Annotated in this window: 50 protein-coding genes; 31 read left to right on the plus strand and 19 right to left on the minus strand. The window is 61.6% G+C overall.

Annotated features, from left to right (window positions below; translation table 11 throughout):
* Nucleotides 1-143: 143 nt before the first annotated feature.
* Complete coding sequence (locus AC0IW7_RS06610; protein WP_122491895.1) at nt 144-917, minus strand: ParA family protein; 774 nt, start codon at nt 915-917, stop codon at nt 144-146.
* Nucleotides 918-1,225: 308 nt separating this feature from the next.
* On the opposite strand from AC0IW7_RS06610, the gene AC0IW7_RS06615 reads away from it, so the two are divergent.
* From AC0IW7_RS06615 to AC0IW7_RS06715, 21 genes are read left to right on the plus strand one after another with little or no spacing between them, the layout of a single operon-like run.
* The gene (locus AC0IW7_RS06615; protein ID WP_471816577.1) at nt 1,226-1,966 is read left to right on the plus strand and encodes a beta-ketoacyl synthase chain length factor; all 741 of its coding nucleotides are present in this window, start codon (nt 1,226-1,228) and stop codon (nt 1,964-1,966) included.
* Nucleotides 1,939-2,748, plus strand: a complete 810-nt coding sequence (locus tag AC0IW7_RS06620) for a lysophospholipid acyltransferase family protein (RefSeq protein WP_122491896.1) — start codon at nt 1,939-1,941, stop codon at nt 2,746-2,748. Before AC0IW7_RS06615 ends, AC0IW7_RS06620 begins: the two co-directional genes overlap by 28 nt.
* Nucleotides 2,729-2,989, plus strand: a complete 261-nt coding sequence (locus AC0IW7_RS06625; protein ID WP_122451521.1) for a phosphopantetheine-binding protein — start codon at nt 2,729-2,731, stop codon at nt 2,987-2,989. The genes AC0IW7_RS06620 and AC0IW7_RS06625 overlap by 20 nt, the downstream gene beginning before the upstream one ends.
* Before the next feature lie 11 nt (nt 2,990-3,000).
* Complete coding sequence (locus tag AC0IW7_RS06630) at nt 3,001-3,258, plus strand: acyl carrier protein (RefSeq protein WP_122451522.1); 258 nt, start codon at nt 3,001-3,003, stop codon at nt 3,256-3,258.
* 22 nt (nt 3,259-3,280) lie between these two features.
* Nucleotides 3,281-3,826 carry a COG4648 family protein gene (locus tag AC0IW7_RS06635; protein ID WP_122491897.1) on the plus strand — a complete coding sequence of 182 codons (546 nt, stop codon included), beginning with the start codon at nt 3,281-3,283 and terminating at the stop codon, nt 3,824-3,826.
* 38 nt (nt 3,827-3,864) lie between these two features.
* Nucleotides 3,865-5,547, plus strand: coding sequence for an ApeI family dehydratase (locus AC0IW7_RS06640; protein WP_471816579.1), 1,683 nt, complete (start codon nt 3,865-3,867; stop codon nt 5,545-5,547).
* Nucleotides 5,534-6,292: a glycosyltransferase family 2 protein gene (locus tag AC0IW7_RS06645; protein WP_471816581.1), complete on the plus strand. Its 759-nt coding sequence runs from the start codon at nt 5,534-5,536 to the stop codon at nt 6,290-6,292. The genes AC0IW7_RS06640 and AC0IW7_RS06645 overlap by 14 nt, the downstream gene beginning before the upstream one ends.
* Nucleotides 6,289-7,212: an LpxL/LpxP family acyltransferase gene (locus AC0IW7_RS06650; protein ID WP_471816583.1), complete on the plus strand. Its 924-nt coding sequence runs from the start codon at nt 6,289-6,291 to the stop codon at nt 7,210-7,212. Before AC0IW7_RS06645 ends, AC0IW7_RS06650 begins: the two co-directional genes overlap by 4 nt.
* On the plus strand, nt 7,205-8,749 hold the full coding sequence (locus AC0IW7_RS06655) for an HAL/PAL/TAL family ammonia-lyase (RefSeq protein ID WP_471816585.1): 1,545 nt from the start codon (nt 7,205-7,207) through the stop codon (nt 8,747-8,749). Before AC0IW7_RS06650 ends, AC0IW7_RS06655 begins: the two co-directional genes overlap by 8 nt.
* On the plus strand, nt 8,742-9,167 hold the full coding sequence (locus AC0IW7_RS06660; RefSeq protein WP_471816587.1) for an acyl-CoA thioesterase: 426 nt from the start codon (nt 8,742-8,744) through the stop codon (nt 9,165-9,167). Before AC0IW7_RS06655 ends, AC0IW7_RS06660 begins: the two co-directional genes overlap by 8 nt.
* Complete coding sequence (locus tag AC0IW7_RS06665; protein WP_471816589.1) at nt 9,164-9,757, plus strand: outer membrane lipoprotein carrier protein LolA; 594 nt, start codon at nt 9,164-9,166, stop codon at nt 9,755-9,757. The genes AC0IW7_RS06660 and AC0IW7_RS06665 overlap by 4 nt, the downstream gene beginning before the upstream one ends.
* The gene (locus AC0IW7_RS06670) at nt 9,741-12,077 is read left to right on the plus strand and encodes an MMPL family transporter (RefSeq protein ID WP_471816591.1); all 2,337 of its coding nucleotides are present in this window, start codon (nt 9,741-9,743) and stop codon (nt 12,075-12,077) included. The genes AC0IW7_RS06665 and AC0IW7_RS06670 overlap by 17 nt, the downstream gene beginning before the upstream one ends.
* A complete protein-coding gene (locus tag AC0IW7_RS06675; protein ID WP_471816593.1) occupies nt 12,074-13,240 on the plus strand; it encodes a sodium:proton antiporter in 1,167 nt (388 codons plus the stop codon). The genes AC0IW7_RS06670 and AC0IW7_RS06675 overlap by 4 nt, the downstream gene beginning before the upstream one ends.
* Nucleotides 13,227-14,465, plus strand: a complete 1,239-nt coding sequence (locus tag AC0IW7_RS06680; RefSeq protein ID WP_471816595.1) for an NAD(P)/FAD-dependent oxidoreductase — start codon at nt 13,227-13,229, stop codon at nt 14,463-14,465. The genes AC0IW7_RS06675 and AC0IW7_RS06680 overlap by 14 nt, the downstream gene beginning before the upstream one ends.
* Before the next feature lie 16 nt (nt 14,466-14,481).
* Nucleotides 14,482-15,237 carry a class I SAM-dependent methyltransferase gene (locus AC0IW7_RS06685; protein ID WP_471816597.1) on the plus strand — a complete coding sequence of 252 codons (756 nt, stop codon included), beginning with the start codon at nt 14,482-14,484 and terminating at the stop codon, nt 15,235-15,237.
* Entirely contained in the window at nt 15,234-15,725 is a 492-nt protein-coding gene (locus tag AC0IW7_RS06690; protein ID WP_471816598.1) for a DUF3261 domain-containing protein, read from the plus strand. The genes AC0IW7_RS06685 and AC0IW7_RS06690 overlap by 4 nt, the downstream gene beginning before the upstream one ends.
* Nucleotides 15,722-16,927, plus strand: a complete 1,206-nt coding sequence (locus AC0IW7_RS06695) for a beta-ketoacyl-[acyl-carrier-protein] synthase family protein (RefSeq protein WP_471816600.1) — start codon at nt 15,722-15,724, stop codon at nt 16,925-16,927. The genes AC0IW7_RS06690 and AC0IW7_RS06695 overlap by 4 nt, the downstream gene beginning before the upstream one ends.
* The gene (locus tag AC0IW7_RS06700; RefSeq protein ID WP_471816602.1) at nt 16,924-17,379 is read left to right on the plus strand and encodes a hotdog family protein; all 456 of its coding nucleotides are present in this window, start codon (nt 16,924-16,926) and stop codon (nt 17,377-17,379) included. The genes AC0IW7_RS06695 and AC0IW7_RS06700 overlap by 4 nt, the downstream gene beginning before the upstream one ends.
* Complete coding sequence (gene fabG, locus AC0IW7_RS06705; RefSeq protein WP_463540314.1) at nt 17,372-18,100, plus strand: 3-ketoacyl-ACP reductase FabG2; 729 nt, start codon at nt 17,372-17,374, stop codon at nt 18,098-18,100. The genes AC0IW7_RS06700 and fabG overlap by 8 nt, the downstream gene beginning before the upstream one ends.
* Nucleotides 18,100-19,326 (plus strand): beta-ketoacyl-ACP synthase, encoded by a 1,227-nt coding sequence (locus AC0IW7_RS06710; RefSeq protein WP_471816604.1) that lies wholly within the window; start codon nt 18,100-18,102, stop codon nt 19,324-19,326. The genes fabG and AC0IW7_RS06710 overlap by 1 nt, the downstream gene beginning before the upstream one ends.
* A gap of 42 nt (nt 19,327-19,368) precedes the next feature.
* Nucleotides 19,369-19,812, plus strand: a complete 444-nt coding sequence (locus tag AC0IW7_RS06715) for an excinuclease (RefSeq protein ID WP_471816606.1) — start codon at nt 19,369-19,371, stop codon at nt 19,810-19,812.
* Nucleotides 19,813-19,912: 100 nt separating this feature from the next.
* On the opposite strand, the gene AC0IW7_RS06720 is transcribed toward AC0IW7_RS06715, so the two are convergent.
* The gene (locus AC0IW7_RS06720) at nt 19,913-20,836 is read right to left on the minus strand and encodes a LysR family transcriptional regulator (RefSeq protein WP_471816608.1); all 924 of its coding nucleotides are present in this window, start codon (nt 20,834-20,836) and stop codon (nt 19,913-19,915) included.
* Between the two features lie 129 nt (nt 20,837-20,965).
* On the opposite strand from AC0IW7_RS06720, the gene AC0IW7_RS06725 reads away from it, so the two are divergent.
* Nucleotides 20,966-22,243: an MFS transporter gene (locus AC0IW7_RS06725; protein ID WP_471816610.1), complete on the plus strand. Its 1,278-nt coding sequence runs from the start codon at nt 20,966-20,968 to the stop codon at nt 22,241-22,243.
* A 141-nt stretch (nt 22,244-22,384) separates the two neighbouring features.
* On the opposite strand, the gene AC0IW7_RS06730 is transcribed toward AC0IW7_RS06725, so the two are convergent.
* The 3 genes from AC0IW7_RS06730 to AC0IW7_RS06740 all read right to left on the minus strand — a co-directional run bounded on the left by AC0IW7_RS06730 (nt 22,385) and on the right by AC0IW7_RS06740 (nt 26,724).
* Entirely contained in the window at nt 22,385-24,448 is a 2,064-nt protein-coding gene (locus tag AC0IW7_RS06730; RefSeq protein ID WP_471816612.1) for an AsmA family protein, read from the minus strand.
* 94 nt (nt 24,449-24,542) lie between these two features.
* Nucleotides 24,543-25,628 (minus strand): fatty acid desaturase family protein, encoded by a 1,086-nt coding sequence (locus tag AC0IW7_RS06735; RefSeq protein WP_471816614.1) that lies wholly within the window; start codon nt 25,626-25,628, stop codon nt 24,543-24,545.
* 10 nt (nt 25,629-25,638) lie between these two features.
* Nucleotides 25,639-26,724 (minus strand): ferredoxin reductase, encoded by a 1,086-nt coding sequence (locus AC0IW7_RS06740; RefSeq protein ID WP_471816616.1) that lies wholly within the window; start codon nt 26,722-26,724, stop codon nt 25,639-25,641.
* A gap of 171 nt (nt 26,725-26,895) precedes the next feature.
* Here AC0IW7_RS06740 and fabR point away from each other — a divergent pair, with 171 nt between their 5' ends.
* The 5 genes from fabR (at nt 26,896) to AC0IW7_RS06765 (ending at nt 31,778) form a co-directional block, all read left to right on the plus strand.
* A complete protein-coding gene (fabR, locus tag AC0IW7_RS06745) occupies nt 26,896-27,525 on the plus strand; it encodes an HTH-type transcriptional repressor FabR (RefSeq protein ID WP_471816617.1) in 630 nt (209 codons plus the stop codon).
* A 432-nt stretch (nt 27,526-27,957) separates the two neighbouring features.
* A complete protein-coding gene (locus AC0IW7_RS06750) occupies nt 27,958-29,172 on the plus strand; it encodes a hypothetical protein (protein WP_471816618.1) in 1,215 nt (404 codons plus the stop codon).
* Nucleotides 29,173-29,374: 202 nt separating this feature from the next.
* Entirely contained in the window at nt 29,375-29,767 is a 393-nt protein-coding gene (locus AC0IW7_RS06755) for a hypothetical protein (RefSeq protein ID WP_471816620.1), read from the plus strand.
* Nucleotides 29,768-29,891: 124 nt separating this feature from the next.
* Complete coding sequence (locus AC0IW7_RS06760) at nt 29,892-30,524, plus strand: hypothetical protein (RefSeq protein WP_471816621.1); 633 nt, start codon at nt 29,892-29,894, stop codon at nt 30,522-30,524.
* 75 nt (nt 30,525-30,599) lie between these two features.
* Nucleotides 30,600-31,778 carry a hypothetical protein gene (locus AC0IW7_RS06765; protein ID WP_471816622.1) on the plus strand — a complete coding sequence of 393 codons (1,179 nt, stop codon included), beginning with the start codon at nt 30,600-30,602 and terminating at the stop codon, nt 31,776-31,778.
* Between the two features lie 1,321 nt (nt 31,779-33,099).
* Here AC0IW7_RS06765 and lhpI read toward each other — a convergent pair.
* From lhpI to amaB, 8 genes are all read right to left on the minus strand, one after another.
* The gene (gene lhpI / locus AC0IW7_RS06770; RefSeq protein ID WP_471816623.1) at nt 33,100-34,038 is read right to left on the minus strand and encodes a bifunctional Delta(1)-pyrroline-2-carboxylate/Delta(1)-piperideine-2-carboxylate reductase; all 939 of its coding nucleotides are present in this window, start codon (nt 34,036-34,038) and stop codon (nt 33,100-33,102) included.
* Between the two features lie 152 nt (nt 34,039-34,190).
* A complete protein-coding gene (locus AC0IW7_RS06775) occupies nt 34,191-34,907 on the minus strand; it encodes an ABC transporter ATP-binding protein (RefSeq protein ID WP_463550758.1) in 717 nt (238 codons plus the stop codon).
* Nucleotides 34,904-35,743 (minus strand): ATP-binding cassette domain-containing protein, encoded by an 840-nt coding sequence (locus AC0IW7_RS06780; RefSeq protein ID WP_471817004.1) that lies wholly within the window; start codon nt 35,741-35,743, stop codon nt 34,904-34,906. The genes AC0IW7_RS06775 and AC0IW7_RS06780 overlap by 4 nt, the downstream gene beginning before the upstream one ends.
* A gap of 32 nt (nt 35,744-35,775) precedes the next feature.
* Nucleotides 35,776-37,056, minus strand: a complete 1,281-nt coding sequence (livM, locus tag AC0IW7_RS06785; protein ID WP_122491927.1) for a high-affinity branched-chain amino acid ABC transporter permease LivM — start codon at nt 37,054-37,056, stop codon at nt 35,776-35,778.
* Nucleotides 37,057-37,059: 3 nt separating this feature from the next.
* Entirely contained in the window at nt 37,060-37,974 is a 915-nt protein-coding gene (locus tag AC0IW7_RS06790; RefSeq protein ID WP_122451554.1) for an ABC transporter permease subunit, read from the minus strand.
* 256 nt (nt 37,975-38,230) lie between these two features.
* A complete protein-coding gene (locus AC0IW7_RS06795) occupies nt 38,231-39,355 on the minus strand; it encodes a branched-chain amino acid ABC transporter substrate-binding protein (RefSeq protein ID WP_471816624.1) in 1,125 nt (374 codons plus the stop codon).
* A 482-nt stretch (nt 39,356-39,837) separates the two neighbouring features.
* Nucleotides 39,838-41,121: an L-pipecolate oxidase gene (gene amaA, locus AC0IW7_RS06800; protein ID WP_471816625.1), complete on the minus strand. Its 1,284-nt coding sequence runs from the start codon at nt 41,119-41,121 to the stop codon at nt 39,838-39,840.
* A gap of 124 nt (nt 41,122-41,245) precedes the next feature.
* Nucleotides 41,246-42,736, minus strand: a complete 1,491-nt coding sequence (amaB, locus tag AC0IW7_RS06805; RefSeq protein ID WP_471816626.1) for an L-piperidine-6-carboxylate dehydrogenase — start codon at nt 42,734-42,736, stop codon at nt 41,246-41,248.
* 147 nt (nt 42,737-42,883) lie between these two features.
* Between amaB and AC0IW7_RS06810 the strand changes: the two genes are divergently transcribed.
* Entirely contained in the window at nt 42,884-43,771 is an 888-nt protein-coding gene (locus tag AC0IW7_RS06810; protein WP_122451558.1) for a LysR family transcriptional regulator, read from the plus strand.
* A 105-nt stretch (nt 43,772-43,876) separates the two neighbouring features.
* Complete coding sequence (locus AC0IW7_RS06815) at nt 43,877-44,896, plus strand: 2-oxoadipate dioxygenase/decarboxylase family protein (protein ID WP_471816628.1); 1,020 nt, start codon at nt 43,877-43,879, stop codon at nt 44,894-44,896.
* A gap of 141 nt (nt 44,897-45,037) precedes the next feature.
* Here AC0IW7_RS06815 and azu read toward each other — a convergent pair whose 3' ends face one another.
* On the minus strand, nt 45,038-45,487 hold the full coding sequence (azu, locus tag AC0IW7_RS06820; RefSeq protein WP_471816630.1) for an azurin: 450 nt from the start codon (nt 45,485-45,487) through the stop codon (nt 45,038-45,040).
* Between the two features lie 367 nt (nt 45,488-45,854).
* Between azu and AC0IW7_RS06825 the strand changes: the two genes are divergently transcribed.
* Together AC0IW7_RS06825 and AC0IW7_RS06830 are read left to right on the plus strand one after the other, a co-directional pair.
* Nucleotides 45,855-46,442: an LOG family protein gene (locus AC0IW7_RS06825; protein WP_471816632.1), complete on the plus strand. Its 588-nt coding sequence runs from the start codon at nt 45,855-45,857 to the stop codon at nt 46,440-46,442.
* A 91-nt stretch (nt 46,443-46,533) separates the two neighbouring features.
* The gene (locus AC0IW7_RS06830; protein WP_163016470.1) at nt 46,534-46,698 is read left to right on the plus strand and encodes an MPN domain-containing protein; all 165 of its coding nucleotides are present in this window, start codon (nt 46,534-46,536) and stop codon (nt 46,696-46,698) included.
* 18 nt (nt 46,699-46,716) lie between these two features.
* On the opposite strand, the gene AC0IW7_RS06835 is transcribed toward AC0IW7_RS06830, so the two are convergent.
* The 5 genes from AC0IW7_RS06835 to AC0IW7_RS06855 all read right to left on the minus strand — a co-directional run bounded on the left by AC0IW7_RS06835 (nt 46,717) and on the right by AC0IW7_RS06855 (nt 56,252).
* Entirely contained in the window at nt 46,717-47,832 is a 1,116-nt protein-coding gene (locus AC0IW7_RS06835) for an SO2930 family diheme c-type cytochrome (RefSeq protein ID WP_471816634.1), read from the minus strand.
* On the minus strand, nt 47,829-49,070 hold the full coding sequence (locus AC0IW7_RS06840; RefSeq protein WP_471816636.1) for a parallel beta-helix domain-containing protein: 1,242 nt from the start codon (nt 49,068-49,070) through the stop codon (nt 47,829-47,831). Before AC0IW7_RS06840 ends, AC0IW7_RS06835 begins: the two co-directional genes overlap by 4 nt.
* A gap of 393 nt (nt 49,071-49,463) precedes the next feature.
* Complete coding sequence (locus AC0IW7_RS06845) at nt 49,464-50,351, minus strand: transglutaminase family protein (RefSeq protein WP_463384047.1); 888 nt, start codon at nt 50,349-50,351, stop codon at nt 49,464-49,466.
* On the minus strand, nt 50,351-52,837 hold the full coding sequence (locus tag AC0IW7_RS06850; protein WP_471816638.1) for a circularly permuted type 2 ATP-grasp protein: 2,487 nt from the start codon (nt 52,835-52,837) through the stop codon (nt 50,351-50,353). The genes AC0IW7_RS06845 and AC0IW7_RS06850 overlap by 1 nt, the downstream gene beginning before the upstream one ends.
* Nucleotides 52,838-52,955: 118 nt before the next feature.
* Entirely contained in the window at nt 52,956-56,252 is a 3,297-nt protein-coding gene (locus AC0IW7_RS06855; protein ID WP_471816640.1) for a transglutaminase family protein, read from the minus strand.
* Nucleotides 56,253-56,627 lie beyond the last annotated feature (375 nt).

Below are 56,627 nucleotides of genomic sequence, written 5' to 3' on the forward strand. Positions count from 1 at the left end.
TGTGCCGCTTCGTCTCGTGGGCTCGGAGATGTGTATAAGAGACAGCTCTCAAAAACATCCGTCATCCTCGCGAACGCGGGGATCCAGAATCGCTCGGCATACCTAAAGGCTGAACAACACGCGAATGAATAATCAATGGGCCCCTAAACCCCAGCCTCCAGCAAGTTATGCAACTCCACAAACTGCAACGTCAGCTTGTGCTTGGGCTCCAGGAATATCAGCGGCACCGACACCTGATGGGATTCACGCATCTTCACCGAGCTGGCCAGGTACACCGGCAACACCGGCAAGCCCTCGGCAATCAATTCATCCAGCAACTGCTGCGGCAAACTCGCCCGTGCCTGGAATTGGTTGACCACAATCCCCTCAACCTCCAACCCCTCGTTGTGGTCTTCCTTCAGCTCTTCAATCTCGGCCAACAGGCTGTACAGAGCCTGGCGGGAAAAACTGTCGCAGTCGAAAGGAATCAACACACGATCAGCAGCGATCATCGCCGAAACGGTATAAAAATTGAGGGCGGGCGGCGTATCGAGATAAATGCGGTCGTAGTCTTCGGACAAGTCATCAAGCAATTTGCGCAGCTTGTTGATCTTGTGTTTGGCCTCCAGCTTGGGCTGCAAGTCGGCCAATTCACGAGTGGCGGTCACGACGTGCAAGTTGTCGAACGGCGTTTCGTAGATGTCTACCTGACCCTTCTTGGAAAACGGCCCCGTCGATAACGTTTGCTTGAAGAAATCGGCGATTCCCATGGGGATGTCTTCGCCGGTCAGCCCGGTGAGGTACTGGGTGGAGTTGGCCTGAGCGTCCAGGTCGATAAGCAACGTGCGATAGCCCTCTTGGGCACTCACCGCCGCCAGGTTGCAGGCGATGCTGGATTTCCCCACGCCCCCTTTCTGGTTAAACACTACGCGTCGCATATCCCCACCTCGTCCTGAGCCTCGAATAGTCCCGGATTCTATGCAAAGCGCACCGCCAGGGCGAGGCACTACCGCGAACAGTGACCAGCGGCGCGGATATTTCTCCGCAACATGGGCAAAATAGCGCCCGCAATCCGCACCTGTAACCAATGTTTGCTTGAGCCCCGCCACGTCGGGATAATGCCGGCACTTTGCTATGGCGCTAGCGCGGTTGCGACTTTTCCACCGGCGAACACAGCTGCGGCTGTTCGATGGACCTGGCCAAGCCAGGAGCGATCGCCTTTTTTACATGGACGCAAAAGCTGCCGATGCATTTCTCAATCGAACAATGGCGTGCCTGGGCCCCCGGCCTGGAGCAGGAAGCTGACTGGCTGGCATGGAGCCAACAGTCCGAGCCGCCTGCCGCCAGCGATTCGCTGCCCGACGTCAGCTTTCTTCCGGCCATGCAGCGCCGCCGCCTCAGCCCGCTGGCGCGCATGGCCTTCAGCGTCGCCTGGCCACTGGCCGACGCCCATGGCGCGCCGCTGCCGCTGGTGTTTGTCTCCCGTCACGGTGAAACCCCGCGCACCTTTGCCCTGCTCAGCGATGTCAGTGCCGGCGCGCCGTTGTCGCCCACTCAATTCAGCCTCTCCGTGCACAACGCCATCATCGGCCAGTGGTCGATCATGCGCAGCGACACCAGCGAAATGACGTCGCTGGCCGGCGAAGCCGATGGCCTGGAACATGCAGTGCTGGAGGCGCAGTTGTTACTGGCCGATGGTGCGCCCGCCGTATTACTAGTGATCGCCGAAGACACACCGCCCGCCGCCTATGCCGGTTGGGTGAGTGATGTTCCGTTTCCCTACGCCGTCGCACTGCTGCTGACGCCAGGCGAGCGCTGGAACCTGCACCTGAGTACCAAAACGCAAGCACACGCAACACCTGCCGATACAGCCACCGCAGAGTGGCCGCACGCACTTAACCTGGTTCGCGCCTTGAATAACGGCGCAACCACCTTGGAGCATCGTTGGAGGAATCGACAATGGAGCTGGCAACAGAACAGCGCCTGAGCCGTTACAGCGCGCCCTATTGGTGGCGCCTGATCGCAACCGCCCTGAGCTTCACGCTGTTCGGGGTCGGTGGCGTGCTGCTGCGCATCGTGGTGTTCCCGCTGCTGTCGCTGCTGCCGGGCGACGCCGTGGCGCGCCGCACCCGCGCCCGTGCCACCGTGAGCTGGACGTTCCGCGCGTTCGTGGAGTTCATGCACCGCACCGGCGTGCTGACGTTTGAAGTGCAAGGCATCGAGCGCCTCGGGCGTCCGGGGCAAATGGTCATCGCCAATCACCCGTCGCTGATCGACGTGGTGGTGCTCATCGCGTTCATCCGCGACGCCAACTGCGTGGTCAAGCAGAGCCTGTGGGACAACCCCAGCATGCGTGGGCCCATTCGTGCTGCCGAGTACATCAGCAACAGCGGCAGCATGGACATGCTCGACGAAACCTCCGGCGCGCTGCGTGAAGGCCAAACCCTGGTGATATTCCCCGAAGGCACGCGCACCACGCCGGGGCAGGCACCGGAGTTTCACCGGGGCGCCGCCGCTATCGCCTTGCGCGGTGCAACGGTGGTGACGCCGGTGGTGATCAGCGTAACGCCCACCACGCTGACCAAGGCCGAGCCTTGGTACCGCATTCCGGCGCGGCGCTTCCACTTCAAAATGCGCGTGGGCGAGGACATCGACCCGCAGCAATTCGCTGCCCACAGCTCGGCGCCTATCGCCTCGCGCAAACTCAACGAACATCTGCACCAACACTTTATTAAGGAGCTCGCCAAAGATGAGCGATCTGCAACTTGAAATAAAAAACCTGATCATTGAGGCCCTGGGCCTGGAAGACATCGGCCCCGACGATATCGACGCCGAGATGCCGCTGTTCGGTGAAGGCCTGGGCCTGGATTCGGTCGACGCCCTGGAGCTGGGCCTGGCTATCCAAAAGCGCTTCGGCTTCAAGATTGACGCCGACGCCAAAGACACCCGCAAGCACTTCGCCAACGTGGCTAGCCTTGCTGTGTTCGTGTCTGCACAGCAAGCCGCGTAAGAGAGACGACCATGCAAAACCGTGACGAAATCTTCACCACCCTGCGCGAGTCGCTGGTCGAGCTGTTCGAGCTTGAGCCCGAGCGCGTCACCCTGGAAGCCAACCTGTACCAGGACCTGGAAATCGACAGCATCGACGCCGTCGACCTGATCGACCACATCAAGCGCAAAACCGGCAAGAAACTCGCCGCTGAAGACTTCAAGGCCGTGCGCACCGTCGGTGACGTGGTCGAGGCGGTGTTCCGCCTGGTCAACGCGCCCGCCGCCTGAGGGTGTTGTTCGTGGACAAGGCATGAACCGCCTGATTGGTTTGGTGCTGCTGGTGGCCGGCCTGGCCTACCCCTTCGCGGTGTATTACGGCCAGCAACACCTGTCGCCGCGCTTCTTTGCCCTGCTGCTCGGCGGCTTGTGGCTGGCGCGCTTCCTGACGCAGGGGCAACGTCCGGGCAGCCGAGGCATGGCCATCGCTGCGCTGGGCTTTTGCGTATTGCTGGGCCTGGCGGACAGTCACGAGGTGCTGCGCTGGTATCCGGCGCTCATCAGCCTGTTCGGCCTGGGGCTGTTCGGCCTCAGCCTGAAATACGGCCCGCCGATGGTCGAGCGCCTGGCGCGGCTGCGTGAACCGGAGCTGCCTGAAGTGGCCATCGTCTACACCCGGCAAGTGACCAAAGTGTGGTGTGGGTTCTTTGTCTTCAATGCGCTATTGGTCAGCGCACTCACGCTGTGGGCGCCGTTGAGCTGGTGGACGCTCTACACCGGCGTGATTTCTTACGTTTTGATGGGCCTGTTGTTCGCCGGTGAATGGCTGGTGCGCCAACGTGTGCGAGCCCAGGGATGAAGTGCCAGCTATGAAATGCCGACTATGAAATACCAGCTATGAAATGGATAACCCTGCAAGACCTGCTAAGCCCCGTGCTGCAACGCCCGGTCGCCATCGAGCCCGCGTTGCAACATGCCGACCTGTGCGTGCAAGCGTTGAGCGTCGCCGCCGGCCTGCAAGCCCGGGGGGTGCGCAACGTGGCGGTGCATCTGGAAGACAGCGCCGAGTTGGCCATTGCCCTGCTGGGCGCCTGGCGCGCCGGCGTGCGCGTGTTGCTGCCAGCAGACCTGCAAGCGCAAAGCCGCGAACGCCTGGCGCCGAGGGTGGATCTCTGGCTCAGCGACCAGGACGGTGACACGCGCCTGGCCGAGCTGCACGCCGAGCCACTGCCGGCCGCCACGCTCGATCTCGATTTTATCGGCCTGACCCTGTGCACCTCCGGCTCCAGCGGCGAGCCCAAGCTGATCGACAAAACCCTGCGCCAGATGCACAACGAAGTCGCCGCCCTGCAAGCCCTGTGGGGCGAAGAGCTGGGCGATGCGGTGATCGTCGGCAGCGTCGCCGCGCAGCACATTTACGGCCTGTTATTCCGCGTGCTCTGGCCGCTGTGTGCGGGCCGCGTATTTGTACGTCGCCCACAACCCTTCCCGGAAGATTTGCAACGCTGGAGTCTGCCGCAGGCGAATTTCGCCTGGATCGCCAGCCCGGCTTTGCTCAAACGCATGGGCGACAACCTCGACTGGCAGGCGCTGAGCCGCGTGCGCCGGGTGTTTTCCTCGGGCGGCCCGCTGCCAGCAGAAACCGGCGCGCAGCTGGGCGAACTGCTCGGCCAGGTGCCCACCGAAATATTCGGCAGTTCGGAAACCGGCGGCATCGCCTGGCGTCAGGGCGGTTCGCAGTGGCAGCCGTTTGCCGATGTGCAGGTCGGCCTTAACGAAGACGGCGCGCTGTACATTCGCTCGCCTTACCTCGCGCCCGGTCACACCGAGCAAACCGCCGATGGCGCCACGTTGCATGCCGACGGCCGTTTCGAACTGCTGGGCCGACTCGACCGCATCGTCAAACTGGAAGAAAACCGTATTTCTCTGCCCATGCTCGAACAGGCGCTGGCCACACACCCGTGGGTGGGCGAGGCGCGTTTTGGCGTGGTGCACGACAAGCGTGCCTACCTCGGCGCGCTGGTGGCGCTGAACGACGCCGGCTTGCACGCGTTGCGCAATCAAGGCCGCCGCGCTGTCACCGACAGCCTGCGTCAGCACCTCAGCCCACATTGCATCGCCCTGGCGCTGCCGCGTCGCTGGCGTCTGGTGCGCCATATAGCGTTGAACGCCCAGGGCAAACTGCCGCAAGCGTTGCTCGAACAAGTGCTGCACGCGCCGCGCACGCTGCTGCCGGATGTGGTCAGCCAGCGAGAAGAAAATGGCGAATGGCACCTGGAGCTGGACGTGCCGTTGGACCTCGCCCACTTCACCGGCCACTTCCCGAAAACGCCGATTTTGCCCGGCGTGGTGCAGGTCGATTGGGCGCAGAATCTGGCGCGCCAACTGATGGTGTTGCCACCGCGCTTCTGCGGCATGGAAGTGCTGAAATTCCAGCAGTTGGCCCGCCCCGGCGACCGCTTGCAGTTGCACCTGCGCTTCGATGCCGAGCGCGGCAAGTTGTATTTCAGCTACCGCAATGGCGAAGCCGCGTGCTCGTCCGGGCGCATTTTGCTGGAGGCGGCCCGTGTCGACGCCTAAGCCGTCCGCCAGCCATGCCGTGTGCGCGGTGATCCCCGTGTACAACCACGAACACGCGCTGCCCGCGGTGGTCGAGGCGCTGCACGCCAGCGGCCTGCCATGCGTGCTGGTGGACGATGCGTCGAGCCCGGCCTGCGCGGCGGTGATGGATCAACTCGCCACGCGTGAAAACACCCACCTGGTTCGCCTCTCGGAAAACCAGGGCAAAGGCGGCGCCGTCATGGCGGGCCTGCGCGAAGCCGCTCGGCTGGGCTTTACCCACGCCCTGCAAGTAGACGCCGACGGCCAGCATGACCTGACCAACCTGCCGCAGTTCTTGCAGCAGTCAGCGGCGCAGCCGGACCATCTGATTTGCGGCTACCCGCAGTTCGATCACAGTGTTCCAAAAGGCCGGCTGTATGCGCGCTACATCACCCACGTGTGGGTGTGGATCAACAGCCTGTCGCTGCAGATTCGCGACTCCATGTGCGGCTTTCGCGTGTACCCGCTGGCCCCCACGCTGGCGCTGATCAACTCGGTGAAGATGGGCAAGCGCATGGACTTCGACACCGAAGTGCTGGTGCGCCTGAGCTGGCGTAACCAGGCCATGATCTGGCTGCCCGTCAAGGTGCAATACCCGCAAGACGGCCTCTCGCATTTCCGCGTGCTGCTCGACAACGTGCTGATCTCGAAAATGCACGCCATCCTGTTTTTCGGCATGCTCTGGCGTTCGCCAGCGATTCTGGCTCGCCGGTGGTTGCGATGAAAAACGGCCACTGGGCACGGCACAACGAGCGCGGCAGTTACCTGCTGATGGCGTTCACCGCCTGGCTGGCGCGCAACCTGGGGCGCCGCGTGCTCAGCCCGTTGCTGCATGTGATCGTGCTGTATTTCTACCTGGCCGGGCGCAGCGCGCGGCACAGCGTGCAGGAGTATCAGCAACGGCTGGCCGACTGGAGCGGGCGCCCCGAACTGCGACCCACGCGGCGCTCGGTGTTCAACCAATTCATGGCCTTCGCCGACACCTTGCTCGACAAGCTCGACGTCTGGAGCGGGCGCCTGGGCCTGGAGCAAGTCACCCTGATCGACAACACCGATGTGCGCGGCAAGCTGCACCGCGACCAGCGCGGGCAAATGCTGGTGGGCGCCCACCTGGGCAACCTCGAAGTCTGTCGCGCCCTGGCCGAGCTGGGCGAAAAGGTGCAAATGAATGTACTGGTGCACACCAAGCACGCCGAGCAATTCAACCGTTTGCTCAACCAGGCCGGCGCCACCCATTTGCGCCTGATTCAGGTCAGCGAGCTGGACGCCGCGATCATGCTGCAACTCAGCCAGCGCCTGGAGCGCGGCGAGTGGTTGGCGATTGCCGGCGACCGCGTGCCGCTGCATGGCGGGCGCCGCGCGCGGGTGAATTTCCTCGGCCACCCGGCCGAGCTGCCGCAAGGTCCGTGGCTGCTGGCGGGCTTGCTGCAATGCCCGATCAATTTGCTGTTCTGTCTAAAACTCAACGGCCGTTATCAGGTCACCCTCGAACCGTTCGCTGAGCGCATTGAATGGCGCCGCAGCGACCGCGAGCAGGTGATCGAGCGGCACGCCCAAGCGTATGCCGAGCGGCTCGCGCACTACTGCCTGCAAGCGCCGCAGCAATGGTTCAACTTCTTCCCCTTCTGGATAGCCCATGACTAGCACACACGCCCCCACCGTGGTGTTCGGCGCCCAACCGCTGAGCATTGAGCAGGTGGTCAACCTGGCCGAACAACGCAGCCCCACCGCCCTGCAAAGCGACAGCGAATTCCGCCAGCGCATCGCCAAAGGCGCGCAATTTCTCGACTCGTTGCTCGACAAAGAAGGGGTGATCTACGGCGTAACCACCGGCTACGGCGACTCTTGCGTGGTGGCGGTGCCACTGGAGCACGTTGAGGCCTTGCCGCAACACCTGTTCACCTTCCACGGCTGCGGCCTGGGCAAATTGCTCGACCCGGTCGCCACCCGCGCGGTGCTGGCGGCGCGGTTGCAGTCGCTGTGCCAGGGCGTGTCCGGCGTGCGCATCGAATTGCTGGAACGCCTGCAGGCCTTCCTTGATCACGACGTACTGCCGCTGATTCCGGAAGAAGGCTCGGTGGGCGCCAGCGGGGACCTGACGCCGCTTTCCTACGTAGCCGCGACCCTCACCGGCGAGCGCGACGTGTTGTTCCGCGGTGAAGTGCGCAGCGCCGCCGAGGTGCATGCCGAGCTCGACTGGCAGCCGCTGACCCTGCGCCCCAAAGAAGCCCTGGCGTTAATGAACGGCACTGCCGTGATGACCGGCCTCGCCTGCCTGGCCTATTCGCGCGCCGACTATCTGCTGCAACTGGCCACGCGCATCACCGCCCTCAACGTGGTGGCGCTGCAAGGCAACCCGGAACACTTCGACGAGCGCCTGTTTGCCGCCAAGCCGCACCCGGGGCAAACGCAAGTCGCCGCCTGGCTGCGCAAAGACCTGGCCATCGACGCCCCGACCGCACCGCTGCATCGTCTGCAAGACCGCTACTCCCTGCGCTGCGCGCCCCATGTGCTCGGCGTGTTGGCCGACAGCCTGGGCTGGTTGCGCCAGTTCATTGAAATTGAACTGAACAGCGCCAATGACAACCCGATCATCGACGCCGAGGCCGAGCGCGTGCTGCACGGCGGGCACTTCTATGGCGGGCACATCGCCTTTGCCATGGACGGTCTGAAAAACCTGGTGGCCAACGTCGCCGACCTGCTCGACCGCCAGCTCGCGCTGCTGGTCGACACCCGTTACAACCACGGCCTGCCCAGTAACTTGTCCGGCGCGCCGGCACACACGGCGATGATCAACCACGGCTTCAAAGCCGTGCAGATCGGCGCCAGCGCCTGGACCGCCGAGGCGCTGAAAAACAGCATGCCGGCCAGCGTGTTCTCGCGCTCCACCGAATGCCATAACCAAGACAAAGTCAGCATGGGCACCATCGCCGCACGCGACGCCCTGCGCAGCCTGGAGCTGACCGAGCAAGTGGCCGCCGCCACCCTGATCGCCGCCAACCAGGGCGTGTGGCTGCGTGGCCACGAGCAAGACGCTCGGCCGCTGCCACCGTCGCTCGCCGCCATGCACCAGCAATTGGCCGAAGACTTCCCGCCGGTAATCGAAGACCGCGCCCTTGAGCGCGAACTGCGCCTGTGCCTGACGCGCATCCGCAGCCGCCATTGGAGCCTGTATGCGTAGCCATGGCGTGATTCAAACCGAAATCGAGGTCGTGGTGCCGTTCTTCGACGTCGACATGATGGAAATTGTCTGGCACGGCCACTACGTCAAGTACCTGGAAGTGGCGCGCTGCGCACTGCTAGACAAGATCGGCCACAACTACGCCAACATGCGCGAGGCCGGGTACGCCTGGCCCATCATCGACCTGCAACTGCGCTACATGCGCGGCGCCAAGTTCGGTCAGCGCCTGACCGTGCGCGCCGATCTGGTGGAGTGGGAGAGCCGCCTGAAGATCAATTACCTGATCAGCGACGCCGCCACCGGCGAGCGCATGACCCGCGCCAGCAGCGTGCAAGTGGCGGTGGAAATCGCCAGCCTGGAAATGCAGCTGGCCTCGCCTGCCGTGTTCGTTCAGGCCGTCGAGCGCGCCATCCCATGAAGCGCTTCCTTGCCCTGCTGCTGAGCGTGGCGCTGGCGCCGCTGGCCCACGCCTTCGACCTCGACCAACTGGCCGCGCAACTGGCCAAACCGGCCGTGGTGCGCGGCCCGTTCGTGCAGGAAAAACACCTGCGCGCGTTGCCCAAGCCGTTGACCAGCACGGGCCAGTTTGTGCTGAGCAAAGACCTCGGTTTGCTCTGGCAATTGCAAACGCCGCTGCAACAGGAATACCGCATCGACGGCAGCGGCATCGCCAAACGCACGCCACAAGGTTGGCAGCCCGTGGCACAGCAAAGCGCCAGCGCCCAGCAGAACCGTCTGTTTCTGGCCGTGCTCAAAGGCGACAGCAGCGGCTTGCGCCAGGACTTCGACTTGCGACTGAGCGGCGAAGCCGGCGCCTGGACCCTCGACCTGACGCCGCGCAGCCTGATGCTCAAGCAAATTTTCAGCGCCATTCAGATTCAGGGCGGCGAGCAAGTGGCGCGCATCGAACTGCGTGAAACCCAGGGCGACAGCACCGTGCTGCGCCTGACCGATAGCCACGCCGAGAGCCAACTCAGCGACACGGACCGTCATGCTTTCGCGGATTGATCACTGGGGGCCTCGGCTCTTTACCGTCGCGCTGTTGGCGCTGCTGGCCGTGGCCGCCTGGCAGTGGCGCGGCGGTGCGCCGATTTCCGCGAATCTGCTGGAACTGGTGCCCAGCGACACGCTGGACCTGCTGGAACAGCGCGCGGAAAAAATCGTTCAGGAACCGCTGAACCGCGAGCTGGTGGTGCTGATCAGCTTCGCCGACCGGCAGAAAGCCCTTAGCCAGGCGGCCGCCATTGGCCAGCAATGGCAGCAGGAGAAGCTCTTCGAAAAAGTGCAGTGGGACGTCAGCTACGACCTCGCCCAGGTGCGCCAGCAAGTGCTCGACAACCGCCTGGCGTTGCTTGGCAATGAAGACCGGCAACTGCTCCAGCAAGACCCCCGCGCCTTCGTCGAACGCCGCGTGCAGGATTTATTCGACCCCTTCCGCAGCCAGGGGCTGATCGCCACCGAGCAGGATTGGCTGGGCCTTGGCGCCCTGATCGAGAAAAAGCTGCCGCGTGCCCACAACGTGCAAGTCGACCTGAGCGGCGCACTGCTGGCCGAAAGTGACGGCAAAACCTGGGCGCTGCTGCGCGCGCGCACCCGTGGCGATGCCTTCGATGGCAACCTGCCGTTGGCCGTAGAAACCCTGGTAGCCAGCGCCCGCGCCGAGGTTCAAGCGCAAGGCGGCGAGCTGCTGGCCACCAGCGGCCTGCTGTACTCGGCCCACGGCCAGCGTCAGGCCACCCGCGAAATCAGCTTTATGGGCAGCGTGTCGAGCATTGGCGCCTTGCTGCTGATCCTGGTCGCCTTCCGCCGCTTGCGCGTGCTGGTGGCGCTGCTGCCCGCCGCCGTCGGCGTGCTCGCCGGTCTTACCGCATGCGTTGCCGTGTTCGGGCAAATTCACGTCCTGACGCTGGTGCTCGGTGCCAGTCTGATTGGCGTCGCCATCGACTACCCGCTGCACTTGCTGTCCAAAAGCTGGACGCTGCAACCGTGGAACAGCTGGCAAGCGTTACGCGCCACGTTCCTCGGCCTGACCCTGGGCCTGGCCACCAACGTGATTGGCTACCTGGCGCTGGCGTTTACGCCATTCCCGGCCTTGAGCCAGGTGGCCATTTTTTCCTCGGCCGGCCTGCTGGGTTCTTACCTGTGTGCGGTGTGCTTGCTGCCGACCTTGCTCGGCAAAGGGCCGATCGTGCCATGGGCCAAACCGTATGGCCTGGCCACCCGTTTGCTGGCTTGGCGTCGGCGCTTGCTGTCGCGTATCGGCACGCCGTGGCTGCTGCTGATCTTCGTGCTGTTTTGCGTCGGCGGTGTGCTGCAACTGCAGCACAAGGACGATCTGCGCCAATGGGCGAGCACGCCACCGCAGCTGCTGGAACAGTCGCAGGCAATCAGCAAGATCATTGGCTTTCAGCCCACCAGCCAGTTCTATCTGGTACGCGGCAAAGACGAAGAACAACTGCTGCAACGCCAAAAGGTGCTTGGCCAGCGCCTCGACGTGCTGATTGCTGACGGCAAACTGAAAAGCTACATGGCCCTCAGCCAATTGGTGGCGCCGGCCTCGGAGCAAAACAGCCTGCGCGCCTCGCTCAGCGCCGTGCCGGCCAACAGCGCGGCCTTGCAAGCGCTTGGCGTTACGCCGCAGCAGGTCGAAGCCGAAGTGCGGCAACTGCAAGCCCTGCCCAACCGCAGCATTGAACAAGCCTTGGCCGGCACACTTGGCGAGCCGTGGCGCACGCTGTGGCTGGGGCCGACCGGCGATGGCGAAGTGGCTGGCTTGGTGAGCTTGCAAGGCTTGAGCAACGCCGACCTGCTGGTTGCCCAAGCCGGCGGTTTGCCGGGGGTGAAACTGATCGACCGCCTGGGCCAGCTCAATCGTCTGTTCGCCGCCACGCAAATCAGCGCAGCGGAACTGAAATTGGCCTCGTGCCTGCTGATCTTCGCCCTGCTCTGCCTGCCGTTCGGGCCGCGCGGCGCGGCGCGGGTGCTGGCGGTGTCGCTGCTGGCGGCACTGGCCAGCTTGGCGAGCCTGGGCTGGCTGGGGCAGCCGCTGACCTTGTTCAGCCTGTTCGGCCTGCTGTTGGTAACGGCCATTGGCGTGGATTACGCCATCATCATGCGCGAGCGGGTCGGCGGCGAAGCCACCAGTTTGTTGGGCACCTTGATGTCGGCGCTGACCACCTGGCTGTCGTTCGGCCTGCTGGCCGTGTCGAGCACGCCAGCGGTGAGCAACTTCGGCCTGACCATCACCATCGGCTTGGCCTTCAGCTTTTTGCTCTCGCCCTGGGCCGGTGAACCGCCCAGCCCCGCGCACAAGGAGCTGGCGTCATGATGGTGATGCTGTTCTGGCTACTGGCCTTGGCCTTGTTCGGCGGCGTCGCGCTGCTGGGGCGCCAACGGCTGATGCCCATCGTCGGTCAATTGCTGGTCGCCAGCCTGGCGATTCCGTTGCTGCTCTTGGCCTGGGTAGAACCGCACTGGCAACTCAGCGCCAAGGACCTGCTGGCGCCGACCTGGCTGAGCCTGCTGTACAACCTGAGTTTCGCCCTGCTGTTGGGTTACATCCTCAGCGATGTGGTGGACCTTCACGTCAGCAGCGCCAGCCTGAAAATCGCCCTGCCCAGTTTCGCCGTGCCACTGCTGGCCGGCATCGCCGCCGCGCTGTGGCTGCTGCCGGACACAAGCGGCTGGCTGAGCGCGGTGGGCATTGGCTTGCTGTTTTCCATCACCGCGATTCCGGTGTTGTTTCTGTATTTGCAAAACATCGGCTACCCGCCCGACGGCATCAAACGTCTGCTGCACGCGGCGATTCTGATGGACCTGATGTGCTGGAGCCTGTTCGGTCTGGCCCAGGGCAGCGCCGACCCGCAGACCTTGCTTCTGCCGCTAGTGGCCGCCGGTCTGCCGCTGCTGTTGAACAAGGTGTTGGGCCTACGCCATGCGCTGTTTTACAGCCTGCCGTTCTTCGCCCTGATGCTGGTGTTTCAGCAGCTCAAACTGAACGCGCTGGTGTTTGGCATCGGCTACATGCTCTGCCTGGCCTGGCTGAAACAGCCCTTCGCCCTGCCACTGCCCGCCGCGCAGTGGAAGTGGCTGCTCAACGGCCTGGCCATTCCGCTGATTCTGACCTGCGGCGTGCTGCGGGTAGATTTCCACGGCATCGGCGCCAGCTATTCCTGGCTGCACCTTGGCGCGCTGCTGGCGCTGCCAGTGGTGAGCAAATTGCTCGGCAGTTGGCTCGGTTTGCACTGGGCCATGCCCGGCGCCAGCCACGGGCTGAAATGGTCGGAAAGTGTGCTGCTGAATATTCGCGGCCTGACCGAAGTGGTGTTTCTCAATCTGCTGCTACAACTGCACCTGATCGACGCCCTGACCTATTTCAGCCTGCTGCTGATGAGCCTGTTTTCGACCTTGCTGCCCGCCCTGTTGGGCGTGGGCAAATCCCGTCTTTCTTCGCAACAGTCCGCCACAAGGAGTCCCCATGGTGTCGCTTGAATTGGAACAGCGCCGCGTACTGGTCATCGGCGCAGGCCCGTCTGGCGCTATCGCCGCGGCCCTGCTGAAACGCAACGGGCATGACGTGCTGATCATCGAGCGTCAGCAGTTCCCGCGCTTCTCCATCGGCGAAAGCCTGCTGGCGCACTGCCTGGATTTCGTCGAAGAAGCCGGCATGCTTGAAGCCGTCGAAGCCGCTGGCTTCCAGCGCAAGAATGGCGCCGCGTTTGCCTGGGGCGAGCGCCGCACGCATTTCGATTTCCGCGAAAAATTCACCGACGGCAAGGGCTGGACCTTCCAGGTGCAGCGCGCCACGTTCGACAAGCTGCTGGCCGACCAGGCCGAGTTGCAAGGCGTGGAAATCCGTTACGAAGAAGAGATCATCGCCACCGACTTCTCCGCCAAGCCGATTGCCACCGTGCGCCGTCTGGACGGCAGCGAGTACCGCGTGCAAGCCGACTTCGTGCTCGACGCCAGCGGTTACGGTCGCGTGCTGCCGCGCTTGCTCGACCTGGAAGCGCCATCGGCCTTCCCGGTGCGCCAGGCCTTGTTTACCCACATCGAAGACCGCATCGAAGACACCACTTTTGACCGCGAAAAAATCCTCGTCACCACGCACCCCACCATGCGTGATGTGTGGTTCTGGCTGATCCCGTTCAGCAACGGCCGCTGCTCCCTGGGCGTGGTGGCGTCCAGCGAGCGCTACGAGGGTCGCCCAGAGGATATGGAAGCGGCGCTGCGCAGCTTTATCAAGGAAACCCCAAGCCTGGGCAACCTGATTAAAAACGCCCAGTGGGACACCCCGGTGCGCAGCCTCGGCGGCTACTCGGCCAACGTTAAGACTCTGCACGGCCCAGGCTTTGCGCTGCTGGGCAACGCGGCGGAATTTCTCGACCCGGTGTTCTCCTCCGGCGTCACCATCGCCATGCGTTCGGCGAGCATGGCGGCCGGCTTGCTCAACCGTCAGTTGAACGGTGAAACGGTGGACTGGCAAAGCGAGTTCGCCGCGCCGCTGAAACGTGGCGTGGATGCGTTCCGCGCCTACGTGGAAGGCTGGTACGACGAAAGCTTCCAGAACGTGATCTACCACCCCGCCGCCGCCCCGGAAATTCGCGGCATGATCTGCTCGATTCTGGCCGGCTACGCCTGGGACCTGAAAAACCCCTACGTCGCCGAGCCCAAGCGCCGCCTGCGTGTGCTGGCCGAGCTGTGCGCCAGCGCCTAACAAGGACGATGAGCCAATGAACGCACCGATCCAGCCGCTGCCGCACAACCCGGCGGGCCACAAATACGTTGAGGAAACCCGCTTCGGTTTCTGGTTCTTGCAGAGCCACGTCTGGCAGCACCACGTGCTGCGCGTGGCAATCGACGACCTCAAGGGTTTGCTCGGCCAGCCGCTGCCCAGCGATGCGGTGTTGCTGGATGCCGGTTGTGGGCAGGGCAAGTCGTTCCGCCTGCTGCAAAACGCGTTTGCGCCGGCGCAGTTGATTGGCCTGGACGCCGACCCGCACAGTCTGACCATGAGCCGTGCCGAGGCCGAGCGTGAAGGGTTGCCGGTGCAGTTGCTGAGCAGCGACTGCGCGTCGATCCAACTGCCGGATGCCAGCGTCGATGTGATTTTCTGCCACCAGACTTTCCACCATTTGGTGGAACAGGAAGCGGCGCTGGCCGAATTCTGGCGCGTGCTTAAACCCGGCGGTTGGCTGCTGTTTGCCGAGTCGACCAAGTACTACATCGACACCTGGGTGATTCGCTGGCTGTTCCGCCACCCCATGCATGTGCAACGCAGCGCCGACGAATACCTGGCGATGCTGCGCGAGCAGGGTTTCGAGTTCGGCCCGCAAAACGTCTCGTACCCGTACCTGTGGTGGAGCCGTTCCGCCGACTTCGGCTTGCTGGAACGCTGGAAGCTGGTGAAGCCCAAAGCCGTGGGCCAGCGCAATGAAACCCTGGTGAACGCCGCCGTGCGCAAACCGCTGGCGAGCCACAACGGATGAAACGCTTTTTCGCGCCCTGGCTGCTTGCCCTGCTGCTGAGCGCCTGTGCTCAGCAGGCGCCGCTGCCAGCGCAAGCGCCGCGTTTGGACTTGCCGCTGCAATTGCATGTGCAGCGTGAACAGGCCGGGCAAACCCAGGACTGGTTTCTGGTGCTGCAACAGGAAGGCCCGGCGCTGCGCTGGTCGTTGATCGACCCCATGGGTATTCCCGTGGCGCGCCAACTGCTGACCGGCAACCAATGGCAGAATGACGGCCTGTTGCCGCCCAACCCTGAGGCGCGCGAGCTGTTTGCTGCCTTGCTGTTTGCCCTGACCCCGGCCGAGCAAGTGTCCGCTTATTACCCCGAGGCGGATTGGCAGCAACAGGCGCAACAACGCCGCCTGATGGAAGCGGGCGCCGCGCGCTGGCGCGTGGATTACCAGCAACCCCTGAATTTTCGGCTCAGCACCCAGACGGGGCTGAGCTACCGCGTCGAGACGTTGCCATGACCGCCTACCTCAATGCCCTGGGCCTGCTGTGCGCCCTGGGCAATGACAAACACCACGTCGCTGAGCGCCTGTTCGCCGGCGACACCGATGGCATGCAGGTGCAAGCCGGCTGGGTGCCTGAGCGCCCGCTGCCCGTGGGCGCGGTCAACGCCGAGCTGCCCGCCATTGCCGGCGCCCACCGCGCCTACCAAACCCGCAACAACCAACTGCTGTTGGCCGCCGCTGAACAAATCGATGTAGACATTCAGCAGGCCATCGCCCGTTACGGCCATGCCCGCATCGGCGTGGTGCTCGGCACCAGCACGTCGGGCATCGACGAAGCGACCCAGAGCATTCGCACGTTCCTGCAAGAAGGCGCATTCCCGGCGGACTACCACTACGGCCAGCAAGAACTCTCGGCGCCGGCAGAATTTCTGGCTGCGCACTATCAACTGGGCGGCCCGACCTACGTCATTTCCACCGCCTGCACCTCCAGCGCCCGCGCCTTGCTCAGCGCCCGTCGCTTGCTGCAAAGCGGCCTGTGCGACGCCGTGCTGTGCGGCGGCGTCGACTCGTTGTGCCAACTGACGCTTAACGGCTTCGGCTCGCTGGAAGCGCTGTCGGATGAACGCTGCAATCCGTTCTCGCGCAACCGGACCGGCATCAATATCGGCGAAGCGGCGGCGTTGTTTCTGATGACCCGCGACGCCGGCGTCGGCACCGAATCCATCGCCCTGCTGGGCGCTGCCGCCAACTGCGACGCTCACCATATTTCCGCTCCCGACCCACAAGGGCGCGGCGCCGAACAGGTGATGCGCCAGGCCCTGGTCAACGCCGGTTTGGGCGCAGACGACATCGCCTACCTGAACCTGCACGGCACCGCCACGCAGCACAACGACGCCATGGAAAGCCTGGCTGTATCGGCAGTGTTCCCCAACGGCGTGCCGTGTTCCTCCAGCAAACCCATGACCGGCCATACCCTTGGCGCGGCCGGCGCGCTGGAAGCCGCCTTCTGCTGGTTGAGCCTGAACGCCAAGCGCCTGCCGCCGCACATTTGGGATGGCCAGCGCGATGAGCAACTGCCCGCCCTTACGTTTACAGACGCCAGCTCAAGTCTGGAACGCCCAGGCCCACAGCGCCTGATGAGCAATTCCTTCGCCTTTGGCGGCAACAACATCAGCTTGATTCTGGGCACCACGCCGACCGCTCAGGTGCGCCCATGAACGTCTGGCCTATCGCTGAGCTGGTGCCCCACGCCGCCGACATGATTCTGGTGGACGAGGTGCTGAGCTTCGCCGAAGAAGACGTGCACACCCGCCTGGTGGTGCGCGCTGGAGGTTTGTTCAGCCAGGCCGACGGTAGCTTGCCGGCGTGGGTCGGCATCGAGCTGATGGCGCAAAGCGTGGCGGCGTTTGCCGGCTGCCAGGCGCGTCAGGCCGGCCTGCCGGTGGAACTGGGTTTCCTGCTCGGCACGCGCAATTACCAGTGCAACGTCGAGGCCTTTCCCCTCGGCGCCGAACTGCACATTCACGCCCTGCGCTCGCTGCAAGACGACAACGGCATGGGCGTTTTCGAATGCAACCTGACCGGCCCGGGCATTCACGCCCACGCGCGCCTCAATGTTTTCCGCCCGCCCCACGTGGCCAGCTATCTGGAAGAACCTGCACATGACTGACACCATTCTCGTCACCGGCTCCAGCCGTGGCATCGGCCGCGCCATCGCCTTGCGCCTGGCCCGCGCCGGCTTCGACTTGGTGCTGCATTGCCGCAGTGGCCGCGCCGAAGCAGAAGCCGTGCAGGCGGAAATCGTCGCCCTCGGCCAGCAGGCACGCATTCTGCAGTTCGACGTGGCCGAGCGCGCCGCGTGCCGGGAAATTCTCGAGGCGGATGTTGAGGCCCACGGCGCCTATTACGGCGTGGTGTGCAATGCCGGCCTGACCCGCGACGGCGCCTTTCCGGCCTTGAGCGAAGAGGACTGGGACGTGGTGCTGCGCACCAATCTGGACGGTTTCTACAACATCCTGCACCCGTTGGTCATGCCGATGGTTCGCCGACGCAAACCGGGACGTATTGTCTGCATCACCTCGGTGTCCGGCATGATCGGCAACCGTGGCCAGGTCAACTACAGCGCCTCGAAAGCCGGCGTGATCGGCGCGGCGAAAGCACTGGCGGTCGAACTGGGCAAGCGCAAAATTACCGTCAACTGCGTGGCCCCCGGTTTGATCGACACGGCCATGCTCGATGACGATCTGCCGATTGAAGAAATGATGAAGATGATCCCCGCCCAGCGCATGGGCACCCCGGAAGAAGTGGCTGGCGCGGTGAATTTCCTGATGTCGGACGAAGCCGCCTACATCACCCGCCAAGTGCTCGCGGTCAATGGAGGCCTGTGCTGATGAAACGCGTGGTAGTTACCGGCATGGCCGGCATCACATCCCTTGGCAGTGACTGGGCCAGCATCGAAGCCAACTTCAGCGCCAACAAAAGCGGCATTCGCCGTATGCACGAGTGGGATCGCTTCGCCGAATTGAATACCCGTCTGGCCGGGCCCATCGACGATTTCGTGGTGCCGAAAACCTGGAACCGCAAACAGCTGCGCAGCATGGGCCGGGTGTCGCGCCTGGTGGTGCTGGCCGCTGAAAAAGCGCTGGGCAATGCCGGCCTGCTCGACGACGAAAGCATTCGCGACGGCCGCATGGGCGTGGCGTGCGGCTCGTCTACCGGCAGCACCGAGGAAATCAAAGCGTTCGGCAATATGCTGCTCAACTCGGTGGCCGACGGCCTCAACGCCAACTCGTACATCCGCATGATGCCGCACACCACGGCGGCCAATATCAGCATTTTCTTCGGCCTCAAAGGCCGCCTGATTCCCACGTCCAGCGCCTGCACCAGCGGCAGCCAAGGTATTGGCTATGCCTACGAGGCCATCAAGTTCGGCCGTCTGCCGATGATGCTGGCCGGCGGCGCCGAAGAACTCTGCCCCACCGAAGCCATGGTGTTCGACGCGCTGTACGCCACCAGCCTGAAGAACGACGCACCGCACACCTCGCCGCGTCCGTATGACAGCGGCCGCGACGGCCTGGTGATCGGCGAAGGCGCCGGCATGTTGGTGCTGGAAGAACTGGAGCACGCCAAAGCCCGTGGTGCGACGATCTATGCCGAAATCGTTGGCTTCGGCTGCAACGCCGACGGCCAGCACGCCACCAAGCCGGAACAGGTGACCATGCGCGGCGCCATGGAACTGGCTCTGCAAGACGCTGGTTTGGAGCCGCACGCCATCGGCTACGTGAACGGCCACGGCACCGCCACCGAGCAAGGCGACATCGCCGAAACCCACGCCACCGCCAGCCTGTTCGGCTCGGGCATGGCCATCAGCTCGCAAAAAAGCTACCTGGGTCACACCTTGGGCGCGTGTGGGGCACTGGAGTCGTGGTTCAGCATCGAAATGCTCAACAGCGACCGTTATATCCACACCCTGAACCTGGACAACATCGACCCGCAGTGCGCGGACCTCGACTACCTGCGCGGCGAGCCGCGGCAGATGAACAATGAATTCGTGATGAACAACAATTTCGCCTTCGGTGGGGTCAATACCTCGCTGATCTTCCGCCGCTGGCGCTGACAGAACCGACCGACCTACCCCACCGCCGTCAAGGAGACGACTATGCACTTGAAAAGCCTCACCGCCGCAGCCCTGCTTCTGGCCGCTGTTCCCGGCATCAGCCAGGCGCGCGACACCACGCACTACTTGCCACTGGAAAGCGCCATCGCCCAGGCGACCGCTGCCGGCAAGCTGGATGGCTCGGTAAAGTTCTACATGGCAGGGCAGAAGCCCGCTGGCAAAGTGAACGTGATCAACCCACAGATCACCACCAACCAGAAGACTAACGCTTTCAACAAGTCTGACGAAGAAGCCTGCGCCTGGGCCATGCAATCGGCCATCATCAAACTGGCCAACGCCGCCAAGGCAGCCGGCGCCAATGCGGTGATCGAAATCGCCAGCAACTACAAAGGCGTTGAGTACAAAAACCCGCAGAACTACGAATGCCACGCTGGCGCCATCATGGCCGGCGTTGCGTTGAAAGCGCAGTTGGCTTCGGTTAAGTAAGCCCCCGTGTCACGGCTGAAAAGCCGTGACACGCTTTTGCGCGTCGGCGCTCGGCTTGAGATTCGGGATCGAGAATCTCGGATGAGTCTTTGGTCGTCAGTCAGACCTCTCCAAATCGTCGGTCGGCCTGCAACGCGGCCGCCCCCCGCGTCACCTGCTCAACAAAGGCCAAGGCCAGCGGCGCCTGCTGATCTTTGCGCACCACCAGCCACACCGCACTGGTAGCGCCCTCGTCGAGCAACGTCCGATACACCACGCCATCCACCCGCGTGCGCCGGAACGATGCCGGCAACATCGACACCCCCAACCCTGCTGACACCAAGCCGATGATGGTCATGGCCTCACTCGCCTCCTGGGCGATGCGTGGGCTGAACCCGGCATTGCGCGCCAGGCCGATCAGTTGGTCATACAGGCCGGTGCCGTAGCTGCGGGGAAAAAACACAAAGGGTTCATCGGCCAGCGCGGCAATGGAAATGCCGTCGTCATTGCCCTGTGCCAACGGATGGTCCGCGCGCAGCACGGCCACCAGCGGATCGCGGAAGAGTTCGACGGCGGTGATGGTGTCCGGCAAGGCAAATGGCCGAATCACGCCGACCTGCACGGTCTCCTCCAACAGCGCCTCGATCACCACGCGGCTGCTCATTTCCCGCAGGCTCAGGTGCACGTCCGGGTGGGCCTGGCGGAACGCGAGGATGCTGCGCGGGATGGTCGAGGTGAAGGGCGCCGACGCGGTAAAGCCCACATTCAGCTCGCCGATTTCGCCCTGCTGAGCGCGGCGGGCGATCTGCGTGGCCTTTTCGACATGGGCGAGAATCTGTCGGGTCTCGTCGAGGAACAGCCGCCCTGCTTCGGTCAGTTCCACCCGACGGTTGGTGCGCTCAAACAGTCGGGCGCCGATCTCCTCTTCAAGCGCTTGAATCTGCTGGCTAAGCGGCGGCTGGGAAATGCCCAACTGCTCGGCCGCGCGGCCGAAATGCAGCTCTTCGGCAACCGCGACGAAGTAGCGTAAGTGGCGCAATTCCATGGGCAGTCTCCGCAGACGATTAGGTCGAAAAACAGATCAAACGACACGAACAATATATTGGAGATAATAAAGCCCGATTACTATTCTGTGCGCACTGCTTCTCGAACCCTGTTGTTTCACGAGGTCTGTGTGCGCCCTTCCGCTTCCCCCACTGTGCTCGAAGCCGCTCGCGATGCGGCGGCCGACGTAACGAGCACGGTCGAACAAACCGAAGCCTTTATCGAAAAAGGCACGCCGCAATTTGTCCGCACGTCGCTGGCCTTGTTTGCCGGTGGTTTCGCCACCTTTGCCTTGCTGTACAGCGTGCAGCCGTTGATGCCGGTGCTGTCTGCCGAGTTTGACCTTAACGCGGCGCAGAGCAGCCTGGTGCTGTCGATCTCAACCATCATGATGGCCATCGGGCTGCTCATCACCGGGCCGATTTCCGACGCCCTGGGGCGCAAGCAGATCATGGTGATTTCCCTGCTGTCGGCCGCCCTCTTCACCCTGGCCAGCGCGTGCATGCCGACTTGGCACGGCGTGCTGCTGATGCGCGGGTTGCTCGGTTTGTCACTGAGTGGCCTGGCGGCGGTGGGCATGACCTACTTGAGCGAAGAAATTCACCCGCGCTTCATCGGCTTGTCGATGGGCTTGTACATCGGTGGCAACGCCATTGGCGGCATGGGCGGGCGATTGATCGCAGGGGTGATGGTCGACTTCGTTAACTGGCGCGTCGCCATTGGTTCGCTAGGCGCCCTGTCGCTGTTCGGCGCCCTGCTGTTCTGGCGCATCTTGCCGGAGTCCAAACACTTTCGCGCCACGCCGCTGAACCTGAAAAACCTACTGGGCAACTACGCCATGCACCTGCGCGACGCTGGGCTGCCGTGGCTGTTTCTTGAGGCGTTTCTGTTGATGGGCGCGTTCGTGACGCTGTTCAACTACATCGGCTACCGGCTGCTGGGCGAGCCGTACCACATGAGCCAGGCGGTGGTCGGCTTGCTCTCGGTGGTGTACCTCTCGGGCATCTATAGCTCGGCGTGGGTCGGTTCGCTGGCCGACAAACTCGGGCGCCGCAAAGTGCTGTGGGCGGTGATCGTGCTGATGTTCGCCGGCTTGCTGCTTACCTTACTGCCGCAGGTGCCGGTGATCGTCGTCGGCATGTTGCTGTTCACCTTCGGCTTCTTCGGCGCCCACTCGGTGGCGAGCAGTTGGATTGGCCGGCGCGCGTTCGCGGCCAAGGGGCAGGCCTCGTCCATGTACCTGTTCTGCTACTACCTGGGCTCGAGCGTGGCCGGCACAGTGGGTGGCGTGTTCTGGCACCACTTTGGCTGGTTGGGCGTTGGTGTGTTTATCGGCGCGCTGCTGGTGGGCGCGCTGGCGGTGTCGGTGCGTTTGGCACGGTTGCCAGTGTTGCCGGGGAATGCCTAAAGGCCGACCCTCTCCCCCGGCCCCTCTCCCGCGAGCGGGAGAGGGGAGCCCGAAAATCCGGTTTTGCTCGATCAGCCCCCTCTCCCGCCTGCGGGAGAGGGTTGGGGAGAGGGGCTTTTTTTGCGCCAGTCAGTCAATCGCTTACAACTTCCCAGCCTTCATCTTCTCCAGCAGCGGCGCGCATTCATTCACCTGATCGCCACCGCCGCTCGGCACAACCAACGCCACCAACCCGGCCACCGGCGCAACGATAGCGCCCAATGCCAACATGCCTGCGCCACGGGCTAGCAGCGGCACGGTTTTCACCCCAGCGTTGGGACTTTTGAACGGCCCGTTTACGTACAACGGCGAACGCAGGGAAATAATGCGCACGCCTTTGGATTGCGGGTCGATGGTCAGGTCCAGTTGTTCGGTCTTGAAGTTGGCGGTGCCATCGACATGGATCAGCGCGTTCTCGGTGTCGAACACCACCAGGCGCGTGGTCAGCAGGCCGTCCTTGACGCCGGTGTCGGCAGCGGCGCAATTGATGCGCACGTCTTTGTCGCCGAACAGTTTGCCGACCACGTAATTGCCGACATTCAAGCCCGCCAGTTCCATCAGCTCGCGGCTGACGGCGCCGTCGTTGATCAACATGCGTACATCGCCGTTGGCCGTGCCCAGCAAGGCCGCCACGGAGTTGCCGGCGCCGCTGATATCGACGTCGCCTTGCAGCGCGCCGAAGCTGGTTTGCAGCGGTGCGAAGGTGGGAAACAGCTCTTTGAGTTTGAAGTTGCGCGCGCTCAGCTTCGCCTTGCCTTGCATCGGCGTCTGGCTGCCGTCGAGGCGGATGGTGGCGTTCAATTGGCCACCCGCCACGCCGAAGCGCAGGGGTTCCAGGCTGAGGGTGCCGTCGTTGAGCAGCACGTGCGCGTTGAGGTCGGTGAAGGGCAGTTTTTCGCTGTGGACGATGCGCTTGCCGGTGAAGTTGACGTCGGCGTCCATGTCGCGCCAGCGCGCGGTGCGGAATTCTTCCACGGGCAGCACTTTGTCGCTCGGCTGCTTGCTGGTGACGCCTCGGGCTTTCTGCTCGGATTTGGAATCCGCGCCAATCAGCGGCGCCAGGTCGGCGAACCGCAATTGGTTGGAGGTTAAGGCGCCGCTGAGTTTGGGCCGTGGCTGACCGGCGACGTAGCTGAGGTCGCCGTGGATGTCGCTGTCGCCAATCGAGCCGTTGAACTGTTCGTAGTGAAACTGCATGCCGGCAGGGTCGCGCAGCTGCGCGCGCAAGTGCCCGTCGGTGGCAAACGGCGGCGTGTCCGGCAGGGTCACGCCCGTGAGCGGATACAGGTTGCCGAGGCTGGTGCCGGCCAGTTGCAGACGCAGGTCGAGCGCGCCGAAATTTTTCGGGTCGGTGAGCGTGCCGGCCAAGGCGATTTTGGTCGCCCCGATTTGCACGTTGGCTTGCACCGGGAATGGCTGGCGGCTGTCTTGCAACGCCAGCAATCCGCCGACCTTGCCGGAGCCATTGAGTGGCTGGCCTTTGTACTGGCCCTTGAGCGTCCAACCAAAGGCGTAGTCCTGCGGTTTCGCCTCGGGCTGCGCGGCGTTGTCGGTGCCTTGCTTGTTGACGATATCGCTGAACGGCACGGGCTTGCCCAACGGGTCGATCACCAATTGCACCTGGGTTTTCAGGCTCTGATCGTTCACCTCAACCTGGCCCTTGTCGAAGCCTATGGCGCCGATGTCGACCACCCACGGCGACTCCGATGGCGGCTCGTTGGGGTCGCTGGGTTTTAAGGTGAAGGTCCAGTTGTTGCGCCCGTCGGCGAGGCGCTCAAGGCTGGCCGTGGGGCCGGTCAGATCAATGCGCGGAATACTCACGGTGCGCCACAGCAACGGCAGCGGAGCGAGGCGAAACTCCACGCGCTGCAGGCTGACCATCTGCGGCGCCTTGGCCCACTCAGAGTTGCCCAGCGTAATGTCTTCAGCAGAAACGTGCGGCCACGGCAGCCAAGCGCGCCATCCGCCTTCTTCCGGCTCCCTCGCCCACACCACCGCAAGGTTGCCGTTAATCGCGAACGGTCGGCCCAGCTGTTCGCTGACGGTGTCGTTGAGGCGCGGCTTTATGCGGTTCCAGTCGAAGGTGGCGATTATCACCAGCGCAATGGCAATTACCGCGAAGAAAATAGCCAAAAACCACAGCAACACTTTACGGGCCAACGTCATCCCTACCACTCCATAAACCGCAGCCCGTGGCGAACTGCGGGGGGCCGTCTTATAGAGGTATCGACGGTTTGATGGCGAAATGATTCAACCGCCGTTAGGTCGGTTGCGCGCCGAGGCCGTTGGGTTTGCGGTAAATCCAGATGCGCCGCAGCACCGTGGCGAACTGCGCGGCTAGGCTGCCGCAGTTGTAGGTTTGGCCGTAGCGCCGGGCGATTTCGCGCACCTCGACGGCCATGGCGGCGTAACGTCGGGCCGGCACGTCGGGGTACAGGTGGTGCTCGATCTGGTGGCTGAGGTTGCCGCTGAGAATGTGGAACAGCTTGCCACCTTTGAGGTTGCTCGAGCCTTGCAGCTGACGCAGATACCAGTGGCCGCGGCTTTCGTTTTCCACCACCTCTCGCGGGAAAACCGCCGCTCGCTCGGTGAAATGCCCGCAGAAAATAATCAAAAAGGTCCACAGATTGCGCAGCAGGTTCGCCACGGCATTCCCAGCCAGTACCGCCAGGGCATTGGAACCGATCAGCGCGGCCAACGCAGGAAAGAACAGATAGTCCTTGAACCACTGGCGTCCGATTTTGCCGGTGAATACGCGAAGCAAAGGTCGCAACTCGTCGCGGCTCATCTTGCCTTTGTAGACTTTATCCAACCGCAGGTGCTGCACCGCCACGGAATATTGGAACAGCAGCGCTTGCAACGTCACCCACAGCGGCTGCCAGCGGTAGAACGGCTTCCAGCGTTGTTCTGGGAACAGGCGGACCACGCCGTAACCAATATCGTCGTCCATGCCCAGCACGTTGGTGTAGGTGTGGTGGATATGGTTGTGGGTGTGGCGCCAGAAGTCAGATGGGCCGGCGATATCCCATTCGTAGGTGCGGCCACTGAATTCGGGGTCGTTCATCCAGTCGTACTGGCCGTGCATCACGTTATGGCCCAGCTCCATGTTTTCCAGAATCTTGCCCAGCCCCAGCAACAGCGTGCCGAGCAGCCAGGTGGGCGGAAACCAACCAAGCAACAACAGGCCGCGCCCGGCGGCGGTGCACAGGCGAATAACGTTGCGCAGGCGGCGGATGTAGCGGGCATCGACGGCGCCCAGGTCGGCCCGCGTGCGCCGGCCGAGGTCGTCGAGCTCAGCGGCGAAGGCGGCCAGCTCGCTATCGGTTAACAGTCGATCAGTGCGCATGGCGCTCTCCTTAAATATCCACAACCACGTCGCCCATGGGCACGCTGACGCACAGGCGAATCGCCTGCCCCGGCTCGCTCAGCAGCGCTCCACTGCGCTGGTCGCGCACCGTGCCGCTGAGCAGCAGGCAGGTGCAGCTGGCGCAAATGCCCTGCCGGCAGCCGTGCGCGGGACGCAGCCCGGCAGCTTCGGCCTGTTGCAGCAGCGAGGTAGCGGTGTTGCCGAGCACGTCTTGCTGCGCACGGGCGAAACGCATAAGCACGGGGCGGTGGCGGGTGTTGCTGTTCAGTTCGGGCGGGCTAAACGATTCGGCTTGCAGCGGCGTTTCTGCTGCCGTGCTGCTCCACCATTCATTCACCGCGTTCACAAACCCGAACGGGCCGCACGTGAGTACATCGCTCGCGGCAAAGGCGTGCACATGAGCAGGCGAAAAGCGCCCCGCCTCGGTGGTCAACATCGGTCGCACGCGCAAATTCTGGTAGCGCTGCTGCAGCGCTTGCAGCTCGCCGGCGAACGCGTGCTGGCCGGCGTCGCGCACGTAGTGAAAAAACTCCACCGGCGCGCCAAAGCCTTTGTCCAGCGCGTTACGCAACAGGCCCAGCAGTGGCGTCAGACCGCTGCCCGCCGCCAGCAACAGCACGGCTTGCGCCTGATGCGGCCAGGTCAGCTCGCCGGACGGCTCGCCGAGCTCCACCGCGTCGCCGATGGCCAGATGGTCAAGCAGGCGGTTCGACAGCCGCCCGCCAGGCTGGCGTTTGACTGCGATCTCCACGCTGCCGTCTGCCATCACTGCCGAGAGGCTGTAGCTGCGGCTCAGGCGTACGCCGTTCACTTCCAGGTACACCTGAATGTGCTGGCCGGGCTTGGCGCCACGCCAGTTGCCGTTCGGTTGCAAGGTCAGGGCGAGCATGTCGTCAGCCACCCAGCGCCTGCTCACCAAGCGGGAGAAGACGCGGTTCAATCGCCATGCCGGATGCAGCTGCGCCAACACGGCATCGACGCTGGCCTCGCGCAGCCAACCACCCGCGACCAACGCACGCAGCGGCGCCAACAGGCGAGCGCTGCGACGCGCAACGACAAAAGGAATTAGGGTCATGGACTTACCTGAGAAAAGAGCTTTGAGTGCACAAGCGTGCACCAAACTGCCAGAGTGACGAATCTCAGTCAACAGTCGTGCACTGAACGAGCGGATGGCCGCCTCGTTCGACGCCACGTAAATGCTTTTGCTAGAGTGCGCGGCACACCACCGCAGGGAACCGCGCCACGCATGTCACCTCGTGCCGAACAGAAGCAGCAGACGCGCCAAGCGCTCTTGGATGCCGCGCGGTTCCTGATGGAAAGCGGCCGTGGCTTCGGCAGCCTGAGCCTGCGCGAAGTGGCCCGGCACGCGGGTATCGTGCCCACCGGCTTCTACCGGCACTTCAGCGATATGGATGAACTGGGCCTGGCGTTGGTAACCGAGGTGGGCGAAACCTTCCGCGAAGCCATCCGCCAGGTGCGCCACAACGAGATGCAAATGGGCGGCGTCATCGACGCCTCGGTGCGCATCTTTCTCACCAATGTCGAAGCCAACCGCTCGCAGTTCCTGTTTCTGGCCCGCGAGCAGTACGGTGGCTCGAAGAACGTGCGCCAAGCCATCAGTGCACTGCGCGAAGGCATCACCGCCGACCTGGTCAGCGACTTGGGCCATATGCCCAAACTCCCGCATCTGGACGAAGCCGCGCACGCGGTGATTGCCGACCTCGTGGTGAAAACGGTATTCGCCACCCTGCCCGAGCTTATCGACCCGTTGGCATCAGAAGTCCCCGAACACCTCACCCCGCAGGCCAAGATGACGCAGCAATTGCGCTTCATCTTCATTGGCTCGAAACACTGGCAAGGCCTGGGCAGCGTCTAACCCGTGTTGCGAAGCGACTTAAACCGTCTGTAAAAAATCAGGTGGATAAGTGCCGCAGGAAAAATGCGATTAACTTCAACTGAATTATCTCAAGAACCTAGAGAAGTTAAGTCACAAACCGCCTAGTCGCGAACTAAACAAGCGCCCCGCTATAGTCGCCGCCCTATCTACGTTGTAAAAAATGACGCTGTTTCTTGCGGGAAAGTTCCGACCGCCCCGATATCGTATTGATCAGCAAAAATGTTAAGAGCAACCTGCGCAACCTACATGACTTGATCAAATTAAATTGTCCGCGCCGACATTCCACTGGCTGAATTAACTAATTAATTAAAGTTTAATTCATTACACCGCAGCACCCAATGAAACTGCATGCACAGGATATCAATAATACTGGTCATCGGCAGGCAGAGCGGAAACGCAGGAGCCAACACAATGTTAAAAATAACCATGAGTTCAATAGCCCTGTCGCTCTGTTTGGCGACTATAATCGGTTCTTCAGCTCACGCTGCTGAGTGCATCTCCGTTGCAGGACAAAAGCTGGATCCCGCGCAAATATATGACCCCCGACATCAATGCGGAACGTGCGCCGGCCAACTCGAAAAACCCCAGCTCTGCGCAACCATCAATCGAATCATGGTGCCCCACTGGATTGCGACGTCGGACCTGATTGCCGTTCCCCACCGAGGACTGTGGGGACGTCCTTTGGGCCGCGGCGCGGCAGAAAACACCCTGGCAGCTGCACAGGCCGCATTTGATGCGGGATACCGTGTGATGGAATTCGACGCAAGCGTACTGGATCCGGAAAAACTCATTAATAACGAGTTCTTCATTGGTCGATATTCGACCTCCATCGCGACTGGCGAGCGTACTAAAAAGCGGCTCGCCGATCACTCCAACGACGAACTTCAGAAGCTTTATATGCGCACCCGAGACCAAGCAGTAAGCCATGAGGCCGGCAATCGCTTGTTACTGGGGGACGATTTATTGAAGTGGGCGATGGAACGGCAAGTATTACTTATTATCGATCCCAACGCAGGTGGCGACCAGGTTTTCGCCGCGGTGCTCAACCGCGCGTACATAATGGGCGGTCTGGCCAACATCGTATTGAAGGTGAACACCTCGGGAGGAGGAAACTACGCAAAAAGACTAAAGTTCTCTGTGGGAAGCAGAACTAACTACCCATTCCGGGCATATGAAGGGCAATTTCTTTGGATTCCCGTTGTTAACGAAACGCCAACGCTCGACAAAATGGGTGCCGAAATAGGGCTCGCCAGTTGGCACAGGGAGACAAATCAATCCAAAGAGGTTCTTGCTTATCTAATTAACCTGTACAGCCATGATCACTGGAGCACCGAACATTATTCAGCGTCCCTAACGCCAGAACCAGGGCCGACCTGGAAAAATCTTATAGACCGTATCGGGAATTTAACCCCAGAAGGAAAACGAGCGGCCATCTGGTCAAGGGATGCGATGGGTGACAAAGGCAGGCTTGGCACTCAATACACATGGAACTTCATCACTAACTCCGCCACCGATACTCGCGGAAATCCATACCGCAATCTTAGCTATGACTTCAGCGAACATTTAATGGTGATCACTGACAGACCGGAGTGGTACGAAGAGATACTGTCAGGTGACCCGCGTTAGCTCACTATATTTATCGCGCTACGCGCACCCGCCGAATAATAACTTAAACGCTATCGCTTTCGGCACACGCCGCCCTTGAACCGAACAGCTCCTTCGAACTTCCCAAACAGCCGTACGGCTTCGCATCATTTCGCTTACAGAAACTCAGAGATACGCAAGCAGCCTTGGCGAAAACTTTTAATTAACGTTGTGGAGAGACCTGATGAACACAATGCCGCCCAAGAAACTCATAGTCGCCGGCCTGATTTCATGCTGCCTGTTACTGCCCAATCTGGCGTATGCGGGCAAACAATGCGGGGGACCCGGCTATGTAAAATCTGTCGTTCAGAATCACTGGGCATTCAGAGATTCAAATATCATCGGCATAACGGTTTTGCATGACGATGGTGTAATGCGCAACTACTACTCCTTTCAAAATAGCGACGCCGGCAACCATGCAGGTACACGTACGCTATTGCAATTAGCTACTTCGGCTTTCCTGTCGCAAGCGCGCGTCTACGTTACCGTAGCTCAAGAATGTAGTTATACCTATAAAGAAGCGGACGGGCGTACCTGGGTTACTCGCTGGAATGGCTTATGGTTAGAAAATAAATAACACCCATAAGCTGCAACCTATACCAATAGCTCGTCACTTAACCGAAAGCAGTTCGAAGTGCGGCCGCCGCATAGGCGCCGCATCGAACGGCGTTACGAAAACCCAAGGTTCAAAGGAGGCACCGGTGAATATCGTCAAACTGTGTGGATTGGCTTTACTGGTAGCAGCACAACTCGTGCAGCCCGTCTTCGCCTATCAGTCAAAGGTGCAGACGAGGTCTTACGCCAGCAAACTTCCGTCAGACGACCTTATAGTTGTTGAAGTACGCAACCTTTCCGGTAAGGACGTGCAATGGTTCAAAACTGCACAGACAGGTGGTGACTTCCAGATCAGAATGATTGACTACTCCGTCGCGATTGGCAGATCCCCACTAGAGTTCCACGGTATCAAGCCCCGCGTTCACTTATTAGAGTCTCTCGATAAACTGCATGACCTGAAAGTAGGCCAACAAGGGCAAACCTACAGCATGAGGGCGTTCTTCAACGAGGATTTCATCTGGATTGAAGTGCAACCCAGCGGTAGCAACACAGCGCCGGTCAGAAGTTCTTACCTCATGACGGGATCAGATGCAGGAACTTATAACTATTATCAACGTTACGAAGTTCCGGGCACCCAGTATGCAAATCAAAAAGAATTAGTAGCCGACATCAGAGATAACTACGCATACCCGTACGACCCAGACTTTATAGGTTTCATCCAATACCCGGAAGCCGGGCGCAAGGCGGTACTTTCCAATTTATTGATGACCGTTGATTGAGTGAGTGGGCGATCGAACCAGCCGATAACGAACTGGTTCGTTAGCGCTTCGCTGATGACATTGAGACCGGGCCTTATGAAAACATTTCCTTTAGCACTTGCTGCATCGATTCTGCTGTGCTTCCTGTCCGGCCCGCTATTGGCGGAGAGTTGTGTAGCCGTAGCGGGACAGCAAATTGATCCCAGCCTCATCTATGACAAACGTCACCAGTGTGGCACCTGCGCAGGGCAGCGCGCCAAACCACTGCTCTGCGGGGCGATCAACAGAATGATGGTGCCGTACTGGTCCTCCGCAGCGGATATTGTCGGGATTCCAGAACACGGGTACTGGGGAAGCCCCGCTGCGAAAAATGCTCCCGAGGGAACCCTTAAAGCGGCAAAAGCGGCCTTGAGCGCCGGTTATCGAATCATGCGGTTCCAGGTCTTCTTTACCGGCCCCGATGCAGCAGGGCAAATTCAGCTACTCACCGGGCGCCACGTATCGATGAAGGCATACGGCGGCCTCGCTAACAAATACGTATGGGATTACCCGCCTGAGGTGCTAACAACATTTCATATGCGCAAACGAGATCAGTCGCTGAGTTTTGAAAAGGATGAAAGCCTCATCCTGTTTGCGGATCTTCTTAAATGGGCGGTAGACAACGAGGTTTTATTGCTTGTCGAGCCTACTACCAGCTTAGCCATGGTGCGAATACTGGAACAGGCACGATCAACCGGGGCATTAGCTCATATCGCTTTAAAGCCGGAATATGCAGACTATTTTAAGACGAAGGACGCGCTGGACGGCTATCTGCCCAATCTTTATTCGTCATACGAAGGTCAATTTTTATGGCAACCGCCTGTCAATGCTTCGGCAACAAAAAGTTGGGAAGATACACGTAGAGGAATCAAAACGTGGCACAAACATACCAATGACTCCAAACAAGTATTGGCCTATCAGGGCTACCTATATAGCGACACGCACTGGAGTACGATGCCGTTAACGGATGAGGGTCAAAGCTACGGCAATCTCATTGAGTATATAAAGGAACTTACTCCTCTAGGTAAACGCACCAGCATGTGGACCTTGGAAGCAATGGGGGATAAAGGCTGGTTACATAAAGAGTACATATGGGACGTATTAGCTAACTCCCCTGGCGATACTCGCGGCAACCCTTGGCGCAACCTGAGTTACAAGTTTGCCACACACCTGGCCATTATTAGCGACCGTCCGGAGTGGTATGAAAACATGACTGAAAACCCATACCCGCAGTAGCCCGTAGGCGCCGATGCGCTTAGCTGGGAGATCGCGAAGGCCGTTCGACGTACTGCCGTTGTTAAACCCAGGCGCAGTATTTGTGCGGGCAGTTTGATCTGGTTTAAAAACGTACAGTTCTGCGCAGCCCGCGCCAGGTAAGGCTCAAGCTCAGTCGCACCCAGCTTATCCACAAGTCAATCCACAGCAAGACGGGATAACTTCTCCACAGGCGCGTATCAATTTTCCGTAAATCATTGAAAAGACGCCAATATCGGTTGACAGAGCCTGTGCATAACTGGGCGCATCAGCGTTTTCGCTGACGTGCTCAATTAACGTACAAATCCCGCTACACTCCGTTACAGCTGGGCCCTAGCAATCGCTCCCACGCTTATCCACAGCACTGCCCACAGAGATTGGGGGAAACTCGACATCTCTGTCAGGTCGCCGCGAATAGGTGAATAACTGACTGTTTTCCCGAAATAAATTCTCCTGATCAAAAAACAGCCAACTTTCCGCAAGCCCCGTGAAATGGCGCTCCTTGCTACCTTTACCCATCTTATCCACAGAACCCCCCACAGCTTTTGGGGACAGTATTCGCCCAGCGCCGAAAGGGCTGTGGACAAATGCGCGAAAACCTCTTGATTTTTGCCTCTGTTGTTGCCTCCTATTCACAGTTGAGCAGAAGCACTGTACATATCCACAGCGCGACGAAACAAATCGGCGAGCTACTGCACCGAGGGCCTGAAAGCCAGGTAAATCGCTGTTTTGAGGGAATAAATTGTAGCGGTCAAAAAATCTACAATTGCCGCGAGCCCTTGCGATTTCACGCTAAGGCCGACCTTTCCCCATTTTGCCCACAGAATTATCCACAGGTTTTGGGGACAGTTAATTCACTTATTCCCGAGGCCTTCAAATTACGCAGGAAAGCGCAAGGCTTTTTCGTCCGTCCACAGCCAAAAATTGGGCGGTGCGTAAAATCAGGGGCGCGGTGTTGAAACAGCTTGCCGATGGGCTGTGGATATGCCGTAAAGGGCGTTTCGGTAGGATTGATCAATAACTGCGCAAAGCGCTGGAAGGCCCGCACCGACTGGCTTTAGCGAATCGCTCCCGCGCTTATCCACAGCAATGCCCACAGTTGTTGGGGGAAGTTGAAGGAAATGCCGACGGGGATTTGTCACACCGCTAAACCCGCGCTAAGGCCTTGTTTTACCGTCGAAATTGGCTAAACAAGTGCTGCTGTACAAAAAACCCGCAGAACTCCCCAGAGCCCACGTAGCGGGGCTCCGTGCCACCTTTACCCACCTTATCCACAGAACGCCCCACAGCTTTTGGGGACAGTTCAGCCGGTTGGCTGTTGAGCCAATAGCGTCTTGGCGGCAATCAGGTCTTCCAAGGCAAAACCCACGGATTTGAACAGGGTGATTTCGTCTGCGTTCATGCGCTGGCCACGACCATTGAGCAAATCCCGCAGTTCCACGGCAATCACTTGCTCGCTGATGGCTCCGTCGGCCAGGGCGAATAGCAGATCGCCCGCCTCTTCCAACGCGCCCTCACGGGTGTCGACCACGATCCGCGCCCTACCCACGGCAGCCGAGTCGGTTTCGCGCATGCTCGGCAGAAAGGCGCCGACCAAGTCCAAATGCGTTCCCGGTTTTAGCCATGTGCCCAGCACCAGCGGTTCGCGCGAGGTGGTGATGCAGGTGATGCTGTCGGCCTGCTCGACGCTGGCTTGCAGGTTGCGGCTGGCGGAGACGGGGAAGCCCTCGCCTTGCAGCTGCGCGACCAGGGGTGCCAGCTTCTCCGGGCTGCGGCCCCAGATTTCGATGTGGCGATAAGGCCGCACGCAGCAATGGGCGCGCACCATATGCGCGGCCAGGGTGCCGCTGCCGACGATCAGCAATCGCTCGGCGTCGTTGCGTACCAAATAGTCGGCCGCCAACGCCGAGGTACACGCGGTGCGGCGGGCGGTCATTTCGGAGGCTTCCAACAAGGCCAGCGGCTGCCCGGTTTCGTCGTCGAACAAGGTGAACACCGCCGCAACCGAGGGCAGTTTGCGGGCGCTGTTGTGGGGGAACACGGTGACCAGCTTGACGCCAATGCCCTGCCCTTTTTGCCACACCGGCATGTGTAACAGGCTGGCGTCGTGCGGCAGGGCGTGACAGTCGCGCACGGGCGCCTCGCAGGCAACGGCCAGGCCGGTGCGCAGGGCTTCGATCAGCGGGGCGTAATCCAGCGCGCGAGCGACGTCGGCGTTGGTGAAGAAACGGAGGGTGTGCATGTGACGGTGCTCCTGGTGCCCTTGTGTGGACGCTAAGAGCTCGCGGCTAAAGCCGCTCCTACAGATTTTGTGGAGGGGCTTTAACCGCGATGCAGGCGACGCTGCAAAGGGCAGTATCGAGATTCAAAAAGCGCCTCAGAAGAGGCGCGCTATCAGTGCCCGCCCAAATAGGCGTTGCGCACGTCTTCGTTACCCAGCAGTTCCTGGCCGGTGCCAGTCATGCGGATTTCGCCGTTGACCATCACGTAACCACGGTCCGACAAACGCAGGGCGTGGTTGGCGTTCTGTTCCACCAGAAAGATGGTCATGCCGGTTTTCGCCAGTTCCTTAAGGGTGGCGAAAATGTGCTTAACCACAATCGGCGCCAGGCCAAGACTCGGTTCGTCCAGCAACAACAACTTCGGCCGGCTCATCAGTGCCCGGGCGATGGCGAGCATTTGCTGCTCGCCGCCGGACATGGTCATGGCGCGCTGGTTGCGCCGCTCCAGCAACCGCGGGAACAGGTCGAACATGCGCTGCATGTCTTCGTCGGCATGCTTGGCACCAATCGGAATGGTGCCCATCAGCAGGTTCTCTTCCACGCTCATGTCGGGAAACACCCGGCGTCCTTCCGGCGATTGCGCGATGCCGTTGGATGCCACGAAGTGCGAGGACTTGTCGGTGATGTCGATACCGCCATAAACGATGCTGCCACCGGTGGCGCGCGGCTGGCCGAAGATCGACATCAGCAGCGTGGATTTACCCGCGCCATTGGCGCCGATCAGGCTCACCGTTTCCCCTTCGTTGATGTGCAGATTGACCTTCTTCAGCGCCTGAATCGGCCCGTAGAACACGTCGACGTCTTTGAATTCGAGGATCGGCTTGCTCATGCCACTTCCTCTTCGTCGGCGCCCAGGTAGGCGGCAATCACTTTCGGGTTGTTGCGGATTTCTTCCGGGTTGCCCTCGGCGATCAGCGCGCCGTGGTCGAGCACGATGATGTGATCGGAAATACTCATAACCATGCCCATGTCGTGTTCGATCAGAAGAACGGTGATCTGGTGCTCTTCGCGCAAGCGCCGAATGATGCCGCTCAGGGCTTCGGTTTCGGCCGGGTTGAGGCCGGCGGCCGGCTCGTCGAGGCAGACGATTTCCGGGCGCGTGCACATGGCGCGGGCGATTTCCAGACGGCGCTGTTGGCCGTAGGAAAGCTCGCCGGCCAGGCGGTTGGCGCAGTCGACCAGGTCGACCAATTCCAGCCAGTAGAACGCGGTGTCCAGGGCCTTTTCTTCGGCGCGGCGGTAGCCGGGCGTGTTGAGTACGCCGGCGATCATGCTGCGGTTAACCCACATGTGTTGGGCCACCAGAAGGTTTTCCACGACGGACATTTCTTTAAACAGGCGAATGTTCTGGAACGTCCGGGCAAGGCCGGCGCGGTTGACCAAGTGGGTGCCGCCGAACATTTTGTAGAACAGCCGGCTGGCAAATTTCGGCGGCGACACGAAGTCGGTGACCTGGAACGGTTCGCCCATGATTTTGCCCACGCTGGTGAGCTTGGCTTGGGCGTCCAAAGTGATCTGGCCGTCGGTGGCTTTGTAGAAACCGGTGAGGCAGTTGAACACCGTGGTTTTGCCGGCGCCGTTGGGGCCGATCAGCGCGGAAATGGTGCCGCGCTGAATGTTGAAGCTCACATCGTTCAGGGCTTTGATGCCGCCGAACTGCATCATCAGATGCTCGACCGAGAGAATGATGTCGTTGCTCACGGCTTCACTCCTTTACGAATCGCGTAACCGTTGCGGCTGATACGCACCAAGCCGCGTGGACGCCAGATCATCATCAGCACCATGAGGATGCCGAACATCAATACCCGGTACTCGGCGAAGCTGCGCAACAGCTCAGGCGCCACTGTGAGTACGAACGCAGCAATCACCACGCCCAGGGTCGAGCCGAGGCCGCCAAGCACGATGATCGCCAGGATCAACGCCGACTCGAAGAAGGTGAAGGACGAGGGGTCGATAAAGCCCTGCTTGGTGGCGAAGAACACGCCAGCCAGACCGGCAATGGACGCACCGATCATAAAGGCCGAAAGCTTGACCAGTACGTGGTTCAGGCCCATGGCGCGGCAGGCGATTTCGTCTTCGCGCAAGGCTTCCCAGGCGCGGCCGACCGGCATGTGGGTCAGGCGGTGTTTCACGTACAGCACGGCCATTACTACGATGAACAGCACCACGAAGGTGAAGATCAGTTCGGCGTTGGGGTTGTAGCTCACGCCCAGCCATTCATGGATTGGCACATGACCTTCTTCCTTGGCGCGGCGGCCGAATTCGAGACCGAACAGGGTCGGGCCAGGAATTGGAATGCCGTTCGGGCCGTTGGTGAGCGACACCCAGTTGTTGAGCACCAGACGAATGATTTCACCAAACCCCAGGGTCACGATGGCGAGGTAGTCGCCGTGCATTCGTAACACCGGGAAGCCGAGTAACGCGCCGGCAAATGCGGCGAGCAGCATCGACAACGGGATCATGGTCCAGAAGCCCAGCCCCAGGTATTCGTAACCCAGGCCCAGGCCGTACGCGCCGATGGCGTAGAAGCCGACGAAGCCCAGATCGAGCAGGCCCGCCAGGCCGACCACGATGTTCAGGCCCAAGCCCAATAGCACGTAGATCAAGCCGAGGATGACCACCGAGAGCAGGTACTTGTTGGCGAAAAACGGGAAGCAGATCGCCAGCAGAATCAGCACCGGAATCACAAAACGCAGCGTCGATTTATGCCCGGCCGGCAGCACATGCACGCCGCTGTCGCGGTTCTGCATGGAGTGAGCAATTTTCTTTCCCTGCGGGGTTTGCAGGAACAGGCTGAGGCAGAAACGCCCCGCCATCACGATGCCCACCAGAATCGCCAGACGCTGCGGATGCAGGTCAAAGCTGTAGCCCTGCAGCACAATGCCGACGATAGGGCCGAACACGATCAGGGAAATAAGGCCAGCGAGAACGGTGTCGATCAGGCAGCGCTTGATATCAATAGAGTTGCTTGCCGACATGGCTTACACCTTCGCCACATGGGGTTTACCCATGAGCCCTTGCGGTCGAAAAATCAGGATCAGAACCAGCAGCGAAAACGAGAACACGTCCTTGAAGTCCGAGTTCACCAGGCCCGCGAACTGCGCTTCAGCCACACCGAGAATCAGGCCACCGAGCATGGCGCCGGGCAGCGAGCCGATGCCGCCGAGTACCGCTGCGGTAAAGGCTTTGATGCCGATGATGAAGCCGGCGTAGAAGTCGAAGGTGCCGTAGTTCATGGTGATCAACATGCCGGCCAGGGCCGCCATCGAAGCGCCGATCACGAACACGTAAGAGATCACCCGGTCGGTGTTGATACCGAGGATGGAAGCCATCTTGCGGTCTTGCTGGGTGGCGCGGCACATGCGTCCGAGCTTGGTGTTCTGAATGATGTAAGTCAGCACGCCCATGCCCACCAGCGACACGACGATGATGAACAGTTTGGTGTAGGTCAGCTGAACGTAGCCGGTGCCCACATGGAACTTGATGACCCCTTCCAGCAGGGTCGGAACGCCTTGCTGACGCGCGCCTTGGGAAACCTGCACGTAGTTCTGCAGGATCAGCGACATGCCGATGGCGGAAATCAGCGGAGCCAGCCGCGTGGAGTTACGCAGCGGTTTGTAGGCAATGCGCTCGATGGTCCAGCCGTACACGCCGGTCACCACGATGGTGAACACCAGTGTGCCGAGGATCAGGAACGGAAAGGATTCGAGACCGAAAAAGGTCAGCACCGCCAGGCCGATGGCCGTGAGGTAGGCAGAGACCATGTACACGTCGCCGTGGGCGAAGTTGATCATGCCGATGATGCCGTAAACCATGGTGTAACCGATGGCAATCAGTCCGTAGACCGACCCCAGGGTTAACCCGTTGATCAGTTGTTGCAGGAAAATACCGTCCATTGACGCAGTCTCGTCTGTTGGGGTCAGGGCCTGGGGTTCGGCCTGCCGCCTCTAGTGATAGACGGGTACTGCTGCCCAAGGCGGCCCACAATTGGCCGCACTTGCAAGACACCCAGCAGTGCCCAGAAGCACTAACCGCCCGGGTACTTGTAGTACCAGAGCGGTTAGCCGAGTCAGTGGTCTGTACGGTTAAAGCGCACGTCGCGGTTCGCCAGGCGAAGCCGCAGGGTCCGATTACTCATACAAACCACCGGTCTTACTGCTGGTGGTATTTGCCTTTGTCATCCCACTCGTACATCACGTAGTCGGACACTTTCAGGTCGCCTTTCTTATCCCACTCTTTGGAGCCCATAACGGTTTTCACCGGGTTGGACTTCAGCCAGGCGCTGGCCTTGGCGCCGTCGGTGCCTTTGATGCCAGTGAAGGCGGCAGCGATGGACTGCATGGCAGCGTAGGAATACAGGGTGTAGCCCTCAGGCTCGTAACCGGCGGCGCGGAATTTCTCGATAACCGGCTTGCCGTCAGCGATATTGCGCGGGTCGGCGCCGAAGGTCATCAGCACGCCTTTGGTGTATTGCGCACCGCCTGCGGTGGTGACGAGTTCGTCGGTCACGATGCCGTCGCCGGAGATGAACAGTGCGGTCGAACCTTGTTCACGCAGCTGACGAACCAGTGGACCCGCTTCAGCGTGCAGGCCACCGAAGTACACCACTTCAGCGCCCGAGGAACGGATTTTGGTGACCAGGGCGTTGAAGTCTTTCTCGCCACGGGTCAGGCCTTCGTACAGCACTTCTTTCACGCCGCGCTTGGTCAGCTGGGCTTTGGTGGCGTCTGCCAGACCTTGGCCGTAGGTGTCTTTGTCGTGAATGATCGCGACTTTGGTCAGCTTCAGTTTGTCGACGATGTAGTCGCCGGCCACTACGCCCTGCTGGTCGTCACGACCGCAAATACGGAATTCGCCGGTCAGACCGCGCTCGGTCACCGTTGGGTTGGTGGAAGCTGGAGTAATGGAAATGATGCCGGCTTCGTCATAAACCTCGGAAGCTGGAATGGTCGACGAGGAGCAGAAGTGGCCGATTACGGCGACTGCTTTGTCCGAGTCCACCAGACGGTTGGCAACCGCTACGGCCTGTTTCGGCTCGCAAGCGTCGTCGCCTTTAACCAGTTTGATTTGCTCGCCATTGATACCGCCTGCGGCGTTGATATCGGCCGCTGCCTGCTCGGCGCCCTTCCACAGTTGCTCACCAAATGCAGCATTACCACCGGTCATCGGACCGGCTACGCCGATAACGATATCGGCAAAAGCAATGGAAGACAGGCTCATAGCACTGGCTACCGCGAACGCCAGAATACCTTTCTTAAAAGTTTTCTTGTGAGGCATGGAGTTTTGCTCCTGAGGGGTTATGTGAAGGCGCTGAGGAAAGAGCAAGCGGCGTGCCACACACTTTTTAATTCGCGAAAAAAACTCGAAAGGTTTTCCCAACGGCTGCGAAAGGCTCTACATCCGGAGGGTGCAACCCATGAAAACCTCAAGGTGCAACCCATTGAAAAAATTAAGAGCAACCTAACGATCGGACAAGAGCAACCAAGCACCCCAATCGGGGCAACTCGTCGTAACTGTACTTGTCACCGAAGTGCACACCGCTGGTGCGCGAAATGCGGGCACGCGCACCAATACAGGCTAGTGCAGCGGTTCGGCATTGCCGGAAGCAGGTCGCGTTTCGGGTGGAAAACGGCACATAGCTGTACTGGTCGGGAGTCAATGGTGGGCTGGGGGTCGCCTACATTCTGCTTTTAAAAGATCAAATGCATCGCGGCTAATCGGAATGCCGCCCAGCCGCTCCTACAGGGTTCGGGCCGTTCTTAAATCACTACTCGCAAACATTGCCCTGCGTGGTACAGCGAGAAGCCGAGTTCGTACAACCCGCTGCGCAGGCCGGGCGCGCTGATGCCGTTCATGGGCTGGAACGGCATGGGCAGCGCATCACGCGAGCCAGTGAGCAAATAGTTGGCGAACGCGCGGCCAACCGCCGTGCCCGTGGTCACGCCGCGACCGTTGTAACCGGTAACAGCCACCAACCCCGGCGCCGGCTCGAACAGGCGCATGAGGTGGTCGGGGGTAAAGGCGATGGTGCCGGTCCAGGTGCATTCCCACTCCACGTTCCCCAATTGCGGAAAGTAGAACTGTTGAATGCGGTCGGCCCAGGCGCGCACGGCCCACATCGGTTTGTTGACGGCACTGCCGAGGCTGCCGAGCAGCAGCCGGCCGTCGGCGTCGCGACGAATACTGCTGAGCACCTGGCGGGTGTCCCACGAGCCCTGGCCGCCCGGCAAAATACTGTCGGCCGCCGCACCGCTGAGGGGCACCGAGGCCACTTGGTAATAGCCGCCGGGGAAAAAGTTACGCCGCAGCTCCGTCCATTCGCCCTCGGTGTAGGCGTTCGAAGCCAGCACCACTTTCTCGGCAAGCACCGAGCCTTTGGCCGTGGCCACTAACCAGTCCGCGCCCTGACGCTCCAGCCGGGTAACGGGCGAGTGATGAAACAGCTGCCCGCCAAGCCCGACCACGGCCCTGGCCAACCCGCTGACATAACCCATGGGATTGACCGTACCGGCGCGGCGATCAAGCAGCGCCGCATCGATGCGTTTGGTGCCGGTGGCGGCGTGGCAGGCCGCGCCGGTGATCATTTCCACCGGCGCGCTGCGACGCACCCATTGCGCACAGCGGCTTTGCAAATCGGCCGTGCCGCTGGCGTTGTGGGCCATGTGTAAGGTGCCCTGGCGTTGGGCCTGGCAGTCGATGGCGTATTTATCGATCAGGGAAAACACCAGCGACGGCGCGTTCCCCATCTCCGCCACCAGCTTGCTGCCGACGGCCTGACCGAGTCCGGCTTCGACGTCATCGGGCGCGATCCACATGCCGGCATTTACCAACCCGACGTTGCGCCCCGAACCGCCGTGGCCGGTTTCGTGGGCCTCGACAATGGCGACGCGTTTGCCTTGTTCAAGCAGGTGCAGCGCTGTGGATAAGCCGGTGAAGCCGGCACCGATCACACAGACATCCACCTTCAAATCACCCGTCAACGCCTCGGCTTTCGGGCGCTGCGCGGTGACCTGTTCCCACAAACATGCTTGCTGTAACGGCATAGCAAGACCTCGGACCAAAATAGGAAAGCGCGCAGGGACGACGGGACAGCTTCGCGATCAGGTGGAGACCGCGTTGCGGCATTCGCCAGCAAGCTGGCTCCTACAGAACGGAGCGGCGTATGAATCAGTCGAAAGTGATGCCCTGGGCTAGCGGCAACTCACGGGAATAGTTAACGGTGTTGGTCTGCCGACGCATATAGGCGCGCCACGCATCCGAGCCGGACTCGCGACCGCCGCCGGTTTCTTTTTCGCCGCCAAAGGCGCCGCCGATTTCCGCACCGCTCGGGCCGATGTTGACGTTGGCGATGCCGCAGTCGCTGCCCACAGCCGACATAAACTGCTCGGCTTCACGCACGTCGGTGGTGAAGATGCAGGACGACAAGCCTTGCGGCACGTCGTTGTTCAGGCGGATGGCGTCGGCGAAGTCGCTGTAGGTCAGCACGTAAAGAATTGGCGCGAAGGTTTCGTGGCGAACCACGGCGCTCTGCTCGGGCATTTCCACAATGGCCGGGGCCACGTAGTAGGCGTTGGGGAAGGTGTCTTCGAGTTGGCGAGCGCCGCCGAACACCGTGCCGCCTTCTTGCTTGGCCTGCTCCAGCGCGGCTTGCATGCCGTCGAAGCTTTGCTTGTCGATCAGCGGCCCGACCAGATTGCCTTCCAGCGGATGACCGATGCGCACGTTGGCGTAGGCGGTTTTCAGGCGCGCGACAATTTCGTCTTTCACCGATTCGTGGGCGATCAGGCGGCGCAAGGTGGTGCAGCGCTGGCCGGCGGTGCCGATGGCGCTGAACAGAATGCCGCGCACGGCCATGTCAAGGTCGGCACTGGGCGCGAGGATCATGGCGTTGTTGCCGCCCAATTCCAGAATCGAACGGGCAAAGCGCGCCGCCACAATCGGCGCCACTTCACGGCCCATACGCGTGCTGCCGGTGGCGCTGATCAACGCCACGCGACGGTCCTGCACCAGCGCTTCGCCAGCTTCCCGGGCACCGATGATGACTTGGCTGAGGTGGGCCGGCGCATCACTGAATTGCTTGGCCACGCCGTCGAACAACGCCTGGCACGCCAGAGCGGTGAGCGGGGTTTTCTCCGACGGTTTCCACACCACCGAGTTGCCGCACACCAAGGCCAGCGTGGTGTTCCACGCCCACACGGCAACCGGGAAGTTAAACGCGCTGATTACGCCGACCACACCCAGCGGGTGCCAGGTTTCACGCATGTGGTGGCCGGGGCGCTCGGAGGCGATGGTCAAGCCATAAAGCTGGCGCGACAGGCCGACGGCGAAGTCGCAGATGTCGATCATTTCCTGCACTTCACCCAAGCCTTCCTGGGTAATTTTGCCGGCTTCCCACGACACCAACTCGCCCAGCTCGGCCTTGTGCGCGCGCAGCGCTTCGCCGAATAAACGGATCAACTCGCCGCGACGCGGTGCCGGCACCTGGCGCCAGGCCTGAAAGGCGGCTTCGGCCTGGCCGATCTGCGCCTGCACAGAGGCGGCATCCTGTAGCTCGACCGTGCCGATCTGGCTGCCGTCGATAGGTGAATGCACCGCGTGGGCGCCCTGTTGATAACGCGACGGGGCAACGCCCAATTTGTTCAGCAATGCAGCAACCATGTCCGGCACCTTTTAACCAACGGGTGAAATGTGATGGCAGCAGTAATAGCCGGCTCGCCTGCGCGCAACAAACGACCTTTACTCCACACATCATTCCGTTTAGTAATGCCAAACCCTCAATCGCCCGCCGCCGGACCGACTACCGCCATGCTCAAGCGCCACATGCCATCGCTGACCGCCCTGCAATGCTTCGAAGCGGTGGCGCGGCACCTGAGTTTTACCCGCGCCTCGGAAGAGCTAGCGCTCACGCAAAGCGCCGTGAGCAAGCAGGTGGCGCAGTTGGAAGAGGTGGTGCAGCACTTGCTGTTTCGCCGCGTGCGCCGAAGTTTGCAACTGACCCCGGCCGGCTCGTTGTACCTGGCCGAGGTGCGCAAAATTCTGACGCAGGTGGAAATGTCGACCCACTACCTGCGCTCCTATGGCGGCGAAACCGAGGTGCTGCGCGTGGCCACCTTGCCGACCTTCGGCGCGCGCTGGTTGGTGCCGCGTTTGAAAGGCTGGCGGCTGCGTCATCCGAATATTCACCTGGACGTGCGCAACGAGCTGGAGCCCGACGAACTGGCGCAGGGCCTTAGCGACGTGGCGTTCTACTTCGGCCAGAGCGCTCGCCCGGGTGCCGAATGCGTGCGCTTGTTTGGCGAGGAAATGGTGCCGGTCTGCGCCCCAAGCGTGTTGCCAGCCGAACCGTTTACCGATCCCACCCAACTCACCGACCTGGTGCTGCTGCAAAACGCCACCCGCCCGGAAGCCTGGCACGAGTGGTTTCAAAGCCAGGACCGACACACCGAGCACAGCTACCACGGCCCGCGTTTCGACAGTTTTTACATGTGCATTCGCGCCGCCCAGGTCGGCTGCGGCGTGGCGCTGCTGCCGCGCTTTCTGGTGGAGGAAGAACTGGCCGAAGGCAAGCTGGTGATCCCGTGGCAACACAGCCTCACCAGCAACAGCGCCTATTACCTGGCGTACGCTGAACACGCCGCCGAAGTGCCAAAAGTGCGCGACTTCGTGCGCTGGATTCACGAGCAGATCGACTAAGCCGCGAATACGAATTTATGGAATGAACCCGGCAGTTTTTTTCGCTTGTCGCTCGCTGTATCGACAGGTTTGATAGCCACACGATATAGCCCAAGAGCCGCCGCCATGTCCCGTGATGCCCACTTGTTCCAGCTTGTCGCTGCCACCCTCGGCGAGGCCGCCGCCGAGTGGGTGTTTGCCCATGTCGCCATTCCCGAAGGGTTGGCCGGCTTCGCCAACACCGAGCAACAGCTGCACCGCGTGTGGCTGGCGGAAGCGCTGAACCTGAGCCTGTTCCATAAACTGGTGGAAGCGGTGCCCAACGGCCGGTTGTATGTAGAAGAGCAGCGCCAAGACGGCCGCCAGGTGGTGTTCGACCACGGCGCCATCCGCACCGTCGACTGGCCCGAGAACGGCGCTCTGCCCCGGGGCCGCCATGCCTTCACGCGCTTGCTGGAACCGCTGGGTTTTACCGATGTGCGCACGTATCCCCTGACCAAACTGAAAATGACCGGCTACGCCTACCGGCAGATGGACCTGCCCGCCGACATCGCCCAGTTCTTTGTCTCGGAACTGCACCCAGGCCGGTTCAGCGAAGCCTTTCAGCAGGCCGTCACCCGCGTCTGCGAAACCAGCCGCGACCCACTGACCGCCGAGCACCTGGCCACGCTGCGCACCTTGCGCCAAACCCGCCATTGCACCGTGGCCGCCGCCCTGCACTTGCTGCCCGCCCTGTACCAAGCCTTCGACTGCCAGCACGCGACGGTTCAGGAAAGTGATTACCAGGCGTTGCTCAGCGAAAGCGCGGAAATGGCCTGGATCGCCACCGAAGGCAACCGCTTCAACCACCTCACCGACCGCGTAAGCGACCTGCAAGCGGTGGTCGACCACCAGCGCACCTTGCAACGACCGATGAAAGACAGCATCGAAACCTCCAGCTCCCGCCGCGTCATGCAAACCGCCTACAAAGCCGTGCAAGTGCACCGCGACTTTATCGACGCCCACGGCAAAACCGTGCAGCGCACCGTACCGGGTTCGTTTGTGGAATTTATTCAGCGGGAAGTGGATGAAGAGACGGGCGAGTTGGACCTGCATTTCGACAGCAGCAACGCCCAGGGCATCTTCAAAATGACGGATTCGCGGTAGCGCCCGAAGCTGCTTTTTTATTGTAGGAGCGGCTTTAGCCGCGATGCTCTTGAAGCTAAGAGCATCGCGGCTAAAGCCGCTCCCACAAAAAAACGGCGCTAAGCCTTCAACGCCGTATGGCCGACGACCAGAAAGCCGTCCTTAGTCAACCAAGGTCACAGCGCCTTTCATCATGCTGGAGTGGCCCGGGAACGAGCAGAAGAACGAATAATCGTCGCCCGCTTTCAGTTTGCTCACGTCAAAACTCACCGAGTCTTTCTCACTAGCACCAATGATTTTGGTGTGGGCAATTACGCGGTCGTCGCCGGCTTTCAGGTAGTTGGCGTCGATACCAGCACCCATGCCGTCGCCGGTTACGCCAGCCATTTCGGCGGTTTTGGCGATGACCAGGTTATGGCCCATGACGTTTTTGGGCAGCGAACCGCTGTGGGTCAGGTTTACGGTAAAGGTTTTGCAGCTTTTGCTGATTTTGATTTCTTTGGTGTCGTAGCTCATCTGGTCAGTGGAGTCGACGGTGACGGAGCAATCGGCGGCGAATGCCTGAAGGCTGGCCAGCGAAAGTACGGAAGCGAGTGCGAGCTTGCGAAGCATGGTGAACTCCTTGGCAGGGTGGGCAATGCGCCCGGTTTAACAGTGACGAACAGGTAGTACGTGTTTAAACAGACGGTTGATAACACAGTCGAGTTCAAGCAAACGCGAGGCAAAAAGCCGCACGGCCAAGGTGCTATGGCGCTCATCGAAACAATTAAACGGCTCAAACGCTCGGCGTTACGTAGCCTAAGCGCTCATTCGACGAGGCGCTTGCCATGACATTCAACGACCTGATCCGCAGCCTGCTCGCTGCCTACGCCTGTGGCGCCAGCGGTACGTGCGCCGATGAACTGCGCCACGTTTAAACCTTGGTGAGCGCGCCGTCAGCGGCTACCCTGTGGACGCATTTTTGTCTGTGGAGTGGCTTATGTCGTTGCGTTCGCTGTGTGTGTTCTGTGGTGCCAGCCCGGGGGCCAACCCGGTTTATACCGAAGCGGCGGTGAATCTGGGCCGTGCCTTGGCCGAGCAAAACATCCGCCTGGTGTACGGCGGCGGTAAGGTCGGCTTGATGGGTACGGTCGCTGACGCGGCACTTGCGGCCGGCGGCGAAGTAATCGGCATCATCCCGCAATCGCTGAAAGACGCCGAGATCGGCCACACCGGCCTCACCCGCCTGGAAGTGGTGGACGGCATGCACGCACGAAAAGCGCGAATGGCCGAACTGAGCGACGGTTTTATCGCCCTGCCCGGCGGCCTCGGTACGCTGGAAGAATTATTTGAAGTCTGGACCTGGGGCCAACTCGGCTACCACAGCAAGCCGTTGGGCCTGCTGGAAGTGAACGGCTTCTATGCCAAGCTCAATGACTTTCTCGATCACCTGGTGGCCGAACGCTTCGTGCGGGCGCCGCACCGGGAGATGCTGCAAATCAACGAGTCACCCACCGACCTGATTGCCGCCATGGCGGATTGGAAACCTTCGGTCGCGCCCAAATGGGTAGACCGCACGCCCACCTGACACCTTCAGCCAACTGCCTGGCCCACTGCGCAAATCACTGCGCGTGGGCTTTACTCAAAGGCAATGCGCACCGACACCAGCAGAGGACTTTATGGCCAAACCCAATTACAACTTCGCCAAGCAACAGCGCGACCTTGCCAAAGAACAGAAGAAAGAAGAGAAGCGCCAGCGCAAACTGGCCCACGGACAAGCCGAGCAGCCAGAAGAAAGCGCTGAGCCAGACACCGACGCAGTCGACGACAAGCCCAGCGAGTAACCTGCCCGCTCGCGCCGGTCAGCAACCGCCCTCCAGGCTGGCAATCCAGCGCGTGAGCATCTCCACCCCTTCGCGATGAACCACTGAGCGCCCCAGCTCGGGCATCATCACGCTGGGGTCGGTGCTGTCGATGCGGTAGATCAGCACCGACTCATCCGGCTGGCCCGGATGAATATCCACCAAGCGATTCCCCGACCCTTTCCCCGCCGCCACCGGCTGCTTGCAGATGCCACTGTGAATGCCCGTGGCCGTCGCCAGATTGAGCATCAACCCCGACGTCCGCGCTGGCCCTTTCGGGTTGTGGCAGTGGGCGCAGTTGGCATCGAGGTAGCTGCGCGCTTGTTTCTCCAGGGTTTCCCCCGCACGCGGATGGCCCCACAGCGCGTTCTGCGGCACGCCCGCCAGTTCGGCCGGCAAGCCGCTGAGCAGGCCCTTTTGCTGCCAGTGCTGCAATTGGTTAGCGGTGCCGTCGGCGTACGCCACGTCCTTGTTCAGATGCCGGGCTTTCGGTCCCAGCGGATTGATGCCCTGGCCATGGCTTTCCTCATGGCAGCCGGCGCACTGGTTGGCATCTGGCACTTCGTAGCCCACGGCCAGGGTTTGCCCGGCGTCGTCGAGCAGGCTCAGGCTTTGGCTGTCGCCGGCCAGTTCCAGGTGTGCTTCCTGTTGTTTCTCGTCCCACACATACGGCAGCGCCACCCAGCCGTTTTTCTGCTTGAGCAAAATGCGCGTTTCCACCAGATGCACGCGGGCCAGGGTCAGGCCGGTGCTGGGGTCGCGGTCGTCCTGGTTGTTGCGGCGCAGGCGGCCTTGTTCATCCTTGGGGTAGTAAAAGGTTTTGCTCAGCACGGTGCCGACGGGGAAGTCGAAATGCTCCTCGCCATACGCCGCCGCTTCGCCCTTGGGCATCCACACGGTGCGCATCTTGTGCGCGTAATCGGTGAACAGCGGCGTATTCAGGTCATACGGCGTGACCTCAGCGACCGGCTGCAAATGCCCGTCGCCGAGTTTCAACATGCCCCACTCACTCAGGGTTTGCGGGTAGTTCTCGCCTTCGGGCAAGTACAACGGTGCCGACTGCTTGGAGCACGCCGCCAGCAGCAGCGCGCCCGCCAACACAAACCATGCCTTCATGCACCCTGCCCCGCTTTGGCCGAGGCCAGTTCGATGGCCGGCAGTTTCGGCAGGCTGCAGGTGTGGCTGCTCATGTCGGAACTGATGTTTTTGTAGCCGTTGGGGGCATCGACGTTGAGCAATTGCGCGGCGCCGTTATCGACGCAAATCGCCAGATCAGGCGGCAGCTTGCCGTTTTTGACTTTATCGACGTTGACGTAGCCGTCCCAAAGAATGTCCGGCAGGCGCCCACTGAGGCCGAACTGGCTGATGCGCAGCGCTTTGAGTTCGAGGTTGTCCGGGCTGTCGCCGCCTGGGCCAAAGCGGTTGCCGTAGATGTAGATGCTTTCTGGATACGGGTCGAAGCCATCGGCGGTGGAGAGGTTGGTGTAGCCGGTGCTGAAGTAGCTGCTGACGATCAGGTTGGCGGTTTTATGCTCGCCAATATCGTTGTCGAAAATTTCCACCTGATCGTTGGAGTTGATCACCACGCCGGAGCCCGCCGGCACGCTCGCGACGGGCGTGCCCTTGTGGCCGAAGTTGTCGTGGTTATTGCCCTGCACCTTGTTTTTGTACACCCGGGTGGCGCGCCCGGCCTGCTGCAGGTTGGGCATGTTGAACACCAGAATGCCGCCGGTGTTGCCAGTGGCGACGTTGTCGTAGACGTCGGCGCCGATGGTGTTTTCGATTTCGATACCGGCCACGTTCTTCTCCGCCCGGCTGTTGCGCACCACCACGTTGCGCGACTGGCCGACGTAAATGCCGGCATCCGATGCACCGATGGCCACCACGCCGTCCACCAGCACGTTTTCGGTTTGCACCGGGTAGATGCCGTAGGCGCCGTTCTCGGTCGCCGGGCCGCCCGTCCATTCGGTGCGCACGCGGCGGATGATGATGTTCTTGCCGCCGACGACTTTCAGCGAATCGCCTTTGGTGTCTTCGAAGGCCAAGTCTTCGATGGTGAAATCGGAGGCATCCACCAGCAGCCCTTCGGCGCCGCTTTTCTGACCTTTGAAACTGAGCACGGTTTTGTCCATGCCCGCGCCTTTGATGGTCACGCCACTGGCCTTGAGGCTCAGGCTGCGATCGAGCTGATAGGTGCCGGCGGGAATGTCGATAACGTCGCCGGCCTTGGCCTTGATCAGCTTGGCTTGCAGTTCTTTCTGGAAATCAACGTGGGTCACCGCCGGTTTCTCCGGCTCGCCGCACGCGGCCAGCAACACGGAAACGGCTAATACAGACAAGGTGGCGATACGCATGGCGGGCTCCGCTAGGCTTTTTGTGAGTTTTTGTTTCCTACAGAGTTGGCACTATAGTTCCACATAAAATAAAAACCAAGGCCTACGTGGATTGCGGAAAGGCCTGACTTGACCGAATGCCTCGAACAAAACACCCGTCATCCTCGCGCACGCGGGGATCCAGGCGCGGTGATTGTCCAAGCAACGCCGCTCGGCTCAAGACTCTGGATTCCCGCGTGCGCGGGAATGACGGTGGGTGGAGGGAGAGTGAGCCAGGCCGGGCGGCCGACAGCGCTTGCGGCTCGCACACGCGAACACCTGTAGGAGAGGCTTTAGCCTCGATGCTCTTCAACCATCAAGAGCATCGAGGCTAAAGCCTCTCCTACAAAAAGCATCCAGAACCTGCGATTGGCCTTACAGCGGAATTACCGTCACCTGCACGTCAGGATCATGGCTTCCGCCTCCCAAAATCACACCACGCAGCGGTGAGACGTCGGAGAAGTCGCGGCCTCGGGCGAGGCTGATGTGTTCCAGTGCCGGGCGCACGTTGTTGGTGGGGTCGAAGTCGACCCAGCCGAGCGTCGGGCAATACACGGATACCCACGCGTGGGAGGCGTCGGCGCCGATCAGGCGGGGTTGACCGGGCGGCGGCTGGGTGAGCAGGTAGCCGCTGACGTAACGCGCCGCCAAACCGCGCGAGCGCAAGCAGGCGAGCATCAGGTGGGCGAAGTCTTGGCACACGCCACGGCGCCGCTCCAGCACTTCCACCAGCGGCGTCGCCACCTGGGTGGCTTCGGCGTCAAAGGTGAATTCGCGGAAGATTTTTTCCATCAGCGCCTGCACGCCAAGCAACAGCGGGCGGCTGGGCGGAAAGCAGCTGTCGGCGTAGTCGGAGAAGGCTTTTTTCAAGCGCACATACGGCGACTCGAAGCAGAAGCGGCAGGCGTCGAGCACCGCGTCAGGCTTGGGTTTGCCGTTGTAGGTGAGCACGCTGCGGGTGTGGTCCCAGGCGGGCGATTGGCGAAAATCCAGCGCCGGTTGCTCGCGCAGTTCCACCACCAGGCGGGCATTCACTTGCAGCTCGTCGTGGGGCCGTTCGAAGGCCAGGCGGGTAACCGGGTTACCGAATACATCCTGCTCATCGCGGCGGCTGGTGGGCTCCGGGTTGATGTGCAGCTCTTGCTCCACGCAAATCTGCCAGGGGCTCGGGCGCGGCCACAAATGCGCCAGTTGTTGGGCCAGCGACACCGGGCTGTCGTAGCGGTAATGGGTGTCGTGAAGAATCTGGTAGCGCGCGCTCATTACACCGACACCGTTTGCTTGCTGACGTCATCGACATGGGCGAAATGGCGCAGCGCTAAGCGGTCCGAGGCATGGCCGGCCGCTTCTGATACCTGCTTGAGCAGCACCACCAAACCGTCCAGCACCGCCCGCAGACTGGTCACGCCAAACAACTGGTTCTCCAGGCTGCCGAGGTCGAATGCCGCCAGGCGCTCAGCCAACAGCGACAGCCCGACTTCGCGCGGCGCGGCGAAATCTTCGTTAAGGCGACTCAGCGAGCGCACGGCCAGCCGCAGTTGGAACAGCACGGCGTGGGGGTTCTGCTCGTCGAGCAAGAGCAAGTCCAGCACGGGAATCAACTGCGGCACCGCCATGTAGCGCGACCGGTAGGTGATGCTGCTGTTGCCCAGCTCCAGCAGCCATTCCAGGCCGACCTGATCGAACACCGCCACGCCATGAAGAAACTCGGCCAGGCTGCTGCTGAGAAATTGCAGGCGCTCGATTTGCCGGCCCACCATCAAAAAGCGCCAGCCTTCGTCGCGGGTCATGTCGTCCAGGGCAAACCCCGAGAGCGCGGCGAGTGACATTACCAAGCGGTTGAGAAAATCCAGCAGCTCGCCGAAGTCGGGTTTTTCGCTGTCGAGAATCTGCGCGTCGTGTTGCAGCTGCACCAGCGCTTGCCAGTTTTCCCGCGAAAGCTTGCCGCGCACTTGCGAGGCCGCCCACTGCAAGCGCAGCAGGTTGGCGCGCAGGCTGGCGGGCCAATCCGGGCCCATCAAAGCGACCAGCAAGCGGTCGTGCAGGTCGCCGGCTTCGGGCAGCAGTTTCAGGCTTTCGGCCAATTCCACCGCCGCTTGCAGCGCCAGCGGATCGTCGCCCTCGACATAGCGCGCCAGCATGATGCGCAGCAGTCGCGCGCTGTCGTCGCAGCGCTCGCAGTAGCGGCCAAACCAGAACAGGTTTTCAACGATGCGCGACGGCAGATACGGGTCGCGCCGCACCAAGCCGAGGCCGCCGAGGTTCTTTGGATTGGGCTTGGTTTCCCCGCCCGGCGCCGGCTCGCCCAGCACCCAGGTGTCTTTGCTGGCACCGCCGCGTTGCATCGACACCACGTCGGCGTCGGCCTCGGTGGCCACCCGCGTCAGGCCGCCGGGCAGAATGCGATAACCGTCGGCATCGGCCACGGCGTACACGCGCATGCCAATGGCGCGCGGCTGTAACTGCCCATTCTCCGGCTGCCACACCGGCGCCTGCGACAGCTGCGCCAGTTCCTGCGCCACATAGGCGTAGGGGCGTTTACGAATGCGTTTGGCCAGGGCGTCGCGCTGCGCTTGGCTGAGGTCGCGACCAAACACCGGGGTGAAACTTTGCGACGGGAAGGCCGGTTTGATCAGCAGCTCCGGCAGTTTTTCCAGCGCCTGCTCCAGCACCGGCTCTTCGCCGCACCACCAGGTGGCAATAGAGGGCAAGAGCAAATCTTCGCCGAACAAATGCTGATTGATCTGCGGCAAAAAGCCGAGCAAACCCGGCGACTCCAGCACACCGCTGCCCAGCGCGTTCGCCACCAGCACGCGGCCTTGGCGCACCGCTTCGAGCAGCCCCGGCACGCCGAGGGCGGAGTCGGTGCGCAGCTCCAGCGGGTCGCAGAAGTCGTCGTCCAGGCGGCGCATGATCGCGTGCACACGGCGCAAGCCGCTGAGGGTTTTCAGGTACACGGTGGCGTCGCGAACCGTCAGGTCGCCGCCTTCTACCAGCGGATAACCGAGCTGGCGCGCCAGGTACAAATGTTCGAAGTAGCTTTCGTTAAAGCGCCCCGGCGTCAGCAGCACCACCAGCGGCACCTCGCCGTCGGTGGGCGCCTGGCGGGCCAGGGTTTCTTGCAAGGTGCGGAAGAAGGCGTTGAGGTGCTGAATTTGTAAATCGCGGTACAGCTCGGGAAACGCCCGGGAAACGATCTGCCGGTTTTCCAGGGCATAACCCGCACCCGACGGCGCCTGGGTACGGTCGGCCGTGACCCACCAGCGGCCATCGGGCGTGCGCGCCAGGTCCACGGCGTACACATGCAAATACGTGCCATCCGGCGGTTCGACGCCTTGGCACGGCCAGAGAAAATTGTTGTGACCGAAGATCAATTCTGCCGGCAGCAAGCCCTTGGCGATCAGGGTTTGCGGGCCGTACAGATCGGCCAATACGCTGTTGAGCAGCTTGGCGCGCTGGGCGATGCCGGCGGCGATTTTCTGCCATTCATCAGCGGGCAGAAGATGGGGCAGCAGGTCCAATTCCCACGGCCGGTCGGCGCCTTTGGGGTCGGCGTAGACGTTATAGGTCACGCCGTTTTCCTGAATTTGTCGCGTCAGCAACGCCTGGCGCTGGGCCAGTTGCAGCACGCTGCTGCGCTGCAATTGGTCGAACAGCCGCCGCCAATGCGCGCGCAGGTTGCCCTCGCTGTCGAGCATCTCGTGGTAGCTACCCGGTGTCAGCCGGTACAGGTCTAGCAGGTCAGGCATGTAACGCTCGGCAGACGACAGGAAATCAGAAAGTACCGCTCAAAAGCGTAGCGCAGCCCGGCAATATCACCCATGGCGCGCCACCTGCTCTGGGCGGCGCTTGCCGTGGGCAAACCGGTCAGCGTCGATGCAGGCGCAGGTCCAAGGTCATCGGCAGCTCATCGTTGATCTGCAACGTCGGCACCGACAACTGCCCGGGGTTATGCCCAAGGCGGAAAAAACGCGCCATGCGCCGGCTTTCCGCTTCGTTGGCGTTCACCGGCAGGGTCTCGTAATTGCGCCCGCCGGGGTGGGCGACATGATACTGACAACCGCCCAGCGAGCGCTGCATCCAGGTATCCAGCAGGTCGAACACCAGCGGCGCGTGTACGCCAATAGTCGGCTGCAGCGCGTTGTACGGCTGCCAGGCGCGAAAGCGCACGCCTGCAACGAACTCGCCCACACGCCCGGTCGGCTGCAACGGCACCGCCACCCCATTGCAGGTGAGCAGGTAGCGCTGCGGCGGCAGGCCGTTGATTTTCACCTGCACGCGCTCCAGCGAGGAATCGACATAACGCACCGTGCCGCCGCCACCGCCCTCCTCGCCCAATACATGCCACGGTTCCAGCGCCTGCCGCAGTTCCAGCTCGATACCGGCCACGGCGTAATCACCGATTTTCGGGAAGCGAAACTCCAGATGCGCGTCGAACCACTCAGCGCGCAGCGGATAGCCGGCGTTGTTCAGGTCGACGATCACGTCGGCGAAGTCTTGCTGGATAAAGTGCGGCAGCAGGAAGCGGTCGTGCAGCTCGGTGCCCCAGCGCGCAAGCTTCGGCGGCGCATAGGGTTCACGCCAGAAACGCGCCACCAGCGCACGCAGCAATAGTTGTTGGGTCAGGCTCATGCGCGCATGGGGCGGCATTTCGAAACCGCGCAGTTCCAGCAAACCGAGACGGCCGCTGGCGCTGTCGGGCGAATAGAGTTTGTCGATGCAGAACTCGGCGCGGTGGGTGTTGCCGGTCACGTCGATCAGCAGGTTACGCAGCAGGCGGTCGACAATCCACGGTGGGCATTCTTCGCCCGGCGCCGGCATTTGCGAGAAGGCGATTTCCAGTTCGTAGAGCGAGTCGTTGCGCGCTTCATCGATGCGCGGCGCCTGGGACGTCGGGCCAATAAACAGCCCGGAAAACAGGTACGACAACGACGGATGATTGTGCCAATAGCTGATCAGGCTGCGCAGCAGATCGGGGCGGCGCAGAAACGGCGAGTCGGCCGGCGTGGCGCCACCGAGCACGAAGTGGTTACCGCCGCCGGTGCCGGTGTGGCGGCCGTCGATCATGAATTTCTCAGTGGTCAGCCGGGTTTGCCGCGCTTCTTCGTAGAGGAACTCGGTGCGCTCAACCAACTGCTCCCAGCTGGACGAGGGCTGCACATTCACCTCAATCACGCCGGGGTCGGGCGTGACGCGGAAGTTGCCCAAACGCGGATCGCTGGGCGGCTCGTAGCCTTCGAGCAGCACCGGGCAATGCAGCTCCTCAGCGCAGGCCTCGATGACGTTGACCAACGTCAGGTAATCCTCAAGCGCGGCGAGCGGCGGCATAAACAGGTACAAACGCCCGTCCCGCGCTTCGGCGCACAGGGCGGTGCGCGTCAGCCAATGGGCCGACTCGTCGACCTTCGGCTCACGTCCATCCGTCGTGGCCGGCGTCTCCCCGCGCTCGGCCGGCAACACGCGCAGCGCATCGCTGGACGGCAATTCGGCGAAGCTCTGATTCGGGTCGGGCACATGCACAAACGGAAACTCCGCCGCCTTTACCCACGGCTGCGATGCCAGCGGCAAGCGATAACCCATGGCCGAGTCGCCCGGCACCAGCCGGCAATGCTCGTCGCGCAAATACCAGCGCCCGCTTTGCCAGGCGTCGCCGTCTGCGGTGCGGGCCAACGGCAGCACTTGGCCGACGACTTTATCCAGGCCCTGAGCGAAGACTTTTCGCAGCCGCGCGCGCTCCATTTCATCGCTCAGGCGCGAATCTTCGGCGCTGACGTTCTTGGGCAGCGCGCCTTCGCGCCAGAGGTAATAGAAATTGTCTTCGTAGGCGGGAAACACGAACTCGCCGGGCAGTTGCAGACGCTCGGCCACGCTGGCGAGGAAGCGCCCGGCGAGCGCGCCATCGGCTTCGTAGTTCTGGGTTTCATCGGCGACCAGCGCCGGGTTGTGCCAGATCGGCTCGCCGTCGTGGCGCCAGAAACAGTTCAGCGACCAGCGCGGCAGTTGCTCGCCCGGGTACCACTTGCCCTGGCCGAAATGCACCAGGCCTTTGGGCGCGTAGCGCTTGCGCATGCGCTGGTACAGCTCGGCGGAGAGTTTGCGTTTGTTATCGCCCAGCGCATCGGTGTTCCACTCGGGGCCGTCGGGGTCGTCGATGGACACAAACGTCGGCTCGCCGCCCATGGTCAGGCGCACATCGCCTTCGAGCAGGTCGTGATCAATCTGCCGGCCGAGGCGCTCGATCTCCAGCCATTGCTCCTCGGTGTACGGCTTGGTCACGCGCGGCGCTTCCCAGATGCGCTCCACCGACATCTCGTGGGTGAACTCGGCCTCGCACGGCTCCACCACGCCACTGATGGGCGCCGCCGAGGAAGGCTCCGGGCTGCACGCCAACGGAATATGGCCTTCGCCGGCAAACAGGCCGGATGTTGGGTCGAGCCCCACCCAACCGGCGCCGGGCAAATACACCTCGCACCAGGCATGCAGGTCGGTGAAGTCCACGGTGGTGCCGCTGGGGCCGTCGAGGGCTTTGACGTCGGCGGTCAGTTGAATCAGGTAGCCGGAAACGAACCGCGCCGCCAGGCCGAGGCTGCGCAGAATCTGCACCAGCAACCAGGCCGAATCGCGGCATGAGCCGGAGGCATTGACCAGGGTTTGCTCAGGCGTTTGCACGCCGGGCTCCATGCGGATCAGGTAGCTGATGTCTTGGCTCAGGCGCTGGTTCAGGGCGACGAGGAAATCAATGGTCGGCAGCGGCTTGCGCTCGATGCTGGCGACGTAGGCGTCGAATTTTGTCGTGGGGTCGAGGGTCGCCAGGTACGGCGTCAGCTCGCGCTTTTCATCGGCCGAATAGGTGAACGGAATTTTTTCGGCGTAGGGCTCGAGGAAGAAATCGAACGGGTTGAACACCGCCATTTCGGCGACCAGATCGACCTCGATGCGCAGCTCGGTGGTTTTCTCCGGGAACACCAGGCGCGCCAGGTAATTGCCCTGAGGGTCTTGTTGCCAATTGATGAAGTGCTTTTCGGGCAGCACTTTCAGCGCGTACGAGAGCACGCGCGTACGGCTATGGGCCGCCGGGCGCAGACGCACAATTTGCGGGCCAAGGTCTACCGCACGGTCATAGCGGTAATGGGTTACGTGGTGCAATGCGACATGAATCGACACGGCGTGCCTCCTGCGAGCCTTGGCGGGCTGTGAGCCGCGCAAGACTTATGCCAGCCAGGGCGGAGCCGGTGGTTTCGCTACCCGTCCCTGCACCCCGGCACCAAAATCGCGCCAGTGGCGATGCGTGGGGCAGAGGATCGCACGTAAACGGGGCGGGCGTGATGCTTAGGACGCGGCAAAGGCTCTGCAAGCCCAGAATGTTCAGCCGAACGCAGAGATGGCCGGCGAGACAATCAGAACCCACTCAAAAGCCCCTCTCCCCTAGCCCCTCTCCCGCAAGCGGGAGAGGGGAATGGATCGGGGAGGTTTCGAGAACTAAATCGGATCTCTCCGCCGTGGAGACGCTGTCTCAGAATCCGCACGCATCTCTGCCCC

The sequence above is a fragment of the Pseudomonas sp. AC229 genome, assembly GCF_979254655.1.

What these genes read in the sequence shown, in the direction of transcription:
- AC0IW7_RS06610 (WP_122491895.1), bottom strand. Translation starts at nt 917, where the DNA reads ATGCGACGCGTAGTGTTTAACCAGAAAGGGGGCGTGGGGAAATCCAGC.
- AC0IW7_RS06615 (WP_471816577.1), top strand. Translation starts at nt 1,226, where the DNA reads ATGCATTTCTCAATCGAACAATGGCGTGCCTGGGCCCCCGGCCTGGAG.
- AC0IW7_RS06620 (WP_122491896.1), top strand. Translation starts at nt 1,939, where the DNA reads ATGGAGCTGGCAACAGAACAGCGCCTGAGCCGTTACAGCGCGCCCTAT.
- AC0IW7_RS06625 (WP_122451521.1), top strand. Translation starts at nt 2,729, where the DNA reads ATGAGCGATCTGCAACTTGAAATAAAAAACCTGATCATTGAGGCCCTG.
- AC0IW7_RS06630 (WP_122451522.1), top strand. Translation starts at nt 3,001, where the DNA reads ATGCAAAACCGTGACGAAATCTTCACCACCCTGCGCGAGTCGCTGGTC.
- AC0IW7_RS06635 (WP_122491897.1), top strand. Translation starts at nt 3,281, where the DNA reads ATGAACCGCCTGATTGGTTTGGTGCTGCTGGTGGCCGGCCTGGCCTAC.
- AC0IW7_RS06640 (WP_471816579.1), top strand. Translation starts at nt 3,865, where the DNA reads ATGAAATGGATAACCCTGCAAGACCTGCTAAGCCCCGTGCTGCAACGC.
- AC0IW7_RS06650 (WP_471816583.1), top strand. Translation starts at nt 6,289, where the DNA reads ATGAAAAACGGCCACTGGGCACGGCACAACGAGCGCGGCAGTTACCTG.
- AC0IW7_RS06655 (WP_471816585.1), top strand. Translation starts at nt 7,205, where the DNA reads ATGACTAGCACACACGCCCCCACCGTGGTGTTCGGCGCCCAACCGCTG.
- AC0IW7_RS06660 (WP_471816587.1), top strand. Translation starts at nt 8,742, where the DNA reads ATGCGTAGCCATGGCGTGATTCAAACCGAAATCGAGGTCGTGGTGCCG.
- AC0IW7_RS06665 (WP_471816589.1), top strand. Translation starts at nt 9,164, where the DNA reads ATGAAGCGCTTCCTTGCCCTGCTGCTGAGCGTGGCGCTGGCGCCGCTG.
- AC0IW7_RS06670 (WP_471816591.1), top strand. Translation starts at nt 9,741, where the DNA reads ATGCTTTCGCGGATTGATCACTGGGGGCCTCGGCTCTTTACCGTCGCG.
- AC0IW7_RS06675 (WP_471816593.1), top strand. Translation starts at nt 12,074, where the DNA reads ATGATGGTGATGCTGTTCTGGCTACTGGCCTTGGCCTTGTTCGGCGGC.
- AC0IW7_RS06680 (WP_471816595.1), top strand. Translation starts at nt 13,227, where the DNA reads ATGGTGTCGCTTGAATTGGAACAGCGCCGCGTACTGGTCATCGGCGCA.
- AC0IW7_RS06685 (WP_471816597.1), top strand. Translation starts at nt 14,482, where the DNA reads ATGAACGCACCGATCCAGCCGCTGCCGCACAACCCGGCGGGCCACAAA.
- AC0IW7_RS06690 (WP_471816598.1), top strand. Translation starts at nt 15,234, where the DNA reads ATGAAACGCTTTTTCGCGCCCTGGCTGCTTGCCCTGCTGCTGAGCGCC.
- AC0IW7_RS06695 (WP_471816600.1), top strand. Translation starts at nt 15,722, where the DNA reads ATGACCGCCTACCTCAATGCCCTGGGCCTGCTGTGCGCCCTGGGCAAT.
- AC0IW7_RS06700 (WP_471816602.1), top strand. Translation starts at nt 16,924, where the DNA reads ATGAACGTCTGGCCTATCGCTGAGCTGGTGCCCCACGCCGCCGACATG.
- fabG (WP_463540314.1), top strand. Translation starts at nt 17,372, where the DNA reads ATGACTGACACCATTCTCGTCACCGGCTCCAGCCGTGGCATCGGCCGC.
- AC0IW7_RS06710 (WP_471816604.1), top strand. Translation starts at nt 18,100, where the DNA reads ATGAAACGCGTGGTAGTTACCGGCATGGCCGGCATCACATCCCTTGGC.
- AC0IW7_RS06715 (WP_471816606.1), top strand. Translation starts at nt 19,369, where the DNA reads ATGCACTTGAAAAGCCTCACCGCCGCAGCCCTGCTTCTGGCCGCTGTT.
- AC0IW7_RS06720 (WP_471816608.1), bottom strand. Translation starts at nt 20,836, where the DNA reads ATGGAATTGCGCCACTTACGCTACTTCGTCGCGGTTGCCGAAGAGCTG.
- AC0IW7_RS06730 (WP_471816612.1), bottom strand. Translation starts at nt 24,448, where the DNA reads ATGACGTTGGCCCGTAAAGTGTTGCTGTGGTTTTTGGCTATTTTCTTC.
- AC0IW7_RS06735 (WP_471816614.1), bottom strand. Translation starts at nt 25,628, where the DNA reads ATGCGCACTGATCGACTGTTAACCGATAGCGAGCTGGCCGCCTTCGCC.
- AC0IW7_RS06740 (WP_471816616.1), bottom strand. Translation starts at nt 26,724, where the DNA reads ATGACCCTAATTCCTTTTGTCGTTGCGCGTCGCAGCGCTCGCCTGTTG.
- fabR (WP_471816617.1), top strand. Translation starts at nt 26,896, where the DNA reads ATGTCACCTCGTGCCGAACAGAAGCAGCAGACGCGCCAAGCGCTCTTG.
- AC0IW7_RS06750 (WP_471816618.1), top strand. Translation starts at nt 27,958, where the DNA reads ATGTTAAAAATAACCATGAGTTCAATAGCCCTGTCGCTCTGTTTGGCG.
- AC0IW7_RS06755 (WP_471816620.1), top strand. Translation starts at nt 29,375, where the DNA reads ATGAACACAATGCCGCCCAAGAAACTCATAGTCGCCGGCCTGATTTCA.
- AC0IW7_RS06765 (WP_471816622.1), top strand. Translation starts at nt 30,600, where the DNA reads ATGAAAACATTTCCTTTAGCACTTGCTGCATCGATTCTGCTGTGCTTC.
- lhpI (WP_471816623.1), bottom strand. Translation starts at nt 34,038, where the DNA reads ATGCACACCCTCCGTTTCTTCACCAACGCCGACGTCGCTCGCGCGCTG.
- AC0IW7_RS06775 (WP_463550758.1), bottom strand. Translation starts at nt 34,907, where the DNA reads ATGAGCAAGCCGATCCTCGAATTCAAAGACGTCGACGTGTTCTACGGG.
- AC0IW7_RS06780 (WP_471817004.1), bottom strand. Translation starts at nt 35,743, where the DNA reads ATGATGCAGTTCGGCGGCATCAAAGCCCTGAACGATGTGAGCTTCAAC.
- livM (WP_122491927.1), bottom strand. Translation starts at nt 37,056, where the DNA reads ATGTCGGCAAGCAACTCTATTGATATCAAGCGCTGCCTGATCGACACC.
- AC0IW7_RS06790 (WP_122451554.1), bottom strand. Translation starts at nt 37,974, where the DNA reads ATGGACGGTATTTTCCTGCAACAACTGATCAACGGGTTAACCCTGGGG.
- AC0IW7_RS06795 (WP_471816624.1), bottom strand. Translation starts at nt 39,355, where the DNA reads ATGCCTCACAAGAAAACTTTTAAGAAAGGTATTCTGGCGTTCGCGGTA.
- amaA (WP_471816625.1), bottom strand. Translation starts at nt 41,121, where the DNA reads ATGCCGTTACAGCAAGCATGTTTGTGGGAACAGGTCACCGCGCAGCGC.
- amaB (WP_471816626.1), bottom strand. Translation starts at nt 42,736, where the DNA reads ATGGTTGCTGCATTGCTGAACAAATTGGGCGTTGCCCCGTCGCGTTAT.
- AC0IW7_RS06810 (WP_122451558.1), top strand. Translation starts at nt 42,884, where the DNA reads ATGCTCAAGCGCCACATGCCATCGCTGACCGCCCTGCAATGCTTCGAA.
- AC0IW7_RS06815 (WP_471816628.1), top strand. Translation starts at nt 43,877, where the DNA reads ATGTCCCGTGATGCCCACTTGTTCCAGCTTGTCGCTGCCACCCTCGGC.
- azu (WP_471816630.1), bottom strand. Translation starts at nt 45,487, where the DNA reads ATGCTTCGCAAGCTCGCACTCGCTTCCGTACTTTCGCTGGCCAGCCTT.
- AC0IW7_RS06825 (WP_471816632.1), top strand. Translation starts at nt 45,855, where the DNA reads ATGTCGTTGCGTTCGCTGTGTGTGTTCTGTGGTGCCAGCCCGGGGGCC.
- AC0IW7_RS06830 (WP_163016470.1), top strand. Translation starts at nt 46,534, where the DNA reads ATGGCCAAACCCAATTACAACTTCGCCAAGCAACAGCGCGACCTTGCC.
- AC0IW7_RS06835 (WP_471816634.1), bottom strand. Translation starts at nt 47,832, where the DNA reads ATGAAGGCATGGTTTGTGTTGGCGGGCGCGCTGCTGCTGGCGGCGTGC.
- AC0IW7_RS06840 (WP_471816636.1), bottom strand. Translation starts at nt 49,070, where the DNA reads ATGCGTATCGCCACCTTGTCTGTATTAGCCGTTTCCGTGTTGCTGGCC.
- AC0IW7_RS06845 (WP_463384047.1), bottom strand. Translation starts at nt 50,351, where the DNA reads ATGAGCGCGCGCTACCAGATTCTTCACGACACCCATTACCGCTACGAC.
- AC0IW7_RS06850 (WP_471816638.1), bottom strand. Translation starts at nt 52,837, where the DNA reads ATGCCTGACCTGCTAGACCTGTACCGGCTGACACCGGGTAGCTACCAC.